At 71.5% G+C, this 44,380-nt stretch carries 32 protein-coding genes; 9 read left to right on the top strand and 23 right to left on the bottom strand.

The window, feature by feature from the left end:
* Window positions 1-112 precede the first annotated feature (112 nt).
* Entirely contained in the window at window positions 113-3,064 is a 2,952-nt protein-coding gene (locus tag ABT116_RS10790) for a UPF0182 family membrane protein (RefSeq protein WP_351630745.1), read from the bottom strand.
* 163 nt (window positions 3,065-3,227) lie between these two features.
* Between ABT116_RS10790 and ABT116_RS10785 the strand changes: the two genes are divergently transcribed.
* A complete protein-coding gene (locus tag ABT116_RS10785) occupies window positions 3,228-3,770 on the top strand; it encodes a PPA1309 family protein (protein ID WP_351630742.1) in 543 nt (180 codons plus the stop codon).
* A 57-nt stretch (window positions 3,771-3,827) separates the two neighbouring features.
* Here the strand turns inward: ABT116_RS10785 and ABT116_RS10780 are convergent, their stop codons facing one another.
* The 4 genes from ABT116_RS10780 to ABT116_RS10765 form a co-directional block, all read right to left on the bottom strand.
* Window positions 3,828-4,919, bottom strand: a complete 1,092-nt coding sequence (locus ABT116_RS10780) for a YlbL family protein (protein WP_351630739.1) — start codon at window positions 4,917-4,919, stop codon at window positions 3,828-3,830.
* Window positions 4,920-5,020: 101 nt separating this feature from the next.
* Entirely contained in the window at window positions 5,021-5,185 is a 165-nt protein-coding gene (locus ABT116_RS10775; protein WP_167455419.1) for a hypothetical protein, read from the bottom strand.
* A gap of 115 nt (window positions 5,186-5,300) precedes the next feature.
* Window positions 5,301-5,762 (bottom strand): molybdenum cofactor biosynthesis protein MoaE, encoded by a 462-nt coding sequence (locus ABT116_RS10770; protein ID WP_351630736.1) that lies wholly within the window; start codon window positions 5,760-5,762, stop codon window positions 5,301-5,303.
* A gap of 122 nt (window positions 5,763-5,884) precedes the next feature.
* A complete protein-coding gene (locus tag ABT116_RS10765) occupies window positions 5,885-7,006 on the bottom strand; it encodes an SDR family oxidoreductase (RefSeq protein ID WP_351630733.1) in 1,122 nt (373 codons plus the stop codon).
* Between the two features lie 192 nt (window positions 7,007-7,198).
* On the opposite strand from ABT116_RS10765, the gene ABT116_RS10760 reads away from it, so the two are divergent.
* Both ABT116_RS10760 and ABT116_RS10755 read left to right on the top strand, forming a co-directional pair.
* The gene (locus ABT116_RS10760; protein ID WP_351630730.1) at window positions 7,199-8,659 is read left to right on the top strand and encodes a zinc-dependent metalloprotease; all 1,461 of its coding nucleotides are present in this window, start codon (window positions 7,199-7,201) and stop codon (window positions 8,657-8,659) included.
* Complete coding sequence (locus ABT116_RS10755; protein WP_351630727.1) at window positions 8,656-9,183, top strand: NUDIX hydrolase; 528 nt, start codon at window positions 8,656-8,658, stop codon at window positions 9,181-9,183. Before ABT116_RS10760 ends, ABT116_RS10755 begins: the two co-directional genes overlap by 4 nt.
* A 165-nt stretch (window positions 9,184-9,348) precedes the next feature.
* Here ABT116_RS10755 and ABT116_RS10750 read toward each other — a convergent pair whose 3' ends face one another.
* The 4 genes from ABT116_RS10750 to ABT116_RS10735 form a co-directional block, all read right to left on the bottom strand.
* Window positions 9,349-10,104 (bottom strand): AIM24 family protein, encoded by a 756-nt coding sequence (locus ABT116_RS10750; protein WP_351630724.1) that lies wholly within the window; start codon window positions 10,102-10,104, stop codon window positions 9,349-9,351.
* A gap of 16 nt (window positions 10,105-10,120) precedes the next feature.
* Window positions 10,121-10,801 (bottom strand): AIM24 family protein, encoded by a 681-nt coding sequence (locus ABT116_RS10745; protein WP_031112077.1) that lies wholly within the window; start codon window positions 10,799-10,801, stop codon window positions 10,121-10,123.
* Between the two features lie 11 nt (window positions 10,802-10,812).
* Window positions 10,813-12,537: a TerD family protein gene (locus ABT116_RS10740; RefSeq protein WP_351630721.1), complete on the bottom strand. Its 1,725-nt coding sequence runs from the start codon at window positions 12,535-12,537 to the stop codon at window positions 10,813-10,815.
* Between the two features lie 142 nt (window positions 12,538-12,679).
* Window positions 12,680-13,288 carry a M48 metallopeptidase family protein gene (locus tag ABT116_RS10735; protein ID WP_351630719.1) on the bottom strand — a complete coding sequence of 203 codons (609 nt, stop codon included), beginning with the start codon at window positions 13,286-13,288 and terminating at the stop codon, window positions 12,680-12,682.
* A gap of 544 nt (window positions 13,289-13,832) precedes the next feature.
* Between ABT116_RS10735 and ABT116_RS10730 the strand changes: the two genes are divergently transcribed.
* Window positions 13,833-15,047, top strand: a complete 1,215-nt coding sequence (locus ABT116_RS10730) for a ThiF family adenylyltransferase (RefSeq protein ID WP_351630716.1) — start codon at window positions 13,833-13,835, stop codon at window positions 15,045-15,047.
* Complete coding sequence (locus ABT116_RS10725; RefSeq protein WP_351630713.1) at window positions 15,040-16,410, top strand: ABC1 kinase family protein; 1,371 nt, start codon at window positions 15,040-15,042, stop codon at window positions 16,408-16,410. Before ABT116_RS10730 ends, ABT116_RS10725 begins: the two co-directional genes overlap by 8 nt.
* A 580-nt stretch (window positions 16,411-16,990) precedes the next feature.
* On the opposite strand, the gene ABT116_RS10715 is transcribed toward ABT116_RS10725, so the two are convergent.
* From ABT116_RS10715 to ABT116_RS10700, 4 genes are all read right to left on the bottom strand, one after another.
* Entirely contained in the window at window positions 16,991-17,314 is a 324-nt protein-coding gene (locus ABT116_RS10715; protein WP_351630709.1) for a putative WhiB-interacting protein, read from the bottom strand.
* Window positions 17,311-17,679 carry a WhiB family transcriptional regulator gene (locus ABT116_RS10710; RefSeq protein WP_033313877.1) on the bottom strand — a complete coding sequence of 123 codons (369 nt, stop codon included), beginning with the start codon at window positions 17,677-17,679 and terminating at the stop codon, window positions 17,311-17,313. The genes ABT116_RS10715 and ABT116_RS10710 overlap by 4 nt, the downstream gene beginning before the upstream one ends.
* A 173-nt stretch (window positions 17,680-17,852) precedes the next feature.
* The gene (locus tag ABT116_RS10705) at window positions 17,853-18,179 is read right to left on the bottom strand and encodes a hypothetical protein (protein ID WP_351630706.1); all 327 of its coding nucleotides are present in this window, start codon (window positions 18,177-18,179) and stop codon (window positions 17,853-17,855) included.
* Between the two features lie 164 nt (window positions 18,180-18,343).
* Window positions 18,344-20,539 (bottom strand): ATP-dependent DNA helicase UvrD2, encoded by a 2,196-nt coding sequence (locus ABT116_RS10700; protein ID WP_502983850.1) that lies wholly within the window; start codon window positions 20,537-20,539, stop codon window positions 18,344-18,346.
* Between the two features lie 183 nt (window positions 20,540-20,722).
* Between ABT116_RS10700 and ABT116_RS10695 the strand changes: the two genes are divergently transcribed.
* Window positions 20,723-20,965 (top strand): mycoredoxin, encoded by a 243-nt coding sequence (locus ABT116_RS10695; protein ID WP_003992805.1) that lies wholly within the window; start codon window positions 20,723-20,725, stop codon window positions 20,963-20,965.
* Window positions 20,966-21,052: 87 nt separating this feature from the next.
* Here ABT116_RS10695 and nudC read toward each other — a convergent pair whose 3' ends face one another.
* From nudC to ABT116_RS10670, 5 genes are all read right to left on the bottom strand, one after another.
* The gene (nudC, locus tag ABT116_RS10690) at window positions 21,053-21,997 is read right to left on the bottom strand and encodes an NAD(+) diphosphatase (RefSeq protein WP_351630700.1); all 945 of its coding nucleotides are present in this window, start codon (window positions 21,995-21,997) and stop codon (window positions 21,053-21,055) included.
* A gap of 154 nt (window positions 21,998-22,151) precedes the next feature.
* A complete protein-coding gene (locus ABT116_RS10685; protein ID WP_351630697.1) occupies window positions 22,152-23,555 on the bottom strand; it encodes a dipeptidase in 1,404 nt (467 codons plus the stop codon).
* A 10-nt stretch (window positions 23,556-23,565) separates the two neighbouring features.
* Window positions 23,566-27,189, bottom strand: a complete 3,624-nt coding sequence (locus tag ABT116_RS10680; protein WP_351630695.1) for an ATP-dependent helicase — start codon at window positions 27,187-27,189, stop codon at window positions 23,566-23,568.
* A 91-nt stretch (window positions 27,190-27,280) separates the two neighbouring features.
* Window positions 27,281-30,817: an ATP-dependent helicase gene (locus ABT116_RS10675; RefSeq protein WP_351630692.1), complete on the bottom strand. Its 3,537-nt coding sequence runs from the start codon at window positions 30,815-30,817 to the stop codon at window positions 27,281-27,283.
* Window positions 30,818-31,083: 266 nt separating this feature from the next.
* Entirely contained in the window at window positions 31,084-31,476 is a 393-nt protein-coding gene (locus tag ABT116_RS10670; RefSeq protein ID WP_351630690.1) for an MGMT family protein, read from the bottom strand.
* 186 nt (window positions 31,477-31,662) lie between these two features.
* On the opposite strand from ABT116_RS10670, the gene ABT116_RS10665 reads away from it, so the two are divergent.
* The 3 genes from ABT116_RS10665 (at window position 31,663) to ABT116_RS10655 (ending at window position 37,737) form a co-directional block, all read left to right on the top strand.
* The gene (locus ABT116_RS10665; RefSeq protein ID WP_351630687.1) at window positions 31,663-34,392 is read left to right on the top strand and encodes a lysylphosphatidylglycerol synthase domain-containing protein; all 2,730 of its coding nucleotides are present in this window, start codon (window positions 31,663-31,665) and stop codon (window positions 34,390-34,392) included.
* Window positions 34,393-34,588: 196 nt separating this feature from the next.
* A complete protein-coding gene (locus ABT116_RS10660) occupies window positions 34,589-36,133 on the top strand; it encodes an alpha/beta hydrolase (RefSeq protein ID WP_351630685.1) in 1,545 nt (514 codons plus the stop codon).
* Between the two features lie 134 nt (window positions 36,134-36,267).
* Window positions 36,268-37,737 carry an alpha/beta hydrolase gene (locus tag ABT116_RS10655; RefSeq protein ID WP_351630683.1) on the top strand — a complete coding sequence of 490 codons (1,470 nt, stop codon included), beginning with the start codon at window positions 36,268-36,270 and terminating at the stop codon, window positions 37,735-37,737.
* 71 nt (window positions 37,738-37,808) lie between these two features.
* Here the strand turns inward: ABT116_RS10655 and moeZ are convergent, their stop codons facing one another.
* The 5 genes from moeZ to ABT116_RS10630 form a co-directional block, all read right to left on the bottom strand.
* Entirely contained in the window at window positions 37,809-38,987 is a 1,179-nt protein-coding gene (gene moeZ / locus ABT116_RS10650; RefSeq protein ID WP_031112256.1) for an adenylyltransferase/sulfurtransferase MoeZ, read from the bottom strand.
* Between the two features lie 63 nt (window positions 38,988-39,050).
* Complete coding sequence (locus ABT116_RS10645; protein WP_351630680.1) at window positions 39,051-39,800, bottom strand: spherulation-specific family 4 protein; 750 nt, start codon at window positions 39,798-39,800, stop codon at window positions 39,051-39,053.
* On the bottom strand, window positions 39,788-40,747 hold the full coding sequence (locus ABT116_RS10640; protein ID WP_010047687.1) for an NAD-dependent epimerase/dehydratase family protein: 960 nt from the start codon (window positions 40,745-40,747) through the stop codon (window positions 39,788-39,790). The genes ABT116_RS10645 and ABT116_RS10640 overlap by 13 nt, the downstream gene beginning before the upstream one ends.
* 141 nt (window positions 40,748-40,888) lie before the next feature.
* Window positions 40,889-42,190, bottom strand: a complete 1,302-nt coding sequence (locus ABT116_RS10635) for a hypothetical protein (RefSeq protein ID WP_502983849.1) — start codon at window positions 42,188-42,190, stop codon at window positions 40,889-40,891.
* A gap of 272 nt (window positions 42,191-42,462) precedes the next feature.
* Window positions 42,463-44,205, bottom strand: coding sequence for a DUF3492 domain-containing protein (locus tag ABT116_RS10630; RefSeq protein WP_351630677.1), 1,743 nt, complete (start codon window positions 44,203-44,205; stop codon window positions 42,463-42,465).
* Between the last annotated feature and the right edge of the window lie 175 nt (window positions 44,206-44,380).

Below are 44,380 nucleotides of genomic sequence, written 5' to 3'. Positions count from 1 at the left end.
ACCTGCGACCTCTGGGTTATGAGCCCAGCGAGCTACCGAGCTGCTCCACCCCGCGCCGTTGTGTTCACAACCGTATCACGGCGCGGGATGGGCATCTGACCAGGCCAGGGCGCTAGCTGCTCGGCTTTGGACTCGGACTGCCGCTCGGGTTGCCGCTCGGCTTGCCGCTGGGCTTGCTCTCGCCGCCCCCGGAACCGCCCGCCCGGCTCGCGTCGGCCTGCGCGTCCTCGGCCCGCCGCAGGGCGTCCTCGAGGTCCTTCTGCGCCTTGCCGTACGCCTCCCAGTCGTTCTTCTTCAGGGCCTCCTGACCCTCGTCGAACGCCTTCTGGGCATCCTGCAGGGCCTGTTGGACCGTCGGGTTGTCCGACGTCGGCGGTGGTGTCGTCGTATCGCCGTCGTCCGGTGGCTCGGTGGTCGGTCCGTCCGCTCCGAAGACCTTGTTGAGGGCCTCGTCGAGGGTGTTCTCGAAGGCGGTCTGGCCTCCGTAGGTGACCAGCACCTTGCGCAGCAGCGGGTACTTCAGTCCACCACCGCGTACGTAGACCGGCTCCACGTACAGCAGTCCTCCGTCGAGCGGCACCGTCAGCAGGTTGCCGTACTCGACTTCGGAGTCGCCGCCTCTCAGGAGCCTGATGGACTCGGCGATGTCCTCTTGCGAGTTGAACTGGCTCTGGACCTGCTTGGGTCCGTTGACCGTGGTGTTGGTCGGCAGTTTCAGGATTCTGATCTTGCCGTAGTCACTGGTGTCCGCCTCCGCGTCGACGGCCATGAACGCACTGAGGTTGTCCCGGCCGTTGGGCGTGAAGGTCGTCGTCAGCGAGAACGCCTGCTCCTTCTGGTCGGGCATCTTCATGCTCAGGTAGTACGGCGGCACCGCGCTGCCCGACCGGTTCGTCGGGTCGTCCGGCACCTGCCACACCTCACTGCCGCTGAGGAACGTCGTGGCGTCCTTCACGTGGTAGCGCGTGAGCAGCTCCCGCTGGACCTTGAACAGGTCCTGGGGGTAGCGCAGATGGTCCATGAGCGACTTGGAGATGTCGGTCTTCGGCTCCACCGTGTCGGGGAAGGCCTTCATCCAGGTCTTCAGGACCGGGTCCTTGGTGTCCCACTGGTAGAGCTTGACCTTGCCGGTGTACGCGTCGACGGTCGCCTTCACCGAGTTGCGGATGTAGTTGACCTGGTTCTGCTGGGCCACCACCGCGCGGTTGTCGTTGGTGGCGGTCAGCGAGTCCGCCGTGGTGTCGCCGAGGGTCGTACGCGAGGAGTACGGGTAGCCGTTCGTCGTCGTGTACGCGTCGACGATCCACTGGATCCGGCCGTCCACGACCGCCGGATAGGCGTCGCCGTCGATGGTCAGCCAGGGGGCGACCGCCTCGACGCGCTCCTTGGGCGTGCGGTTGTACAGGATCCGCGAACCGTCGCCGATGGCCCCGGAATACAGGATCTGCGGCTCTCCGAACGCCACCGCGTACGCGGCCCGGTTGACCGGGTTGGAGAGGTTGACCCCGCTGTCGCCCTTGTAGCTGGTGGTCTTCTCACCGTTGTCGTCGGAGTAGTCGATCTCCTTCTGGGGACCGCCGACGATCGAGTACGTGTCGGTTTTCTCGCCGTAGTAGATCCGCTGCTCGTACGTGCCGAGGTCGCCCTCGGAGGGCAGGTCGGACTCCGTGAAGTTCGGCCGGCCCTGGGCGTCGGCGCTGGTGCCCTCGGCGGCGACCACTCCGTATCCGTGGGTGTAACGGAAGTGGTTGTTGATCCAGTTCTTCTTCGGGATGCCCGCGAGGTTCAGCTCACGCAGGCCGATGACCGTGTCCTGGTCCTTGCCGTCCTTGGCGTAGCGGTCGACGTCCAGGTTGGTCGGGAACGCGTAGTAGTTCCTGATCTGCTGGAGCTGCTGGAACGTCGGCGAGACGATGTTCGGGTCCATGATCCGGATGCTCGCCGTGGACGGGACGTCGTCGCGCAGTGTGGTCTTGTCCTCGGTCTTGCTCGTGCCCGAGTAGTCGGTGACCTTGGTGCCGTCGATGCCGTAGGCCTTGCGCGTCGCCTCGAGGTTCTTCTCGACGTACGGCGCTTCCTTGGCCTGCTCGTTCGGCTGGACCTGGAACTTCTGCACGATCGCCGGGTACAGGCCGCCAATGAGGATCGCGGAGAGCACCATCAGGCCGAAGCCGATCACGGGCAGCTGCCAGGTACGCCGCCAGATGGTGGCGAAGAACAGCAGCGCGCAGATCACGGCGATGCAGAACAGGATCGTCTTGGCCGGCAGGTAGGCGTTGGCGTCGACGTACCTCAGACCCGTCCAGTTGTCGGTCGCCCGGAAGTCGCTGGACTTCACCGCGAGTCCGTACCGGTCGAGCCAGTACGCGACCGCCTTCAGGGCCACGAAGATGCCGATGAGCACCGACAGGTGCCCCGTGGCCGCCGCCGTGGCGCGGGCGCCAGGGCTGGTGACGCGCAGCCCGCCGTAGAGGTAGTGCGTGAGCGCGGCGGCGATCACCGACAGGATCGCCGCGGCGAAGCCGAAGCCGAGCAGGAACCGGTACCAGGGCAGGTCGAAGGCGTAGAAGGCGACGTCCAGCTTGAACTGGGGGTCCTTCTGCCCGAAGGGCACGCCGTTGACCCACATCAGCCACGTCCGCCACTGGCCGGAGGCGGAGGCGCCGGCGATCAGACCCACGAGGGCGGTGATCCCGAACAGCAGCCACTTCTTGTAGGGCGCGATGCCCATCCGGTAGCGGTCGAGGTTCTGCTGCTCCATCGACATGGCGCTCAGCGGCGGCCGCAGTCGGTGCGCCAGCCAGATGTTGAAGCCGACGGCGAGGGCCATGAGCAGGCCGAAGACGAAGAAGAGCCCGATCTTGGTCCACAGGGTGGTGGTGAAGACCGAGGAGTAGTTCACCGAGCGGTACCAGAGCCAGTCCGTCCAAAAGCCCGCGAACATGGTGAACGCCATGCCGAGAACGGCCAGGACGCCCAGCGTCATGAGCAGGGTCCGGACACGCCGGGACGGGCGGCCCACTCTGATCCGCGGCCCCGAAGGGCCTCCGCCGCGGTCCGGCATCTGGAAAGCCAAGGTGCGCACCTCGAAGTTCGCTGTTGATTCGTCAGGTCCGCGTCTTCACGGACCGTACGTGGCCCCCGTGATCGTGGGCCCCCACCTATGCAACTTACTCACCGTTTACTCGGTTCCCGATTCCGGCCGGGAACGAGGCAGGATTGTGACCATGTCCAACACTCCCATGGCTGCGAACCCGCTCACCCGGGCCGTTCTCGAGATCGACGAGTACGTCTCCGGCCTCGGCTGGGACCAGTCAGCCCGCCTTTTCGCCCTCGTCGACACCGCACGGCTGCGGGCCGAACAGCCCTCGCTCGCGGACCGGCTCGGTCTGGGGGACGAGTCGGAAAACTCCGGCCTCACCCCGATCGAGCAGGACGAAGTGCCAACGGGCAAGCCGCTCGATGAGTTCCTCGCCACCATCGCCTGGCCCGACGCGGTGGCCGGCTGCGCCCTCGCCGTGGAGCGCCTGATGCTGCCGCCGTCCGCGGAGGCGCAGGTTCCGCAGGGTCTGAGCGAGGCCGCCCTCACGAAGTGGGTGGCGGACCACCCGGACCGCCAGGAGGTCCGCATGACGGTCGCGGTCCTGCGCGACGGCACGCGTGAGTCGGCCCTGCGGCTGCGCGAGAAGGACTCCCCCACCGAGGTCCTGACCGGTTCCGACCTGGTCCCGGGGCTGGCGGAGGCGCTGGCGGCGACGTTCGAGGAGTAGCGACCGCCCAGGACCGCGGACCGCGGGGCCCGGCTTTCCGGGCCCTTGGTCCTCGGGTTACTCAGCGCACTTCGGCAGATCAGCGGTGTCGCCGCTGCGGATGTCCTTCAGGGCTCCCAGGGCGTCCTTGATGGTGCCCACCTTGATCAGGGTGAGACCGTCGGGGGTGTCCGTGGCGGCGGCCGCGCAGTTGTCGGCGGGCGTGAGGAAGTACTTCGCGCCCTTGGCCCGCGCGCCCACGGTCTTCATCTCGATGCCGCCGATCGGCCCGACCTTGCCGGCGTCGTCGATCGTGCCGGTGCCGGCCACGAACGTGCCCCCGGTCAGGCTGCCCGGCGTGAGCTTGTCGTAGATGCCGAGCGCGAACATCAGCCCGGCGCTCGGCCCGCCGACGTCCGCGAGCTTGATGTCGATGGTGAACGGGAACGTGTGGTCGGTCCCGGCGGAGATCCCCACGATGGCGCGCTTCTCACCGGTGTCGTCGGACGTCGTGGTGGTCATGGTGATGTCCTGCGTCCTGGTGGGCGTCCGCTTCTCCTTCTCCGCGGCGGCCTGTTCCTTGGCCGGCACGATCGTGAAGCGGACGTCCTGACCCGGCTTGTGCTTGGTGACGAGCTTCGCGACGTCGGCCGGCTCCTTCACCGCCGTGCCGTCGACGGCCTTGATCACATCCCCCGCGTGCAGCTTGCCCTGGGCCGGGGAGCCCTTGACGACGGTCGAGACGATCACCCAGGACTTCACCGGAACGTCCAGCTGCTTCAGGGCGGCGACCTTGGCGCTCTCCTGGGACTGGCTGAACTCCTCGGCGTTCTCCTGGGTGGACTGCTCCTCGGTCTTGCCGTCCGGATAGAGCGTCTCGTGCGGCACGACCTTGTTGTCGTGCGCGAGCCAGCCGTAGACGGCTTCGACCAGGTTCATCCGGTAGTCGGCGCTCGTGACCCGGACCGTCGTCATGTTCAGATGGCCACTGGTCGCGTAGGTCTTCCTGCCCGCGATCTGCAGCACCGGCTCGCCGTCGTGATCGCCCAGCGTGTTCACCGTCGGCCCCGGGGACATCTCCGAGTAAGGCACGGGGATGAACACTCCCGCGCACAGGAGCGCGATCAGCATCAGGGTGGAGGCGAGCATCGTCGCGGTGCGGCGTGGCATGAGTCGACAGTACGGGACGGTCCTGTCAGCGCACCGTCAGGGCCGCCCGTCCGGGGCGGCCCTGTGCTCTACAACGCTTGTGACCTGCTGTTTCTCGGCCGTCAGGCGCCCGGGCGGGGCTTCTCCATGGCCTCGCGGAAGCGGGCGTAGCCGGTGAGCTCGGGGCCGTCGTTGCGGACCTTGCGGGTCCGGTTGGCCCAACTGCCCCAGAGCCCCGCGCCGATGGCAGCCACAAGCGGAATCAGCAACCAGGCGAGCGCCGCCATGCCGACCTCCAACCCCTTTGAGCATCCGCAACTGACTGATCAGCAGATTAACGATCCGCAGTGACAACGCTCACGCCAGGGGTGCGGTTACGCAACCGGAAGGCGGCTGCCGAGATCAGCAGGCGCCGACCCACTCCTCCGTACCGTCCGAGAACTTCTGGTGCTTCCAGATGGGCACTTCGTGCTTGAGGTCGTCGATCAGCTTCCGGCAGGCCTCGAAGGCCTCTCCGCGATGCGGGCAGGAGACGGCGACGATCACGGCGAGGTCCCCGACCCGCAGGTCCCCCACGCGGTGCACGGCCGCCAGGGCCCGCACCGGGAACTCGGCGGTGACCTTCTCCGCGATGCGCCGCATCTCGGCCTCGGCGCTGGGGTGGCAGGAATACCCCAGCTCGTCGACGTCGGCGCCCCCGTCGTGGTTCCGCACGGTTCCCACGAAGAGCGCTGTGCCTCCGGCGGCGTCGTCGCCGACGGCCCGGAACACCTCGTCCAGGGAAAGGGCCGAGTCCCGGATCCCGATCAGCTTGATCGGGTCCTGCGCGGCCTGCTCACCTGGGTGATCGTTCGTGGTTGCCATGCCTCCATCGTGCCGCACGCGACCGACAGCACGGAATAGAGCTGTCGACCGGCACGCGCGCGTACGCGTTTGGAGCCTCCTACAGGGGCGGCCTTCAGCGGCGTTTCGCGCACAGGCGTCCCTCAGATCCGCCGCCGGGCCTTCCGCGCCCGCCGCACCACAGCCGCCGCACCCAGCAGCGCCACCGTCGCACCCGCCGCACCCGCGGCCGTCGCGTCCTTTCGGCCCAGCCGCCGCCCGGCGACCGTGTGCCGGCCGGAGACCTCCTCCAGGAGTTCCGCCAGCACCTCCTCGTTGGTGTACTGCGGCCGCCACCCGGCGTCGTGGAGCCGGCTGCCGCTCACCACCCAGGGGTACATCGTGTACGCCAGGTCCCCGGCCGGGGAGGGTGTGAGCCCGATGCGGTGCAGCCGCGCCGCCGCACCCAGCGCGACCGCCGACGGCAGCTCCATCCGCCGGATCCCGCTGAGCTCCTCGACCTCCTCCTGCTCCAGCCAGCCGTCACAGCCGACGGTCAGTTCCCCGTCGACCTTCTCCAGAACGGCGTACTCCAGCGCGCTGCACAGATCCTCGACGTGGCAGAACTGCCACGCGGGCCGCGACCCGGCGACGACGAGGAGCCGGGGCGACTCGAAGTACCTGGTCAGAGCGGTGTCGGTGCCTCCCACCAGTACAGCCGGACGTACCACGGTGACATTGAGCCCGGGGTGCGCCCGGGGTGCGCGCCGTGCCAGCCGTTCGATCTCCAGCAGGTCGCCGACGCCCGTCGCCTCGGCCGTGGCGCGCAGCTCGGCGTCCTCGGACAGCGGCAGCTCGTTGTCGGGCAGCGCCCCGTAGACCATCGCCGAGGTGCACAGCACGACCCGGTGCACTCCGGCAGCCGCGGCGGCCGTGAGGACGGTCTGCGTCCCCCGTACGTTGTAGGCCGTTCGGGCGGCGGCGTCGGTTTCCAGGTCGAGATCGAGCGCCAGGTGCACCACCACGTCGGCCCCGCGCAGCTTGTCCGCGATGGCCGGATCCCGTACGTCCAGAATGTGCCACTGCGCCGCCGCGCACTCGCCGCGCCGCTCGTCGATGGCGACGACCTGCTTGACCTCGTCGGATGCGGCCAGCTGCTCCGTGAGCAGGGCTCCGACGCCGTACGCGGCGCCGGTGACCGCGACGACGGGTCCGCGCGCGGCGGGACTCGCGGAACTGGTTGACTGGTTTCGCGCTGCGCGAACCTGCGGATCTGGGGAACTCACCGGGCGTCTCCAGCGGTTGTCTTCAGTACGAGCGCGTCCGACGCGTGCGTACCAGGTGGCATCCATCCTGCCGCAGGCCGTCAGTCGGCGAAGCACCGAGGCCCGATCCGCCCCGTGTGTCTACGCTGGGTGGTGTTGTCGGGCAGCCGTGCCGCCGGAAAGAACCGGCGGCCCTACCAGCCGAGGAATCCCGTGAGTGACACCCCATTCGGATTCGGCCTTCCGCCGGAGGAGCCGGACGACGGCGACGAGGGCAAGAAGAAGGACCAGCAGAGCGGTGGTGGTCAGGGACCGGCCAACCCGTTCGGTTTCGGTGGCCTGCCCGGAGCCGGTGGCTTCGGCTCAGGCCCCGGTGGCCCTGGCGGCCCCGGTGCGGACAATCCGTTCGCAGCCATGTTCGGGTCGCTGAACCCCACCGACCTGGGCGCCGCGTTCCAGCAGCTGGGCCAGATGCTCTCCTACGAGGGCGGCCCGGTGAACTGGGACATGGCCAAGCAGATCGCCCGCCAGACGGTCTCCCAGGGCAGTCCTGACGGCACCAAGGACGCCAGCGTTGGCCCCGCCGACCGCAAGGGCGTCGAGGAAGCCGTCCGCCTGGCCGACCTGTGGCTCGACGATGCCACGTCCCTGCCCTCCGGCGCCGCCTCCGCGGTCGCCTGGAGCCGTGCGGAGTGGGTCGAGGCGACCCTGCCCGCCTGGAAGGAGCTGGTCGACCCGGTCGCCGAGCGCGTCGGCACCGCCATGGGTGACGTCCTGCCGGAGGAGATGCAGGCCATGGCCGGCCCGCTGATCGGCATGATGCGCTCGATGGGCGGCGCCATGTTCGGCACGCAGATCGGGCAGGCCGTCGGCGTGCTCGCCGGCGAGGTCGTCGGCTCGTCCGACATCGGCCTGCCGCTCGGCCCGGCCGGCAAGGCCGCGCTGCTGCCGGTGAACATCGAGACGTTCGGCAAGGACCTGAGCGTCCCGCAGGAGGAGGTACGGCTGTATCTCGCCCTGCGCGAGGCCGCCCACCAGCGCCTCTTCGCGCACGTGCCGTGGCTGCGCTCGCATCTGTTCGGCGCGGTCGACGGCTACGCCCGCGGGATCAAGGTCGACACCGCCAAGCTTGAGGATGTGGTCGGCCAGTTCGACCCGCAGAACCCGGAGCAGCTGCAGGAGGCCCTCCAGCAGGGCATGTTCCAGCCGGAGGACACCCCCGAGCAGAAGGCCGCCCTGGCCCGTCTGGAGACGGCTCTGGCGCTCGTGGAGGGCTGGGTGGACGCGGTGGTCCACGCCGCCGCGAAGCCCCGCCTGGCATCCGCCGACGCCCTGCGTGAAACGCTGCGCCGCCGTCGCGCGTCGGGCGGCCCGGCCGAGCAGACGTTCGCCACACTGATCGGCCTGGAGCTGCGCCCGCGCCGCCTGCGGGACGCCTCCCGTCTGTGGGCCTCGCTCACGGACGCGCGCGGTGTCGACGGCCGGGACGCCCTGTGGCACCACCCGGACATGCTTCCGACGGCGACCGACCTGGACGACCCGGACGGCTTCGTGCACCGCGAGCAGATCGACTTCTCCGAGCTGGACAAGATGCTCGGCGAGGCGGCGGACAAGCCCGACCTCAAGAAGAAGGACGACGGCGAGAACGAGAACAGGGGCGACGACGCCGGGTGAGCCTGTATGACGACGCGGTCCTCGTGCTGAAGGGGTACGAGGACCAGACAGAGCTGCGCCAGGCCTATCTGGACCATCTGGCGGAGCACCCGGACGGTCTGTGGAAGGCCTGCCACGCGGGCCACATCACGGCGAGTGCCCTGGTGGTCGACCCCGAGGGCGGCCGGGTCCTGCTGACCCTGCACAAGAAGCTGCGGATGTGGCTCCAGATGGGCGGCCACTGCGAGCCGGGCGACACCTCCCTCGCGGATGCGGCCCTGCGGGAGGCGACGGAGGAGTCCGGCGTCCCGGGCCTCTCCCTGCTGCCCGGCGGCCCGGTGCGCCTGGATCGGCATCCGATCCCGCCGCCCTGCCACTGCCACTTCGACGTCCAGTACGCGGTCGTGGCCCCGCCGGACGCCACGCACGCGATCAGCGACGAGTCGCTCGACGTGCGCTGGTTCGGCTACGACGAGGTGGCCGACGTGGCCGATGAGTCGGTGATACGGCTGCTGGAGGCCACGCGCGCGAGGCTCGCGGCCTGAGGGCCTGTAAGGGGCGACCGCTACTGCGGACGCCCCTTACTTTCGGTCCTGACGGCGGGCTGCGCCCCTCAGGGGCGCGGGGAACTGCGCGACCAGCCACACACGGCCCGCAGACCGGCTCAGACCGCACACCCCCGGGACCCCTCGGCCGATCCCTCGGAGCGCTCAGCTCCAGACGTTGCCCTGGTTCTGCCCGCGCGCCCCCTGCTGGCCCATGCCGTACTGCGCGGCGAGGCCCGAGCCGATCTGGGCGCCCTGCGGCGGCAGCAGCTCACTGGGCTGGACGAGTGCGTAGCCGGTGCCCATGAAGCTCAGCTCCCAGCCCTCACCGGTGCTGCCCCGGCGCCGCCACACCCCGGAGGAGTGCGTCTGGGCCTGCATCTGCACCCGCAGGCTCGTCGACCAGGCGACGATCGCGTCGGCGTCGCAGTTGACGTACTTGTCGGGCGTCACCTGCAGCAGCAGCGGCATTCCGGAGGTCATCAGGGCGACTTTGCCCCGTCCGGTGATGTTGAGCTGGTACTTCCCGGAGCCGGAGATGCCGTACAGGCTGTCGACGGCGATGACCTCGTGGTGCAGGGAGGAGTCCATCGCCAGCACATAGCTGCTGTCGACCGTGAGGCCGTCCTGGTCCACCTCCATCACGTGGACGTGCTGCTTGAGGTTGGCGAGGTAGACCGTGCCCTGCCCGTGGCAGCGCATCAGGTCGAGGCCCTCCCCGGTCTGCGCACGCGCACGTGACTGCTGGTTGCTCTGGAACTCGGCGTCGAACTCGACGAGGCCCTGGTAGGCGACCATGGTGCCCTTGCGGGCCAGGACGTCGTCGTGGCCCTCCAGGGTGACGCGCAGCATCTGCTTGTTCTGCAGGCTCCAGCGTTCCTGGGTCTGCTGCTCGTTGTAGGCGAAAATCGGGCTCTGCATGACGTGTGGCTCCCCCTCAGCCCCGGACCCGGAGGCGGTCGGTGCTGTCCTCGCTGGGCTGGACGACGACGATGCCCTGACCGGAGAAGGCCATCTGGTAGGCCTCGCCGCTGCCGCGGCCGATCAGCGACTGCGCCCGGAAGCTGCGCTTGCCCTTCACCTTGAGGTTCGGGGACCAGGCGACGAGCGCGTCGGGGTCGACGTAGGTCTCGTCCTCGCCGCCTCCGCAGTCGACGACGATGGGCTTGCCCCGAGAGGTCAGCGCGACCCAGCCCTGTCCGGAGATCTTGGTGTTCCACAGGCCCTGCCCGGCGAACTTCGCCAGGCCCTTGACCCGCTCCACGCCCCATGTCAGGTGGGCGTCGAAAGCGAGCAGGTTGGTGGCGTTGACCGAGATTCCGTCGCCGTTGAGGTTGATGACGACGACGTTCGCCCCGTAGTCGGCGAGGTAGAGCAGACCGTCTCCGGAACACTTCATCAAGGGCGCGCCCTCACCGGTCATCCAGTCCTTGGCGATCTGGCGCACGGCCGGCGGGTTGGGCTCGTACTGCACGAACCCTTCGTAGGCGACCATCGACCCCACGCGCGCGAGGAGGTCGTTCCCGGTCTGCATGGCGACCTTCAGCATGTGGTTGCCGTGGTTCTCCATGCGGGCGGTGACGGGTGCGGGGGCGTGGCCCGCGAGTTGCTGTGTCATGACGGGCTCCCTCAGACCTCGTACGGCTGGACGACGATGAAGTTGCCGGGCGCTCCCCGGAACTGGAGGTTGACGCTCTCCCCCGTGTCACCGGGGTAGGCGTTGCGGCGCATCCGCACCTGGCTGGAGACGACGACCTGGGCGGCGGCCGACCAGGCGACCACGGCGTTGCAGTCGGCGAACGTGGTGGGCGTGACGGGCAGCACCACGGGCGTGCCGTGCGTCTTCACGACGATGGTGCCGGTGCCCTGGAACTGCATGGTGAACAGCGCGCCGCCGGGGATGCCGTGGCCCTCGATGCGGCGGACCTCGTAGGTGAGGCTCTCGTCGAACGCGAGGACGTTCTCGGCGGAGACGCAGACGGCGTCGCCCTGGAGCTCGATGGGGTGCAGCATCGTCGAGTTCTCGGCGAGGAACACCTGGCCTTGGCCCGTACAGCGCATCAGCTGCATCTCCTGGCCGGTCGCGTTGCCCACGATCCGGCCGGAGAAGCCTGCGCCCTTGTAGCTGAAGTCGACCTTGCCCTGGTAGAGCACCATGCTGCCCTGCCGGGCCAGCACGGGCTGTCCGCCGATGCCAAGGTCGACGCGGACGAGCTTCTTGTTCTGCTGCGTCCAGCGCTGCCCGGTGGGGGTCTCCTTGAACTGCTGGAGCGCGGCGGACACGCCAGGACCCTGGGGAGCGCCTTGCGGAGCGCCCTGCGGGACCCCGTGGGAGGCCTGTGCGAACGGCTGCTGCTGGCCGTAGCCCGGGGGCGGCGTGGGCTGGCCGTAGCCGGGGGGCGGGGCCGGGGCGTGGGGCGCCTGCGGCGCATGAGGTGCCTGGGGCTGGCCGTAGCCGGGGGGCGGTGGGGCCGTCTGGCCGGGGACCTGACCGTACTGCGACGGCTGCTGGCCGTACGGCGCGGGCGCCGGGGCCGGGGGCGGCACCGGGGAGCCACCGGGCGGGGTGTGAAGTGGCGCGACGATGGTCGGGGCGGCGTGCACCTGGGGGGCCGGAGGCGGGGTGGGGCCGGGCGGGGGCGCGAAACCCTGCGCGGCGGGCTGGGGCGCTGGGGCAGGAGGCGCCGCCGGTGTGGGGGCAGGAGACGCCGCGGGTGCGGGGGCGGGCGCGGGTTCCGGAGTGCCGGGGACGCCGAACGCGGGCGGGGCGAAGCCCGGTGCGGGGCCGGCCTGCGGCTGCTGCGGGGCGGGCGCGGGCGTCTCCTCCTCGGCGACCTCGCCGCCGAAGTTCTTCAGCAGCGCGTCCAGACCGCCGTCGAAGCCCTGCCCGACGGCGGCGAACCGCCAGACGTCCTTGAGGTAGAAGTCGCCCAGCATCACGGCACGTTCGGTGGAGAACTCCGAGCCGTTGAAGGAGTAGCGCGCCACCTCCTCGCCGCCCGCGACGATACGGATGTAGCCGGAGGCGATCTGCGACATCTGGCCGGCGCCGTCGATCGTCGCCGTGAAGGACAGCTTCTGGATCTGCGACGGGATCCGGTCGAGCGTCACCCGGAAGGATTCCGTGTCGCCCGCCTGGGCGCCCAGGAGCTGAATGGACTCCTCGGGGGACTTCGGCTGGTTGAAGAAGACGAAGTACCGGTCGTCCGAAAGCCGTTCGTCGGCATCGAGGCCGAAGCAGCTGATGTCGAAGCTCAGTCCGGGGCCGGCGATCTGTACACCTACGTACAGATCCGTACCCGCGGTGAGGTCACTGATCCTGGCCTTGTGGCCGCGTTGGAATTCCCTGGCCATGCGTAACGACCGTCCCCCATCCAGAACGTGAGTGCGTCGCGCCAGGCTAACGGCAAACTCGGACACCGGACGAGGTCGGTACAGAGCCGGTACACAACGCCCGCTCAGCCGTATCGGCTGTTCGCTCGCGGAAAGCGGTCGGTCACCCCGCGGGGCTGTCGCCCCGGGCGCCGGGCACATGGGGCAACCGCTCGGCGGCGACCACGCCTTCGAGGTATCCCCGGGCCCGTTCCGTGCGCGGATAGGCCTCCAGGAGTTCCCAGAAGCGTGGTCCGTGTCCGGGAACGAGCAGATGCGCGAGTTCGTGGACGAGGACGTAGTCGACGACGTACTCAGGCATGCCCTGGAGGCGGTGCGAGAGGCGGATACTGCCCTCGGCGGGGGTGCAGGAACCCCAGCGCGTGTTCTGGTTGGTCACCCAGCGCACCGACGCGGGCCGGGCCCGACCGTCGAAGTACTGGTCCGAAAGACGCCGGGCCCGCTCGGTCAGCTCGGCGTCACCGAGGGCCCGCTTGCTCTCCTGGGCGGCCAGCTTGTCGAGCATGACGGTCACCCAGCGCTGTTCCTCCGCCTCCGACATCCGGGCGGGGATGAGCACCACGGTGCGATCGCCCTCGCGGTACGCGGAGACCGTTCGGCGTCGGCGGGCGCTCCTGCGGACCTCGATCGCGCTCGCCCTTGAGCCGCTCGGCGGCTGGCTCGTCATGCTGCGCTGTGCGGTTTCGGCGCGGTGCAGTGGGTCGGCGGGCACGCCACGACGTTACCCGCTGCACACGGGGAAGTCCCGACTCCGGGACGCTTCGGTACCGCCGCTCCCACCGGCCGCCGGACGGGTACGACCCGGTTGCCGGATTTGTACGACACGGTCGCCGGGTCGCATGAGCGGGCCATCGGGTCGCATGAACCGGCCACCGGACTGGTGCGAACTGGCCGCGGCACTGATGGGACGCGGCCTCGGAATTGGTGGGACCCCCGGGGGATGGGTCGGATCCGGCCGCCGGGATGGATGGGATCCGGCCGCCGGGATTTATACGACGAATGGCCGCTCCTGTGGACAACTTTCAGCAGTCGGCGGCGGGTTTGGGCATGCTGGATCGCGTCGGCGAAGCGATGGCGGGGCCGGTCCGGGACCAGGGCCGTGCCCGCGCTCGGGTTCGGCCCGCGGGAGTGACCCTGCGCTCGGGTCAGGCCTGCGCACGGGCCCTGCCTGCGACCGGCCTCGGCGCGACCGGCCAGGGCCTGCACGCTCGCTCCACCGGCGTACAGGGACGATCTACGGCATACGGGGGCCTGTCATGCATCCGATGGTGAAACCCGCGCTCAGGCGCGGCTGGCGCGACCTCAAAACCGTGCAGTTCGGGATGACACCGGCGCATGCGATGACGCTCGGCCCGATGGACCTGGCGACGGGCAGCTTCCTCGACCTGCTGAACGGCACGCGGGGGCTGGAGCTGCTCCGCGAGGAGGGACGCCGCATGGACCTGCCCGACGGTCATGTCGACAAGCTGGTACGGGGGCTCGCCCGGGCCGGACTGCTGGACGACGCCCGCGGCGGCGGGCCGGCCGCTGACGCGCTACGGAAGAAGAAGGAGGTCCTCGACCGGCTGCGCCCCGACCTCGCGTCCCTCTCCCTGACGGCATCCTCCCCGGGCGACGCGATCGGGCAGCTGGCCGCGCGGCGCTCGCAGCGCGTGCAGGTGCGAGGCGCGGGCCGGGTGGGTGCCGTACTGGCCTCGCTCCTGGCCGGGGCCGGCGTGGGTGGGGTGGACGTGGTCGACGGCGGCCGTGTGGAGCCGTGGGACGTCGCGCCGGGCGGGCTGCCCGCGGATGCCGTCGGCGACCGCAGGGACGAGTCGGCCCGCCGTGCCGTGCGCCGGGCGGCCCCCGACCGGCCGCCCCGCCGCGCGATGGCGCAGGCGTCCCCGGAGGACGGCGACCCGGGATTCTCGCTGGTGATCCTCGCCCCACGGGACGATGTCGCCGTGCACGCACCCGACCCGGCCGCCGCAGAGCCACTGATGACCTCCGGGACACCCCATCTGTACGCCGGTGTCGTGGAAGGCACCGGCGTGGTCGGTCCTCTCGTCCTGCCCGGCGAGACGGGATGCGCGGGGTGTCTGCACGAGGACCGCGCCGACCGGGACCCCACCTGGCCGCGTCTGGTCGCCCAGTGGCGCTCCGGCAAGCAGCGGCAGGTGCCGCCCTGCGACGTGACACTGGCCACGGCCGTGGCCGGACTCGCGGCCTCCCACGCACTCGCATTCCTCGACGGCCGGGCGCCCTCCAGCGCCGGGGCACGCTGGGAGTGCTCCGTCCCAGCTCTCCACTGGCAAGCGCGGCCGGTCCGGGCGCATCCGGCATGCCCGTGCGCTGCGGCGACGAGAGGAAAAGGGGAGCACCTCTCGGAGGACGGGGAGTCACACGAGACAATGGCTGTGCAACGGCCGTCGGAGCAGTGCCGTGAGGCAGAGGCGGAGCGGCCGGCTGGGACTTGGAGGGCGCATGTCTGATCTTCCCCGGAAGGCGGTTACCCGGACCGCCAAGCTCGCCGCGCTCCCGCTCGGCATCGCCGGGCGGGCGACCTGGGGATTCGGCAAGCGGATCGTCGGTGAATCCGCCGAGCTCGTCGGCCGCGAACTCCAACAGCGCACGGCGGACCAGCTGTTCAAGGTGCTGGGTGAGCTCAAGGGCGGCGCGATGAAGTTCGGCCAGGCCCTGTCCGTCTTCGAGTCCGCGCTTCCCGAGGAGGTGGCCGGCCCCTACCGGGCCGCGCTGACCAAGCTCCAGGAGGCGGCGCCGCCCATGCCGACCCGGACCGTGCATGCGGTGCTCGAGGAGCGCCTCGGCGAGGGCTGGCACGAGCTGTTCCTGGAGTTCGAGGACAAGCCCGCCGCGGCGGCCTCGATCGGCCAGGTCCACCGAGGGGTGTGGCACGACGGCCGAGAGGTGGCCGTCAAGGTGCAGTACCCGGGCGCCGGCGAGGCCCTGCTGTCGGATCTGAACCAGCTGAGCCGCTTCTCCCGCCTGCTCGGCCCGCTGATTCCCGGCATGGACATCAAGCCCCTGATCACAGAGCTGAAGGACCGCGTCTCGGAGGAGCTGGACTACGGTCTGGAAGCCCAGGCCCAGCAGGCCCACGCGGAGGAGTTCACGGACGACCCGGACGTGGTCGTGCCGCAGGTGGTGCACCAGTCCGACCAGGTCCTGGTCACCGAGTGGATGGACGGCATCCCACTGTCGGAGATCATCTCGGACGGTACCCAGGAGCAGCGCGACCGTGCCGGTCAGCTTCTGGCCCGCTTCCTCTTCTCCGGGCCCGCCCGGACGGGCCTGCTGCACGCCGACCCCCACCCGGGCAACTTCCGGCTCCTGCCCGGCGGCCCGGAAGGGGAGGACGACTGGCGCCTGGGCGTGCTGGACTTCGGCACGGTCGACCGGCTCCCGGGTGGCCTCCCGGCCACCATCGGCGAGTCCCTGCGGATGACGCTCGACGGTGAGGCCGAGGCGGTCTACGAGCTTCTCTGCGCGGAAGGGTTCGTCAAGGAGACCATAGAGCTGGACCCGGACGCCGTCATGGACTACCTGCTGCCGATCATCGAGCCGGCCCAGGTCGAGGAGTTCACCTTCACCCGGGGCTGGATGCGCAGCCAGGCGGCGCGGGTCGCCGACCCCCGTTCCCCGGCCTACCAGCTCGGCAAGCAGCTCAACCTGCCCCCGTCCTATCTGCTGATCCACCGGGTGACGCTGAGCACGATCGGCGTGCTGTGCCAGCTGGGGGCGACGGTGCGGCTGCGCGATGAGCTGGAGGAGTGGCTGCCGGGGTTCGTCCCGGAAGATCCGGCGGACGGCGAGGAGGCGGTGGCTCAGGCCTGATTGCCACTGGCGGGCTTCACCACCAGTCCGAGTCGAGACGCCCCTCGATGGATCTGAGGTTCTCCCGGGAGCAGGCCTCGCAGTAATGGCGAAGGGCGCCGTCCTCCACGGAATACGTCCAGGTGAGGGGTGGGCCTTCGGTCAGCACCTCGGCCGATGTGCCGCAACGCGCGCAGGCGAAGCGCCGCGGTTCCGCGGCGGGACCGTTGTCACTGCCTCCTGGAGGACTCGTCACCCGGCGACGATATCTCCGCACCCGGCAACGCGGCAGGCACAACGCCCGGGGCCCACACCACATGGGCTTGACGGGCGCCAAGCCCCGGGTTCGATCAGCGCACCACCCGGCCTGGCGGGCACCGCACCCCCGCCCGGCGGGCACCGCACCCCCGCCCGGCGGGCATCCACCCCTGCCCGGCGGGCATCCACACGCAGACCAGGTAGGCGCCGTGCGTGCGCTCTGTCGGGCGGACAACGCGCCGCGGGGGCCGGTCCGTTCGGTACGGATCGGCCCCCGCGGTGAGAGGTCGGCGGCGGCAGCCCGGTCTCCTGGGCCGGGCAGCCCCGCTTCAGGCGCAGCGGATTACTGCATGACCGCCATGGCGAGCGCCCGGCGGGCACGCAGTGAGGCGCGCTCCGCCCTGCGCTGCATCCGGCGGGCGGACGCCAGGCGCACGGCCAGGCGATCCCGCTCCGCCTCTTGCAGTCGCTCGCGCATATGCGCACGGGCCATGGCTTCTGGGATGAGTTGCATTTCTCGGGTCCTGTTCTGACGCGAGTCCTTCGCGCCGCTGATGGTGAAGTCTTGGGTCGCCGAGCCGGCGGGCTCGTCAGTGGACGGCTTCATCGGGGCCTGCTTCTGGGGGTCGTGCGTGAAGGGACGGTCGATCGTTCCTGCGGTGTTCATGCCGTGACCGGGTTCTTGCGCGGGCGGCCACGCGGCCGCTTCCGGGCGACGACGACACCCTGGACGAACAGCTCGCCACCCCAGACGCCCCAGGGCTCACGCCGCTCCTTGGCACCGGCGAGGCAGGCCTCGACCAGCGGGCAGGTGCGGCAGAGGGACTTGGCGTACTCGACGTCCGCGGGCGACTCGGCGAAGAAGACCTCCGGGTCGTAGGAACGGCACGGGACGGGTACGCCGAGGTTCTCGATGGCGTCGTCGAGCGCGGTGAGCGCGGTGAGCGGGGTCAAGGCGGGGTCCTCCGTGGAGCCGGGCTTGGGGATCGTGTCGGAAGGCGGTACGGACGGGGCGTGCGCTTCGAGTTGCACGGTTCGTCTTCCTCGTCAGGTCGTTCCGGCCTGTTGGCCGGGGGGTGGTGGTACCGGGTTCTTTTCTTGTCCCGAGGCTCCTTCGGTCCGTCATCCCTGGTCAGGGACAAACAGAAGGGCCGCGGATCCCGGATGGGGTTCCGCGGCCCTGAAGGCGCCGGCCTGATCGACGATCAGGCTGGATCACTCCAGGGTTCTGGCCCACGGAAGGCCCACATCTGGTGGTGCTGCGTCGTCTGCTTCCGGAATCCGGCACCGGTCGCCGTAAAGGCATAGGCCTGTGCCTGTGCCGTTACTGCCGCTTCCAGTGCCTTGGTCGGTCGCTCATTGCGCTCACGGACGGGAAGGCCCGCGGGAGCAACGGAGGAGGACGCCGGGAGGACGGCACGAATGCCGGACAGACCGGTGCCCAGGTGCGAAACGCCGAGCATGCACGCGGAGACGGCCGAGCGATCGGTCATTTTCACGATGCTGACGGAGCTGGTGTTGATGCTGATCACTGGACTCGCCTCCTCTCGGCGTCTTGGGGGACTGGGTGAACCAGTCCGACGGATATGCAAGTACAACACGGAATCAGGGCCTCCGAGAAGGCCGCTGCTCTCGTGCCTAAGAACCTATGGGGATTGCTGGGGCATGCGCAAACTATTTTTTCGACGAGTTCGTGTCAGTCCTGATCCGTGCTCTCCGCGCCTGACTGGCCTGCGCAGATGGCCAGTACGTCGGCCCCGTAGCGGGTGAGCTTGCGCATCCCGACGCCCGGGATGCGGGCGAGCTCGCGCTCGTCGTCGGGGGCGGACTCGGCGATCGCCATCAGAGTCCTGTCCGTGAACACGCAAAATGCGGGCTGGCCACTGCTGCGCGCCTGATCGGCTCGCCACTCGCGCAGCCGCTCGTACAGGCCCTCGTTCATGTCGGAGGGGCAGTCGTCGCAGCGCATCAGCTTCATCTCGCCCGGGTCGGTCAGCGTGCGACCGCAGACCCGGCAGCGGGCGGGAACTCTTTGGGTCCGCCTCGGGGCGGAATCCCTGGTTCCGGAAATACCGCGCTCGATTCCGCCTGCCCCACCGGAGGTGGCGCGGCCCGTGGTGGCCGTGGAACCCGGGCGCAGTCCGTCGAGGAAGCGACTGGGACGGCGGTTGGGGCGGCCGCCGGGCGAGCGGGAGAGCGCCCAGGAGACATGGAGGTGTTCGCGCGCGCGGGTGACACCGACATAGAGGAGCCGTCGCTCCTCCTCGATCTGTTCGTCCGTCTTCGCGTAGGTGATCGGCATCATGCCCTCGGCCACACCCACCAGGAAGACGACGTCCCATTCCAGGCCCTTGGCCGAGTGCAGGGAGGCGAGGGTGACGCCCTGCACGGTGGGGGCGTGCTGGGCGTTCGCCCGTTCGTCGAGTTCGGCGACGAGGTCGGCCAGGGTGGCGCCCGGTTTGGCGGCGGCGAAGTCCTGGGCCAGGTTCACCAGGGCGGCCAGGGATTCCCAGCGCTCTCTCACGGCACCGGAGCCGGCCGGTGGCTGGATCGTCCAGCCCTCTCCCGACAGGACGGCGCGCACCTGCGAGGGCAGGTCGACGACATCGTCGAGAAGGGAGTCGTTGCCGCCGAAGCGGGCCGCGCCGCGCAGGGCGATGCCCGCCTTGCGTACCTCCGGACGGTCGAAGAACCGCTCGGCGCCGCGCAGCTGGTAGGGCACCGCGGCGTCGGCGAGGGCCTGCTCATAGGTCTCGGACTGCGCGTTCGTACGGAAGAGGATCGCGATCTCGGAGGCCGGGACCCCGGAGTCGATGAGCTCCCGGATCCGGCGGGCCGCGCCTTCCGCTTCGGCGGGCTCGTCGGTGTACTCGGAGTAGACCGGCTCGGGCCCCGCACCGCGTTGGGAGACGAGCTCCAGGCGGTGGTCGGCGGCCCGGCCCCGGGCCTGGGCGAGCAGGCCGTTGGCCAGGTGGACGACCTGGGGGGTGGAGCGGTAGTCGCGGACCAGCTTGACCACGGTGGCACCGGGGTGGCGGGTGCGGAAGTCGAGCAGGTGGTCGGGGGTGGCTCCGGTGAAGGAGTAGATCGTCTGGCTGGCGTCGCCGACCACACACAGGCTGTCCCGTTCACCCAGCCACAGTTCGAGCAGACGCTGCTGGAGGGGGCTGACGTCCTGGTACTCGTCGACCACGAAGTGCTGATACTGAGCGCGGATCTGCTCCGCGATGTCGTGCCGGTCCTGCAGGACGGCCACGGTCAGCAGCAGCACGTCCTCGAAGTCGATGACGGACCGCTCGCGCTTGACGTCCTCGTAGGCGGCGTAGAGCTGGGCGATCTCGGCGGGGTCGCGGGGGGACTCACGACCGGCCTTGGCGGCGGCGGGCGCGTAGTCGGCGGGTACGGTCTGGGTGACCTTGGACCATTCGATCTCGGCGGTGACATCCCGCAGCTCGCCACGGTCGAGCCGGATGCGGCAGGCCGCCGCCGCGTCGGCGACGAGCTGGATCTTGCGGTCGACGAGCCGGGGCATGGAGCCACCGATCGCTTTCGGCCAGAAGTACTGGAGCTGGCGCAGGGCGGCCGAGTGGAACGTACGCGCCTGGACGCCGGCGGCGCCGAGCTGGCGCAGCCGGCCGCGCATCTCTCCGGCGGCGCGGGCGGTGAAGGTGACGGCGAGGACGCTGGAGGGGTGGAGGATGCCCGCGCGCACTCCGTAGGCGATGCGGTGGGTGATCGCCCGGGTCTTGCCCGTGCCCGCGCCCGCCAGGACGCACACCGGACCGTGCAGGGCCGTGGCCACCTCGCGCTGCTCGGGGTCGAGCCCTTCGAGCACGGCGTCGGCGGAGTCCGGTACCTGCGGGAACAGGGTGGAGTGCGTTGCTGCTGTCACACCGCCATGCTGCCAGGTCGCGCGAGACGGCTGCGCCGGTTGTCCACAGGCAGGCACCGATAGTCGTACCAATGCGGCAGGCGTCACGTCGGGCTGGGCCCGAGGGCCGGGAATGGTGGACCTTTCACATACGTTCCACCACTGCGACCACCCGCCCCGAGCCACCGAAGGAGCACGAGAGACATGCTGGGCACTGTGACGATGTACAGCACCACGTGGTGCGGCTACTGCCGCCGGCTGAAGAGCCAGATGGACCGCGAGGGCATCGCGTACACCGAGATCAACATCGAGCAGGACCCGGAGTCCGCCGCGTTCGTGGAGAAGGCGAATGGCGGAAACCAGACGGTGCCCACCGTTCTGTTCCCGGACGGCTCGACGCTCACGAACCCCTCGCTGGCTCAGGTGAAGCAGAAGATCGGCGCGTAGTCGCCGTGTGCTGATGCGGGGAAGGCGGCTCCTGAGGCAGCTCGGGGGCCGCCTTCTCTCATGCCGACGACGACCGTGCTGACGAGGTCACACGACGCTCCGCGTCGGGAGCGGCTTGCCGTACCAGAGCTCGATCAGGCGCGCCGCGATCGAGATGCCGTAGGGCGGGAGCACCTCGCCGGACTCGAAGGCGGCGTGCAGCTCCTCGCGGGAGAACCAGCGGGCCTCGTGGATCTCGTCGCCGTCGACCTCGATCTCGGTCGAGGTGGCCCGGGCCATGAAGCCCAGCATGAGGCTGGACGGGAAGGGCCAGGGCTGGCTGGCGACGTACTCGACCTGGCCGACACTGATGCCGACCTCCTCGTGGACCTCGCGGCGCACCGACTGCTCGATGGCCTCGCCGGGCTCGACGAAGCCCGCCAGCGTCGAGAAGCGGCCCTCGGGCCAGTGGACCTGGCGGCCGAGCAGGATGCGGTCGTCCTCGTCCGTCACGGCCATGATCACGGCGGGGTCCGTGCGCGGGTAGTGCTCCGCGCCGCAGGCCTGGCAGCGGCGGATGTGTCCGGCGGCGGCGATGACGGTGCGCTCGCCGCAGCGCGAGCAGAAACGGTGCGTGCGCTGCCAGTTCTCCAGTCCCACCGCGTGCACCATCAGGCCCACGTCGCGGGCCGACAGCAGGGCGCCCGCCTCGCGCAGGCCGGCCGGGCGCGCGGACTGGTCCATCCGTCCGGGCAGGGAGTCCTTCTGGAGGGCGAAGTAGCTGACACCCTCCTCGTCGATACCGAGGAAGTAGCGGTGTGCCTCGGTGAGGGGAGCTTCGAAGGAGGGGGTCATGACGAGTTCGGTACGCCCGTCCGCCGTCTCGTCGATGAGGACCTGCCCGCCGGAGACCACGAAGCAGCGCGTCGTGGGGTGGCTCCACGCCGCCGCGAGCCAGGCCTCGTCGAGCCGGTGGTGGGCGGCCCGGTCGATGCCGCTCGGGGCGGTGAGCGAGATGGGGCGGTCGGCGTTGTGGTCGGTCCAGGTGGTCACGGGTGCTTCCAACTCCCCGGTGGGACGGTCGGGTTCGGCGGGCGGTTCAGCGGGACGTACGGCGGGGGCGACCGGGTCCGGCGGGCTCGGGCGGTGCGGGGCGGCGTTTCCAGTGTGCCCCGCGCGCGTGGCCGGCCCGGACGGAACGGGACGCTCAGGGCTCATGACGCCAGTTCTCGGCGAGGTCACCCCACAGGTACGCGGTGGTCTCGACGCCCTTGAGGAGCAGGTCGAGTTCGACTTTCTCGTTCGGGGCGTGCCAGCCGTCCGAGGGGACGGAGATGCCCAGGAACAGCACCGGGGCGCCGAGGACGTCCTGGAGGTCGGCAGCCGGGCCGGAGCCGCCCTCGCGCGTGAAGCGGACCGGCTGCTCGAAGGCACGGCCCATGGCACGGGTGACCGACTGGAGGGCGGGGTGGTCCAGCGGTGTCAGGCACGGGCGCGTGGCTCCGCTGAAGGTGATGTCGCAGCGGATGCCGGGCGGCACCTGCTGCTCGGCCCAGGCGCGGACCGCCTTCTCCACATGGCCGGGGTCCTGGCCCGCCACCAGGCGGAAGGACAGCTTCACCATGGCGGAGGTGGGGATGATCGTCTTGCTGCCGGGACCCTGGTAGCCGCCGCCGATGCCGTTGACCTCCGCGGTGGGCCGGGCCCAGATCCGCTCCAGGGTGGTGTAGCCGGCCTCCCCCCGGGTGGCGTTCGACTTCGCGGTGCGCAGCCACTGCTGCTCGTCGAAGGGCAGCTCGGCGAAGAGTTCGCGTTCGCGGTCGGTGAGTTCGACCACGCCGTCGTAGAAACCGGGGATCGCCACCCGCGCGTTCTCGTCGTGCAGGGCGGCGACCAGGCGGGCCACGGCCGTCGCGGGGTTGGGCACCGCGCCGCCGAAGGAGCCGGAGTGGATGTCCTGGTCGGGGCCGTACAGGCGTATCTCGCACTCGGCGAGGCCACGCATGCCGGTGCACACCGTGGGGGTGTCCTCGGACCACATGCCGGTGTCGGAGACGATCACGGCGTCGGCGGCGAGCCGCTCGGCGTGCTGCTCGACCAGGGCACGGAAGTGCGGCGAGCCGGACTCCTCCTCGCCCTCGACGATCACCTTGAGGTGCACGGCCGGGGTGCTGCGCCCGGTGGCGGCGAGGTGGGCGCGGACGCCCAGGGTGTGGAAGAACACCTGGCCCTTGTCGTCGGCCGCCCCGCGCGCGTAGAGGCGGTTGCCGCGCACGACCGGCTCGAAGGGCTCGCTGTCCCAGCCGTCCTCCCGGGCGGCGGGCTGCACGTCGTGGTGGCCGTAGACCAGCACCGTGGGCGCCTGCGGGTCGTCACAGGGCCACTCGGCGAAGACCGCGGGGGCGCCCGGGGTCGGCCAGACCTCGACTGTCGGGAAGCCGGTCTCCTTCAGCTTGGCGGCGAGCCAGTCGGCGCTGCGTCGTACGTCGGAGGCGTGGTCCGGCTGGGCGGACACCGACGGGATGCGCAGCCACTCGGCGAGGTCGTCGAGGAAGGCGGCGCGGTGCTGCTGGATGTACGTACGGACGACGCTGTCCGGGGTCTGGCTCATGGTCACGAGCCTATCGGCCCGCACGGACGTCCTCGGAGTGCGGTTCCTCACCGGACCCCGCCCCCGTCCGCGCGCTGGTCCGGGCACCCGCCTCCCCGTCGGACGGGTCCTCCAGCAGCAGCCGCTCCAGGGCGGCGCGGTCCGGCAGCTCCGGGCGCACGACCTCCCCGCTGCGCACATACAGGAAAGCGGCCGTGACCGACTCCGGCGGCACGCCCCGCTGCTCGGCCCAGGCCACACGGTAGACGGCGAGCTGGAGCGGGTCGGCGGTGCGGGAACGGTTGGTCTTCCAGTCGACGATCTCGTACGTCGCCTCGTCCCCGGCGCCCTCCTTGTAGACGGCGTCGATGCGGCCCCGGACGATGCGGCCGGCGATCTCGAGCTGGAAGGGGGCCTCCACCCGGTAGGGCGTGCGGTGCGCGTACGGGGTGCGCTCGAAGGCGTCCTTGAGGGCCTCCAGGTCCTGTTCGTCGGCGATCTCGGCCTCGCTGCCGGGCAGTTCCTCCGGTTCCAGCAGGGGCAGCATGAGCTCTTCGAAGCGGGCCTCGACCCAGGCGTGGAAGCGGGTGCCGCGGCGGGCCGCGGGCTGGGGCGGGCGGGGCATGGGGCGGGCCAGCTCCTGGGCCAGGCCGTCCGGGTCGGCGGCAAGGCGCAGCAGCTGGGACGCCGAGAGCGACGCGGGGAGGGGGACGTCGGTGACGCTGTCGCGGGCGCGCAGGAGTTCGCCGGTGAGGGCGTCGAGGTCGCGGTCCCAGGAGGCGATCGTGCGGGCTTCCTCCGGAGTGAGGTGTGGGTGTTCCCGGCGGCGGGGGTCGGGGTGCTCGGGGGCCTTGGGGTGGGGGCGTGCGGCCTGGGGCTCCGGTGGCGCCGCCTGGTGGGGGACGGTGGGGCGGGCCGCAGTCCGGGCGTGACCGCCCGCCGGGTCTTCCGCGGAGGCACTTCCGTGAAGGTCCTCTGCGGCGGAATTCTCACCGAGGGGGGCCTCGTCGAAGGGCTCCTCGTCGAACGGGTCCGGTTCGTCGTGCAGAGGTCCTTCGTATGGAGGCTCGTCGTCCTCGGGGGGCGGCGGCCACTCCGGATCGACGAGGTCGTCCGGGTCGTGCGTGACCGCGGGATGCCCGTCCTCCCGGGACGCGAGGTCCTCCAGGTGGGCCAGGACGGTCTCGGCGGCCGCGCGGCGGCGGGCCAGGGCCGTCTCGTCCAGGGGCAGGGGCCATACCTGGTCGGCCGTGGCCCGGTGCAGGGCAGGGTTCTCCTCGTCCTCGGGGGGTTCGTCCGCCCAGGCCTCGATCTCGCCGTACCCGGCCTCGCAGTGCTCGTAGAGGGCTTGGAGGAAGGCGGACGGTCCGCGGCGCTTCTTCTGGGTCGGGCCCCACCAGTGGCCGGAACCCAGGAGGAGGGAGCGGGGCCGCGTGAACGTGACGTAGCCGAGGCGGAGTTCCTCGGTGTGCTGGTGGTCCTTCATGGCCTCGTGGAAGGCCTTCAGGCCCTTGGCGTCCCAGGACGCCACGTCGGGCAGGGTGTCGGCGTCGCCGCGCAGTTCGTGCGGCAGGACCTTGCCCTGGGAGGTCCACTTCTCGCGGCCCTGGCTGCTGGGGAAGGTGCCGGTGACCAGGCCTGGGACGACCACGACGTCCCACTCCAGGCCCTTGGACTTGTGGGCGGTGAGCACCTTCACGGTGTTGTCGCCGCCCGGGAGGGCGTTGTCGAGCCCCTTCTCGTACTGGGCGGCCGTACGCAGGAAGCCGAGGAAGGCGAGCAGGGTGGCCTCGTTGTCGCCGGCGGCGAAGGAGGCGGCGACGTCCAGGAAGTTGGACAGGGTCTCGCGGCGGCGTGCGGCCAGGGCGTGCGGGGACGCCGACAGCTCCACCTCCAGACCGGTGACGGCGAGGACGCGGTGCAGGACGTCCATCAGCGGGTCGGCCAGGGAGCGGCGCAGCTCGCGCAGTTCGGTGGCGAGCCGCGCGAAGCGCACGCGCGCGTCGGGCGAGAACGGCAGTCCGTCGTCGTCCCCTCGGCCGTCCAGCGGGGTCTCGAGGAACGTGTCGAGGGCGTCCGCGAGGGAGATCACCTCGGACGGGTCGACCCCTTCGACGGCCTCGGCGAGGCGGCGGTCCTGGTCGTCCTCGTCCGCCACACGCGCGTGGGCCACGAGGAGCCGGGCACGCCGCCCCAAGAGGGCGAGGTCGCGCGGGCCGATGCGCCAGCGCGGGCCGGTGAGCAGGCGCACCAGGGAGGCGTTGGCGCCGGGGTCCTGGAGGACCTCGCAGACGGCGACGAGGTCGGCGATCTCGGGCAGGTGCAGCAACCCGGAAAGGCCGACGACCTCGACCGGGATGTCCCGCGCGACCAGGGCGCCCTGGATCTCGGCGAAGTCGGTCGCCGTGCGGCACAGGACGGCGATCTCGCCCGGTGCCGTCCCGGTCCGCACGAGGTGGGCGACGGAGTCGGCGGCCCAGTCGATCTCCTCGGCGTGGGTGCGCAGCAGGGCGCAGCGGACCGTGCCGTCGCGTTCGGCGCCGGGGGCGGGGCGGAGGGCCTCCACGCCCGCGTGCAGGGCGCGCAGGGGCTCTGCGAGGCCGTTGGCGAGGTCGAGCAGGCGGCCACCGCTGCGGCGGTTCTCGCTGAGCGCCTGGCGGGTCGCGGGGCGGCCGTCGGCGTGGGCGAAGTGCTCGGGGAAGTCGTCGAGGTTGGCGACGGAGGCGCCGCGCCAGCCGTAGATCGCCTGGCAGGGGTCGCCGACGGCGGTGACCGGGTGGCCGGTGCCCTCGCCGAACAGGCCTGCCAGGAGGACACGTTGGGCGACCGAAGTGTCCTGGTACTCGTCGAGCAGGACCACCCGGAACTCGTCGCGCAGGAGGCGGCCCACCTCGGGGACCCCTGCGAGCCGGGCGGACAGGGCGATCTGGTCGCCGAAGTCGAGCAGATCCCGCTCGCGTTTGACGGCCCGGTAGCGGGTGACCAGCTCGGCGAGTTCACGCCGGGCGGCGGCCGCGTCGGGAACCTTGCGCAGGTCGGCGTTGCTGAGCTTGGCGCCCCGCAGCGTCAGCAGCAGTTCGGCGTCGTACGCGCGCAGTGCCTCCGGGCGTACGAGGTGCTCGGCCAGTTCGGCGTCGAGGGCGAGGAGGTCGCCGACCAGGTCGGGAAAGGAGCGGGTCAGGGCCGGGTAGGGCCCCGGGGCCTCGCGCAGAACACGCGCGGCGAGCTGGAAGCGGGTGGCGTCGGCGAGCAGCCGGGACGTGGGCTCGAGACCGATGCGCAGGCCGTGGTCGGTCAGCAGGCGGCCCGCGAAGGAGTGGTACGTGGAGATCACCGGCTCGCCCGGTGGGTTGTCCGGGTCGATGGCGTCCGGGTCGGTCACGCCGGCCTTCACCAGCGCCTTGCGGACGCGCTCGGCGAGTTCGGCGGCGGCCTTGTTGGTGAAGGTGAGGCCGAGCACCTGCTCGGGGGCGACCTGGCCGGTGCCGACCAGCCACACCACGCGTGCCGCCATCACCGTCGTCTTGCCCGAGCCGGCTCCGGCCACGATCACCTGCGGGGCGGGCGGCGCGGTGATGCAGGCCGTCTGCTCCGGGGTGAACGGGATGCCGAGGAGCTCCTTGAGCTGTTCGGGATCGGTGATGCGGGCGGGCACATCGAAAGGCTAGCGGCGGCCACTGACAGTGCCGGCCGCATCCACCTTCGGGGGAGGAAGAAGCGCAGGTCAGCACAGGTGGTGCGATACCTCACTCGACGACGTGACGCCCCTCCTGGCGCGCGCTGCACGAGGCCCGGAACGCGCAGTGCGTGCAGTGCTGCCCGGCGGTCGGTGTGAAGCGTTCGTCGAGGACCTTGCCGGCGGCGGTGGCGAGCAGGTCGCCGACCCACTCCCCCTCCAGCGGCTCCTGGGCCTGCACCTTGGGCAGGTCCTCGCCGCCGTCGCGCTTGGCCGCCCCCTGCCGGAGGTGGACGAGTTCGGCGCCGCCCGGTTCGGGACGTACGCCGTCGAAGGCCTCGTCGACGGCGCCCTCGCGGACGGCCAGCTGGTAGACGGCGAGCTGCGGGTGGCGCTCCACCTCTTTGGAACTGGGCGCCTGCTTGCCGGTTTTGAAGTCGACCACGTAGGCGCGGCCGTCACCGTCCGCCTCGACCCGGTCCATCTGGCCGCGGATGCGCACCTGGTAGTCGCCCGCTTCGAGGGTGACGTCGAAGTCGTGCTCGCTGGCCACGGGGGTGCGGCCGGTGCGGTTCATGACGTGCCACTGCAGGAACCGTTCGAGCGCCACGCGCGCGTTGTCCTTCTCCTGGGCCGACTTCCACGGCGCGTCGAAGGCCAGCGCGTTCCACACGGAGTCGAGGCGTTCCATGAGGACGCCGAGGTCGGCCGGGGTGTGCCCGGAGGCGACCTCGTCGGCGAGGACGTGCACCACGTTGCCGAAGCCCTGGGCGGCCGTCGCGGGCGCGTCGGCCTTCACCTCGCGGCCCAGGAACCACTGCAGGGCGCAGGTGTTGGCGAGCTGGTCGAGGGCGCTGCCGGAGAGCACGACCGGCTGGTCGCGGTCGCGCAGCGGCACCTTGGACTCGGTCGGCTCGAACATGCCCCACCAGCGGTAGGGGTGCGCGGACGGCACCAGGGGGCGGCCCTCCTCGTCGGCAAGGGCGGCGAGCCGGGCCAGGCGGTGTGCGGCGGCCTCCCGGAGAGCGTCGGAGACGCGCGGGTCGACCGTGGTGGCGCGCAGTTCGGCGACGAGTGCGGCGACGGACAGCGGGCGGCGGGGGCGGCCCGAGACGTCCTTGGGTTCGACGCCGAGTTCTGTCAGGAAGCGGGAAGGCTGGTCGCCGTCGTCCGCGGGGGCCTTGACCGCGGTGACGACGAGGCGTTCACGCGCGCGCGTGGCGGCCACGTAGAACAGGCGGCGCTCCTCGGCGAGCAGCGCGCCGGGGGTGAGGGGTTCGGCGAGTCCGTCGCGCCCGATGCGGTCGGCCTCCAGGAGGGAGCCGCGGCGGCGCAGGTCGGGCCACAGGCCCTCCTGGACGCCCGCGACGACCACCAGGCGCCACTGAAGGCCCTTGGAGCGGTGCGCGGTCATCAGACGGACGGCGTCGGGGCGTACGGCACGCCGCGTGAGGGTGTCGGCGGCGATGTCCTCGGCGTCGATCTCCGCCAGGAAGTTGAGCGTGCCCCGGCCGCCGGTGCGTTCCTCGGCGCGGGCCGCGGTGGCGAACAGCGCGCACACGGCGTCCAGGTCGCGGTCGGCGTTGCGCCCGGCGGCGCCGCCCCGGCGTGCGGCCCGCTCCAGCCGCGCGGGCCATGGCGTGCCTTCCCACAGGTCCCACAGCGCCTCCTCGGCCGTACCACCGCCGGCCAGTCGCTCGCGGGCCTTGCGCAGCAGCGCGCCGAGGCGCTGGGCGCCACGCGCGTACGTGGGGTCGTGCACCGCGAGTCGCTCCGGTTCGGCGAGCGCCTGTGCGAGCAGCACGTCGGAGGGCGGCGGCAGCGGGTTGCCGGCGGCGCGCTCCTCGTCGCGCAGGGCACGGCCGAGGCGGCGCAGGTCGGCGGCGTCCATGCTCGCCAGGGGGGAGGTCAGGAGGGTGAGGGCGGTTTCGGTGTCGAGCCAGCAGGTGCCCCGCTGCACGGAAGGGGCGACCTCGGAGGAGGGGCCCTGCTCGGGCTCCACGGGTTCGGCAGACGCATCCCGCTCGGCGGCCTGAGGCTCGGCAGACGCATCCCGTTCGGCCTCCGCGGACTCAGGAGACGTATCCCGTTCGGCCTCCGCGGGCTCGGGAGACACATCGGCGGCATGAGACTCGGGAGACACATCACCCTCGGCCTCCGCGGGCTCGGCAGACGCATCCCGCTCGGCGGCCTGAGGCTCCTCGACGAATCCCGCCTCCGCCGCGGCCACCGCCCGCAGCGCCGTCAGCAGTGGTGCCACCGCCGGTTCCTGCCGCAGGGGCAGATCGTCACCGTCGACGTCCACGGGGACACCCGCCGCCGAGAGGGCGCGGCGGAGCGTCGGGATGGTGCGGGAACCGGCGCGCACCAGGACGGCCATGTCGCTCCAGGGAACGCCGTCCTCCAGGTGTGCCCTGCGGAGGATGTCGGCGATGTTGTCCAGCTCCGTCCCCGACGTCGGGTACGTGTACACCTCGACGCGGCCCCCGTCCCGCACCGGGGCGAGTTCGCGATGGGCGCGGACCTTCTCGGCGGGCAGGCGGGTCAGGGGCATGCGTTGGGTGAGGAGGCGGGTGGCGGCCAGCAGGCCGGCACCGGAGCGGCGGGACGTACGCAGCACCGAGACGGGGGCCGGGCGGCCGTCCGCGCGCGGGAAGGCGTGCGGGAAGTCCAGGATGCCGTTCACGTCGGCCCCGCGGAACGCGTAGATCGACTGGTCGGGGTCACCGAAGGCGACGAGCGTGCGGCCGCCGCCGGCCAGGGCGTCCAGCAGCCGCACCTGGGCGGGATCCGTGTCCTGGTACTCGTCGACGTAGACGGCGTCGTACCGGGCGGCGAGCCACGCGGCGACCTCGGGGCGGCGGGCGAGGAGCACCGCGCGGTGGACGAGTTCCGCGTAGTCGATCACGCCCTGGAGGTCGAGCACGTCGAGGTACTCGGCGAGGAAGGCGGCCGCGGCGCGCCAGTCGGGCCGTCCCGTGCGGCGGGCGAAGGCGTCCAGGGCGTCGGGGCCGAGGCCCAGCTCACGGCTGCGGGCGAGGACCGCGCGGACCTCGTCGGCGAAGCCGCGGGTGGTCAGGCAGGCGCGCAGCTCGTCCGGCCAGCGCACATGCGCGAGCCCGAGCCGTTCCAGATCGAGCTGGCCCGCGAGCAGCTCCCGCACCGAGACGTCCTGCTCGGGGCCGGACAGCAGGCGCAGCGGCTCCACGAACAGGTCGCTGTCCTGGTGGGCGCGGACCAGGGCGTAGCAGAACGAGTGGAAGGTGGTCGCCTGGGGGGCGCGGGCGGCGCCGGTCCGCAGGGCCATGCGGTCGCGCAGTTCGACGGCCGCCCGGCGGCTGAACGTGAGCACCAGGACGCGCTCGGGGTCCCCGCCCCGGGCGACGCGCTCGGCCACGGACTCGACGAGGGTGGTGGTCTTGCCGGTGCCCGGACCTGCGAGGACGAGCAGCGGACCGGCCGTGTGGTCAACCACGGAGCGCTGCGAGGCGTCCAGAAGAGGGGGGTCCATGTGGGCAGGAGGGGTACGTACCAGTCGGTAGGCGCCACGGCTCCCCCGCCGCACCCGGGGGTGCGACAGGCCGCTGGTGGAGGAAGAGGAGCTCACGTGGTTCGCCGGTTCTGGTGGAAGTGCTGGGTGGCGGGCCACCGCGCGTGGCGGGCGGTGACCGCGGGGTGACGGGGGGACGCGCAGCCGACGCTACGCCGACGAGTGAGGCGGAAGCAGGGCTTCCCCTTCTTCCCACCGACCACTGGCGGCACTGGTGGCGCTCATGCCCCTCGTCTCACGAACGTACGTCATGTCCCCGGTGTGCCCCGATTCCCCCGTACGGATCACGGGTCACACGGGCGGCCGTCCGATGGCGGAAGCTGTCAGGTGTGACCCTCCGCGCGATGACCGCCGTCCCACCGCGCGCGTCTCATGTCGATGCGCGGCAGGTGGCCCTCGGCAGCGCGGCTCGCCTCCTTCAGGGGCGTGCCCTCCGCCCGGTAGTGGCCGAGGGCCCGTTGTTCGTGCCCCGGCAGCAGGACGCCGTCCGCACGGACGACCCGCCACCACGGAGCGGCTCCACCGTAGAGCGCCATCACACGGCCGACCTGGCGCGGACCGCCCTGTTCCAGCCACTCGGCGACGTCCCCGTAGGTCATGACACGACCCGGCGGGATCAGTTCGGCGACGTCGAGGACCCTCTCGGCGTACTCGGGCAGCGCCTGCGCGAGCTCGTCCTCGTACCGGCCCCCCTCAGGGCTCCTCTGCTCACTCATCCGCCCCATCCTGCCCCACCCCACCGACAACGGGCCGGGCGCGCTCCGGAGCGTTTCCCCCACCGGGCAGGGGCGCATCGGGCAGACTGTCCGCCCCCGCATGTGCACCCTGATTGCCCCATGTGCCGGTGCGGCATGCCACCATCGTGCGGGCGGTGACCGGTGATACGAGACCAAGAAGAGACGATGAAGCAGCAGGGTGCGCACCCCGACAACACGGAGGGCATCTCTGACGCTTCGTCGCGCCCTGGCACTCCGGACGACGGTCCGAAGGGGGCCGCGAAGAAGACACGCGCGGCCGCCGAGGAGCCCGACTTCGCGCACATCGACGAGGTGGAGGGCGACGAACCGCTGCTCCCCGCGCGCGTGCACCGCCCGTCCGACCTGATGCGTCTGCTGGTTGGTGTGCTCGCCGTCGCGGTCCTGATCGGGATCGCCGCGTTCGCGCACGGCACCACCTCGGGCCTCGAACAGGACATCAACAAGGGCACCGGGCAGGCACCCGACCTGCTCATCAAGATCGCGGGGCTGGCCTCCAGCATCGCCATCCTGCTGGTGCCGGTCGCCTTCGCCATCGAGCGGCTGATCAAGCGGGACGGGCTCCGCATCGCCGACGGCGTCCTCGCGGCGGTCCTCGCACACGGCGTGACCCTCGCCACGGACCTGTGGGTCGCCCGGGCCGCCCCCGACTCCATCCAGGAGGCGCTCACCCAGCCCTCCCCCGGCGATATCCACGCGCTGACCGACCCCGTGCACGGATACCTGGCCCCGGTCATCGCCTATATGACGGCTGTCGGCATGTCCCGCAGACCGAGATGGCGCGCGGTGCTGTGGGTCGTGCTGCTCCTCGACGCCTTCTCGATGCTCGTCACCGGGTACACGACCCCGTTCTCGATCATCCTGACCGTGCTGATCGGCTGGACTGTGGCCTACGGCACGCTGTACGCGGTCGGCTCGCCCAACGTCCGGCCCACGGGACAGACGCTGATGGCCGGCCTGCGGACCGTCGGCTTCCGCCCGGTCAGCGCGTCACGCGAGGACACCTCGGACAACCCGGACACCGGGGACCGGGGGCGGCGCTACTTCGTCACCCTCGAGGACGGCCCGCCCCTGGACGTGACGGTGGTCGACCGCGAGCAGCAGGCACAGGGCTTCTTCTACCGCGCGTGGCGCAACCTCACCCTGCGCGGCTTCGCCACCCGCAGCAGTCTCCAGTCGCTGCGGCAGGCCCTGGAGCAGGAGGCGCTGCTGGCGTACGCGGCCATCGCGGCCGGCGCCAACGCACCCAAGCTGATCGCCACCTCCGAGCTCGGCCCCGACGCGGTGATGCTCGTCTACGAGCACAGCGGCGCACGCACCCTCGACTCGCTGCCGGACGAGGAGATCACCGACGACCTGCTGCGCGACACCTGGCACCAGGTGAAGGCGCTGCAGTCACGGCGTATCGCGCATCGCAGGCTGGTGGGCGACGCGATCCTGGTGGATCGTTCCGGCACGGTGATCCTCACCGACCTGCGCGTCGGCGAGATCGCGGCCGGTGATCTACTGCTGCGCATGGACACCTCCCAGCTGCTGGTGACGCTCGGCCTCCGGGTGGGCGCCGAGCGGGCGGTGGCCTCGGCGGTGGGCGTGCTCGGTCCCGACGCGGTGGCGGACTGCCTGCCGATGCTCCAGCCCATCGCGCTCAGCCGCTCCACGCGCGCGACGCTGCGCAGACTGGCCCGGGAGCGTGCGCAGCGCGAGCGCGACGCGGTACTGGAGGCCTCCCGGCTGGCCAAGCAGGTCCGCTTGGAGGAGCACGCTGACGAGTCCGGGCCCGTCCTGGAGAAGCCCGACAAGAAGGCCGTACGGGCGGAGCAGCGGGCCGAGAAGCGGGCGATCGACGAAGCGCTGGAGGAGGCGCGCGAGGAGGACCTGCTCACGCAGATCCGGCATGCGGTGCTGCGGATCAGGCCGCAGGCACCCGTCGAGCCGGCGCGGCTGGAGCGGGTGCGTCCGCGCACGCTGATCAGTTTCATCGCCGGCGCGATCGGCGCGTACTTCCTGCTGACGCAGCTCACGCACATCGAGTTCGGGCCGCTCATCGCGAACGCCGAGTGGGGCTGGGTCGCCGCGGCCGTGCTGTTCTCGATGGGCAGTTACGTCGCCGCGGCGATGGCCCTGCTGGGATTCGTACCCGAGCGGGTGCCGTTCGTGCGGACCGTGGCGGCGCAGGTCGCCGGATCGTTCGTGAAGATCGTCGCCCCGGCGGCCGTCGGCGGTGTCGCGCTGAACACGCGCTTCCTGCAGCGCGCGGGAGTGCGGCCGGGGCTCGCGGTGGCGAGTGTCGGCGCGTCGCAGCTGTTCGGGCTCGGCTGCCACATCCTGATGCTGCTGTCCTTCGGCTATCTGACCGGCACCGAGAAGACGCCGTCGCTGTCGCCGTCCCGGACGGTCATCGCCGGCCTGCTGACGGTGGCGGTGCTCGTGCTCGTGGTGACCTCGGTGCCGTTCCTGCGGAAGTTCGTGGTCACGCGCGTGCGGTCGCTGTTCGCCGGTGTCGTGCCGCGCATGCTGGACGTGCTGCAGCGGCCGCAGAAGCTGGTCACGGGCATCGGCGGCATGCTGCTGCTGACGGCCTGCTTCGTGATGTGCCTGGACGCGTCGATCCGCGCGTTCGGCGACGACTCCACCTCGATCAGCATCGCCAGCGTCGCCGTCGTCTTCCTCGCGGGCAACGCCCTCGGGTCCGCGGCTCCGACACCGGGCGGTGTGGGCGCGGTCGAGGCGACCCTGACGGTCGGTCTGATCGCCGTGGGGCTCCCCAAGGAAGTCGCGGCACCGGCGGTCCTGCTGTTCCGTCTGCTGACGCTGTGGCTGCCCGTCCTGCCGGGCTGGCTGGCCTTCAACCACCTCTCACGCAAACAGGCCCTCTGACCGGACCGAGTCGGGCGCGGGTTCGCCGGTCCCTCTGACCTGCCGGTCCGGGCACGGGTTCGTCGGTCCCTCTTGCACGGCGGCCGGGCACGGGTTCGTCGGCCCGGCGATCAGGCCCTCTCGCCTCACCGAACCCTCCTACCTCGTACGGCACGCGTCCCGCGCGCCCCGTCCGGGACCGCCGCAGGATGGAACCATGCCAACGCTCCTCCGGCTGCGCGCCGCCGCCCTGACCGCCTCCGCCGTCCTGCTGTCCACCGTGCTGGCGGGCTGCGGCGACGACGCCAGGGACGAGGACGTGACGCGGCAGGAGCTGAGCTGGAAGGCCTGCCCGGCCCCGGACGAGGCCCAGGGCGGCGGCCCCTCGCCCACTCCCCTGCCGGACGACGGTGAGTGGCAGTGCGCGACCATGAAGGCCCCACTCGACTGGAGCGACCCCAAGGGCGACACGATCGGCCTCGAACTGATCAGAGTCAGGACCACCGGCACCGGGAACGAACGCATCGGCTCGCTCGTCTTCAACTTCGGCGGCCCCGGCAGCTCGGGGGTCGCCACGCTGCCCGCTTCCGCCGAGGACTACGAGAAGCTGCGCACCCGCTACGACCTGGTCAGCTTCGACCCGCGTGGGGTCGGCCGCAGCGCCCCCGTGATCTGCGAGAACGACCAGCAGCTCGACGCATACTTCCAGCAGGACGCCACGCCCGACGATGCCGCCGAACGCAGCCGGCTCGTGGACAGCACCAGAAGGTTCAACGACGCCTGCGAGCAGCATTCCGAGAAGGTCCTGCCCCATGTGCGCACCACTGACGCGGCCCGTGACCTGGACCTGATGCGCCAGGTCCTCGGCGACGACAGACTGCATTACTTCGGCTTCTCCTACGGCACCGAGCTCGGCGGCGTCTATGCCCATCTGTTCCCCAAGCGGGTCGGCCGTGTCGTGTTCGACGCCGTCGTAAACCCCACCCTGAACCCCGAACAGGGCTCGCTCGCGCAGGTCAAGGGCTTCCAGATCGCTCTCGAAAACTTCGCCGAGGATTGTGTGTCGAAGACCGAGGAGTGCCCCATCGGCGACAGCGCGCAGAACGTGACGGATCGCATCGCCACGCTGCTGAACGACCTCGAACACAGGCCGATTCCGGGCGTATTCCCACGCCAACTGACCCAGAGCGCGGCAACGAACGGCATCGTGCAAGCGCTGTACTCACAAGACTTGTGGGAGACCCTCACCGAGGGCCTGAAGCAGGCCTACGACGGTGACGGGAGCATCCTGATGCTGCTGTCCGACTCGCTGACCGGGCGCAGCGAGAACGGCGAGTACGACAACTCGACCGCCGCCAACACCGCAGTCAGCTGCGCAGATGCCAAACCGCGCTACGACACCTCAGACGTGGAGCGGAAGTTGCCCGAGTTCCGAGCGGCGTCACCCCTGTTCGGCGACTCCTGGGCCTGGGCCATGATCGGCTGCACCGACTGGGCCGTGGCGGGTGCGGCCGACCACCCGGACGTCAGCGCTCCGGGCTCGGCGCCCATCCTGGTCGTCGGCAACACCGGTGACCCGGCCACGCCGTACGAGGGCGCGAGGGCGATGGTGAACGCCCTGGGCAAGGGCGTCGGAGTCGAGCTCACCTACCGGGGTCAGGGTCACGGCGCCTATGACAGCAAGAACCCGTGTGTGCAGGGCGCGGTGAACGGTTATCTGCTGGACGGGAAGGTGCCGCCGACGGGGACCGTCTGCACCTGACACCCTCAGCACTCCGGGCAAACTCGCAGGTCAAAGGGTTATCCACAGGCTGAGACGGTCGAGGCGGGATGTGCCTACCATGGCCGGACCGCCATCCGCGGCACGAAGCGGACGGCCTGCGAGGGGGATGGGCAATGACACGCTTCGTTCGGTGGACCGCTCTGGCGGCCGCATCGGCCCTGCTGGTCGCGGGCTGCAGCGGCGGTCCGTCCGACGACGACAGGAGCGGGCTGTCCTGGGGGCGTTGCAAGGCCAGTGCAGACGGTCCAGCGCCGAGCAGCGACTGGCGGTGCGCGACGCTGAAGGTGCCGCTGGACTGGTCGAAGCCGGACGGCGAGACGATCGGTCTCGGGCTGATCCGCGCCAAGGCGCGTGGCGGCGACCGCGTCGGGTCGCTGCTGTTCAACTTCGGCGGCCCGGGTGCCTCGGGCGTGTCCATGATGCCGTCGTACGCCCCGACCGTCTCCTCACTGCGCGAGCGGTACGACCTGGTGAGCTGGGACCCCCGCGGCGTGGGTGCGAGCGAGGGGGTCCGCTGCCGAAGCGACAAGGAGATCCAGGCCGCCGAGTCGGTGGACCTCACCCCGGACACCCCAGCCGAGGAGACGGCGTACCTGGAGGACGCCACCGACTTCGGCAAGGGCTGCCAGAAGGACGCCGGGAAGCTCATGGCCCACGTCTCGACCGCCGACTCCGCCCGTGACATGGACCGCATCCGTGAAGTCCTCGGCGACAAGAGGATGAACTACTTCGGCATCTCCTACGGCACCGAGCTGGGCGGCACCTACGCGCACCTGTTCCCGAAGAAGGTGGGGCGCATGACGCTGGACGCGGTCGTGGACCCCGGGGCGGACACCGTGGGTCACGCCCGGAACCAGGCGAGGGGCTTCCAGCGCGCGCTGGGCTCTTACCTCGAGTCCACCGGCCAGGACCCTCAGGAGGGCTCGCGGAAGATCGCGGCCCTGTTGCGGCGGATCGACGCCCGCCCCCTCCCGGCGGGCGTGCCCGGGCGGAAGCTGACCCAGGCCCTCGCGGTGACCGGCATCATCCTGCCGCTGTACAGCAAGGACAGCTGGCCGACGCTGACGAGCGCCCTCGAGGCGGCCGAGCGGGGCGACGGCTCGGAGCTGCTGGTCCTCGCCGACCGCTACAACGAGCGTGCCCCGTCGGGGCGCTACGGCACGACGACCCACTCCCAGCGGGTCATATCGTGCCTGGACGACCGGCAGCGGCCGACGGTGGCCGAGACGAAGCGGCTGCTGCCCGGCTTCGAGAAGATCTCCCCGGCCTTCGGGGCGTTCCTCGGCTGGGACACGGCCGGCTGGTGCCACGACTGGCCGGTGCCCGGACAGCACGACACCCCGGAAGTGAGCGCCCACGGCGCGGCACCGGTCCTGGTGGTCGGCAACACCGGCGACCCGGCCACCCCGTACGAGGGCGCGCGCAGGATGGCCGACGAACTGGGCAAGGGGGTCGGAGTGCTGCTCACCTGGCGGGGCGAGGGGCATGGCGCGTACGGCAGCGGGAGCGACTGCGTCGACTCCACGGTGGACGCGTACCTGCTGGACGGTTCCGTGCCGAGGAACGGCAAGCTCTGCTCATGACGACGGCGGGGACTTCGGACACCCGTGGTGCCCGAAGCCCCCGCCGCTCGGGAAGGGAGGCCGGATACGGCTCAGTACACCGGCTTGGACGGCTCGATCTGGTTGACCCAGCCGATCACGCCACCGCCGACGTGCACCGCGTCCGAGAAGCCCGCGGACTTCAGCACCGCGAGGACTTCCGCACTGCGGACACCCGTCTTGCAGTGCAGGACGATCTTCTTGTCCTGCGGGAGGCTCTCCAGGGCGGTGCCCATGAGGAACTCGTTCTTGGGGATCAGCCGGGCGCCCGGGATGGAGACGATCTCGTACTCGTTCGGCTCACGGACGTCGATGATGTCGATGCTCTCGCCGTCGTCGATCCACTCCTTGAGCTGCTTGGGAGTGATCGTGGAGTCGGCGGCCGCCGCCTGGGCCTCCTCGGACACGACGCCGCAGAAGGCCTCGTAGTCGATGAGCTCGGTGACGGTCGGGTTCTCGCCGCAGACCGCGCAGTTCGGGTCCTTGCGGACCTTGACCTGGCGGTACTGCATCTCCAGGGCGTCGTAGATCATCAGTCGGCCGACCAGCGGGTCACCGATGCCGGCGAGCAGCTTGATGGCCTCGTTGACCTGGATGGAGCCGATGGACGCGCACAGCACGCCCAGGACGCCGCCCTCGGCGCAGGAGGGGACCATGCCGGGGGGCGGGGGCTCCGGGTACAGGCAGCGGTAGCAGGGGCCGTGCTCGGACCAGAAAACGGAGGCCTGGCCGTCGAAGCGGTAGATCGAGCCCCAGACGTACGGCTTGTTCAGCAGCACGCAAGCGTCGTTGACGAGGTAGCGGGTCGCGAAGTTGTCCGTGCCGTCGACGATCAGGTCGTACTGGCTGAAGATGTCCATCACGTTGTCGGCCTCGAGCCGCTCCTCGTGAAGGATCACGTTCACGTACGGGTTGATGCCCTTGACGCTGTCGCGTGCGGACTCGGCCTTGGGGCGGCCGATGTCAGCCTGGCTGTGGATGATCTGGCGCTGCAGGTTCGACTCGTCGACCTCGTCGAACTCCACGATGCCGAGGGTGCCGACGCCTGCGGCGGCCAGGTACATCAGCGCCGGCGAGCCCAGGCCGCCGGCGCCCACACACAGCACCTTGGCGTTCTTCAGCCGCTTCTGCCCGTCCATGCCCACGTCGGGGATGATCAGGTGGCGGGAGTACCTGCGGACCTCGTCTACGGTGAGCTCGGAAGCCGGCTCGACCAGGGGTGGCAGCGACACGGGGACTCCGTTGGTCGGTCAATCACTACGGTTGTTCTCCCCGTAACAGTGCCATGCGCTTTTTCATTCCGAGACACCTGTTCCGACACGCGAGACGAATTCGTCCCAGTAGCCGGGCATGGCCTCCCACGGGTCGGTGTGACCGCCCCCGTCCGTGTGGTCGGTGATCCAGACCGTCGCGGCGCCCTGCCAGCGGGCGATGCGCAGTGCCTCGGCCAGGTGGGGGCGTGGCACGTCGTGGACGAAGTGGCAGAAGCGCTCGGGCGCGTGGTCGGCGGTCCACTCGGCCACCTGCGACCAGCGGTAGTCGCTCCAGGGCCCGGAGAAGGTGACCAGTTGGTCGGCGAGCTCGACGTAGCCGGGGTGCGGGTGGATGCCGTGGCCGAGGACGATGTGGGCAGCGTCACGGATCACGCGGAGCGTGGCGACCATGCGGCGGATCTCGGGCAGCCCGGCGTGGTCGGCGGGGCAGCGCTCCAGGAGGAAGCCGTCGACCTGGTACCAGTCGACGAATCGGTGGGCGTCCGAGATCAGTTCGCCGAAGTTCCGGGTGCCGTACCGGGTGTCGAGGTGGCCGAGGAGGCGGATGCCCGCGTTGCGCAGGCGACCGGCCGCCGCCAGGCAGTGCGGGTCGGGGCGTGCGCCGGGACCGTCGGCCACATTGAGGACCACCCAGTGCAGCGGGGTGCCGGGGCGGGTCAGCTCGCCCCATTCGGTGGGGGCGAGGAGGGGGTGTGCGTAGCCGGGCACCCCGACGCCGGGGCGGAGTTCCGTGCCCGAGGTACTCCGCCGGGATCTGGTCAGATGCGGCATGCCGCCTCCATCCAGATGTCGGCGAGGGACTCCTCCAGGCCGATCCGGGGACGCCAGCCGAGCCGGTCGCGCGCGGTGCGCACGTCGGCCTGCTGCCAGCTGCCGCAGCCGTCCGGGTACGGGTACGCGACAGGGGGCGCGTGGTCCGGGTCGGGGCGGGGGTGGCCGATGGCCGTGCGCAGGGCGCCGGGCGGACCGTCGAGTTCGTGGAGGGCGCCGCCGTATCCGGCGACGCGGGCGAGGACCGCGGCGGCGTCGCGCAGACGCACTGCGCGGCCGGAGCCGATGTTGATGACGCCCTGCGCGGCGGAGAGCGAGGCGGCGTGGACGGCACGGGCCACGTCGCGGACGTCGACGAAGTCGCGCTGGGCGCCGAGCCCGCCGAGTTTCAGCTCGCCGTCGCCGGACTGCATGGCGCGGCGCATGGCCTCGGCGAGACGGCCCAGCGGGGAGCCGGCGGGGGTGCCGGGCCCGGCCGGTGAGAAGACGCGCAGGACGACGGCGTCCAGGCCCGAGCCGAGGACCAGCTCGGTGGCGGCGAGTTTGCTGACGCCGTACGGGCCGCCGGGCCGGGGCACCGCGTCCTCGGCAGTGGAGGAGCCGGGCTGGCTCGGGCCGTACTCCGCGCTGCAGCCGATCTGCACCAGCCGGGCTCCGCAGCCGCTGCGGCGCAGGGCCTCGCAGACGGTGGCAACGGCGACGGTGTTGTGGCGGGTGAGCTCGCGGGCCCCGCCGCGGGTGGCGCCGGCGCAGTTGACGACGACACCCGGGTGGACCGCGTCGAGGAAGCGGGTGAGGGCTCCGGGGCTGCCCGAGGCGAGGTCGAAGCGGACGTCGGCGTCGTCACCGCGGCCGAGGGCGGTGAGCTGCACGGCCGGGTCGGCGAGCAGGCGGTCGGCGACGAAGCGCCCGATGTAGCCGTTGGCTCCGATCAGCAGGACTCTCATCGCGCGGCTCCCCGTGTCGCCGGGGTTCCTGGGTGGGTGGTCATGCGGGTTCTCCTCGAGGCGGAAAGGAAGGGAGGGAAGGGAAAGGAAGGGGTGGGACCGGGCGAAGGCCGCCTGCGGCGGGGCCGGTGTCGGTGGCGGTCACCGCGCGGGCTCCGACGGTGCGTGGGCCGAGGCCCGGGTGAGCTTGCGGGTCGTGTGGACCAGCAGGGCCAGGGCCGCGGCTCCGCAGGCGAGGGTGGGGACGCTGCCGGCGCCCCAGGTGGTGACGAGGGTTTCGACGGGGGTGGCCAGGAAGCCGAGGCCGGGGAGGCGGGAGGCGAAGACCGTGGCGAGGGCGACCGCCTCTGCCGTGGCCGTCGCGGTGAGGACCACGGCGGGGGCATAGGTGAAGCCGTGCGTGGTGAGGAGGCGGGCCAGGAACAGGAGCGCCCCCAGGGCGAGGGCCTGAGCGGAGGCCCCTGGCTCCCCGAGGACCGCCCCGCAGAGGGCGAGCAGGGCCGCGAGGGCACCCAGGAACAGGACGAACGTGCCGAGCAGGAGGGGGCGTACGGCGGCGGCGAAGTCCTCCAGGCCGCGGCTGGAGGCGAGTTTGCGGCGGGCGCGCACGGTGAGGAGGTGCGCGATCCAGGCGGTGGGCGCGCAGGCCAGGGCGAGAGCCAGGACGGGGGCGGCGGTGAGAGGCCAGGGGCCGTCGGGCGTGCCGGTGGGCAGGGCGTCGGGGCCTCCGGCGAGGGCGTTGCGGAGCAGCCCGTCGCCCAGGAGGGCGTAGAGGACGAGCCACAGGGTCCACGGGGCGGTCCTGCCGGAGGCCGCGCCGGGTCGTGGCCCGGGCCGGTCCGTGTCGGTCCTGCTCAGGGGCCCTCGGCGCAGGGCCGCACGGAGCCCCAGGGCCACGGTGAGGGCGCCCGTCGCGGCCGCGAACAGGCGCGGCCGGCCGTCGGTGAGGTGCACTGCGGTCACGGCGGCGGCGCACAGCGCACCGGGCAGGAGCGTCATAAGAACCCAGTCGGCGCGCACCCGGGGAGGGGCGGGCGGAGCGGGCAGGGGGGTGTCCCCGTCCCGTGAGACCCGCGCGTACATCTCCTCGGCGAGGGAGAAGACGTCCCGGTGGCGGAAGCGGGCGGCGGTCCGGTCGGTGATGCCGTGTGCCTCGAGGCCTGCGGCGATCTCCAAAGGGTCCACCGCGCGCTCGCAGAGCTCACGGTGGCGGTGCATCAGCGCCTTGACCGGGTCGGCAGCGCCCCGACGCGGGGCGGAGGCCTTGCGATCGACGGCCGCCTCCTGGTTCCCGAGCCCTCGGCCATCGGCGACCGGCTCCTGATTCCCGGACCCCCGGCCATCGGTGACCGGCTCCTCATCCCCGGACCCCCGGCCATCGGCGACCGGCTCCTCATCCCCGGACCCCCGGCCATCGACGACCGGCTCCCCACTCCCGGGCACCTTGCGAACAGCAGCCGGCTCCCGGCCCCCCGACACCGCGCCTTCGGCGACCGCGGCCGCCTCAAGGGCCGTCGCTTCCGTGGTGACCGGGTCCGGGGCTGAAGCCCTGGCCGGGGTCGTGTCCGGACCCGTATCCGGACCCGTGGCCGAATCCGCGGCCGGGCCCGAGTCTGAGCCCGAAGCCGACAACCCCACTTCCCGCTCCGAACGCGTGTCCCACGCCCCGGGGTCGACCGTGGTTCCCGGACGGTCCAGTTCGCCCAAGTCGCTCATCACGCACCCTCCGGGGCCCGCACGGGAGTGGTCGCCCGCACGGGCCTGCCCGCCGCCCAGCCGGGGCCGCTGCGTGCAGCGGCGAGGCGGGGCGACGCGGCGGTCCAGCGGACGGGCACATGGACCTCGGCGGGAACGGCGAACGGCAGCGGCGCCCCCGCTCCGTCGAGCAGGGCGCGGCGGACGGGCGCGCGCGAGACGATCTCCAGGTAAATGCCGTGGAATGCCTCGATGTTCTGCTCGACCGTGAACAGTTCGAGGGCACGGGCGCGAGCGGCGGCGCCCAGGCGCGCACGGCGCTGGGGGTCGCGCAGCAGCGCCACGCACGCGTCGGCGAGCGCCCGCGGATTGCGCGGCGGTACGACGAGGCCCGTGCCGCCGATGACCTCCACGACCGCGCCGACGTCCGTCGACACCGTCGCGCGCCCGCAGAGCATGGCCTCGACGAGGCCGACGGGGAAGCCCTCGACCACGCTGGACAGGACGGTCACGGCCCCCGAGGCGTGGGCGTCGGCGACGGCCGGGAGTTCGGGACCGCCGATCTCCTCGAAGGACACCGGATTGTCGCCGGGGGCGTGCGGGCCCTCGGCCTCGTCGGGGAAGAGCTGGGCGGCCAGCGTCCTGCAGTGCCCGAGGTAGGCGGCGCCCTCGGGACCGGCGGGGGCGCCCACGATGCGCAGCCGCGTCCGCGGCTCCTGCTTGCGCACCTGCGCGAAGGCGTGCAGCAGCGAGACCAGGTCCTTGGCGGGCTCGACACGGCCGACCCAGACGAGCGTGTCCGGGTCCGCGCAGTCCGGTGACTCGCCCACCTCGGCGAAGGGCCGGGCCTCCATGCCGGGGTAGACCGTGCGGAGCTTCCGGCGGTCGGCACCGCAGCGCTCCTGCCAGCGCCGGGTGTGGGTGTTGCCGGCGGTGACGACCTCTGCCCGCCCGTAGGCCTCGGCCGCGAGCCGGCCCTCGAAGGCCGCCAGCAGGGACCGTACGGCGGGCGGGGCGTCCGGGGTGGTGAGGTAGTGCGTCCGCAGGCGCACGCCGTATTCGGTCACCATCAGGGGCACGCCGGTGAAGTGCCGGGCCAGCAGGCCGGGCAGGACCGCCGTACCGCCGGACGCGGCGTGACAGAGGCCGACCGCGCCGAGCCCGTCGTCCTCGTACCAGTCGAGGGAGAGGGGGCGCAGGGCGCGTTCGAGATGTGCGGCGACGGCGAGCAGATCCGGTACGCGTGCCTCGCGCGCCGAGCGATGGGCGCCGGGCGCACGACAGGCGCGTTCGAGGGTGCGTACGGCGGCCTCCGACCGGAGCGCCCCCGCCAGCCCACCCTCGTCACGAGCGAGTTCGGCGAGCCCGTACAGAGCGTTGGCGAAACGGTCCGCCTCGGAGGTCGGCGCATTTCCGGAGAGCTCCCCGGCAGCGCTCGGGACGCCCCCGGCCGCAGGGAAGGCTCCCCCCGGCCCTCCGCACAGCACGGCGGCCAGTTCCCCGAGGTACTCGGTGAACCGCCGGCGTGCGCGGCGCCCGAGCACCACCTCGTCGTCCTCGGCCATCCACAGGGGCGCGGTGCGTACCCGGCGGACGTTCGGTGACAGCGGGACCCAGCCCTCGTCCTCCTGGTGCTCGCTGCGACTGAGCGCGTAGACGTCGAACTCGTGCTGGGCGAGCCCGTGCACCAGCCGGTCGCACCAGAGCCTGGCGTCACCGCTCACATACGGATAGCCACCTTCCGTAAGCAGTCCGATGCGCACGTGTGCACCCCCGATCTCCCGTATGGGGAGCCGCCGTTGCCCGGCGGCTCGCAGCGGGACGAACGTATGCGGACAAGGCGGTGGTGGGGTGGGGGGGGGGGGTGGGGGGGGGTTCTGAGGATTGTAAGGTGGTAGGTTTATAATTATTTTTTTATATAGAAATAGTTTAATAAAA

It is taken from the genome of Streptomyces sp. NPDC002130 (assembly GCF_040296465.1).
Taxonomy (GTDB): domain Bacteria; phylum Actinomycetota; class Actinomycetes; order Streptomycetales; family Streptomycetaceae; genus Streptomyces.
The sequence above is the reverse complement of the archived record's forward strand: the minus strand, read 5'-3'. Positions and strand labels throughout refer to the sequence as shown.

Coding starts and splice junctions, on each gene's coding strand:
- ABT116_RS10725 (WP_351630713.1), top strand. CDS start 15,040: ATGTCTGATCTTCCCCGGAAGGCGGTTACCCGGACCGCCAAGCTCGCC.
- ABT116_RS10670 (WP_351630690.1), bottom strand. CDS start 31,476: ATGAGTGAGCAGAGGAGCCCTGAGGGGGGCCGGTACGAGGACGAGCTC.
- ABT116_RS10685 (WP_351630697.1), bottom strand. CDS start 23,555: ATGAGCCAGACCCCGGACAGCGTCGTCCGTACGTACATCCAGCAGCAC.
- ABT116_RS10655 (WP_351630683.1), top strand. CDS start 36,268: ATGACACGCTTCGTTCGGTGGACCGCTCTGGCGGCCGCATCGGCCCTG.
- ABT116_RS10745 (WP_031112077.1), bottom strand. CDS start 10,801: ATGACACAGCAACTCGCGGGCCACGCCCCCGCACCCGTCACCGCCCGC.
- ABT116_RS10750 (WP_351630724.1), bottom strand. CDS start 10,104: ATGCAGAGCCCGATTTTCGCCTACAACGAGCAGCAGACCCAGGAACGC.
- ABT116_RS10770 (WP_351630736.1), bottom strand. CDS start 5,762: ATGGCAACCACGAACGATCACCCAGGTGAGCAGGCCGCGCAGGACCCG.
- ABT116_RS10715 (WP_351630709.1), bottom strand. CDS start 17,314: ATGAACACCGCAGGAACGATCGACCGTCCCTTCACGCACGACCCCCAG.
- ABT116_RS10640 (WP_010047687.1), bottom strand. CDS start 40,747: ATGAGAGTCCTGCTGATCGGAGCCAACGGCTACATCGGGCGCTTCGTC.
- ABT116_RS10785 (WP_351630742.1), top strand. CDS start 3,228: ATGTCCAACACTCCCATGGCTGCGAACCCGCTCACCCGGGCCGTTCTC.
- ABT116_RS10730 (WP_351630716.1), top strand. CDS start 13,833: ATGCATCCGATGGTGAAACCCGCGCTCAGGCGCGGCTGGCGCGACCTC.
- ABT116_RS10780 (WP_351630739.1), bottom strand. CDS start 4,919: ATGCCACGCCGCACCGCGACGATGCTCGCCTCCACCCTGATGCTGATC.
- ABT116_RS10775 (WP_167455419.1), bottom strand. CDS start 5,185: ATGGCGGCGCTCGCCTGGTTGCTGATTCCGCTTGTGGCTGCCATCGGC.
- ABT116_RS10695 (WP_003992805.1), top strand. CDS start 20,723: ATGCTGGGCACTGTGACGATGTACAGCACCACGTGGTGCGGCTACTGC.
- ABT116_RS10740 (WP_351630721.1), bottom strand. CDS start 12,537: ATGGCCAGGGAATTCCAACGCGGCCACAAGGCCAGGATCAGTGACCTC.
- ABT116_RS10790 (WP_351630745.1), bottom strand. CDS start 3,064: ATGCCGGACCGCGGCGGAGGCCCTTCGGGGCCGCGGATCAGAGTGGGC.
- ABT116_RS10660 (WP_351630685.1), top strand. CDS start 34,589: ATGCCAACGCTCCTCCGGCTGCGCGCCGCCGCCCTGACCGCCTCCGCC.
- ABT116_RS10645 (WP_351630680.1), bottom strand. CDS start 39,800: ATGCCGCATCTGACCAGATCCCGGCGGAGTACCTCGGGCACGGAACTC.
- ABT116_RS10665 (WP_351630687.1), top strand. CDS start 31,663: ATGAAGCAGCAGGGTGCGCACCCCGACAACACGGAGGGCATCTCTGAC.